The organism is Paenibacillus radicis (ex Gao et al. 2016), from assembly GCF_014641555.1.
GTDB lineage: Bacteria > Bacillota > Bacilli > Paenibacillales > Paenibacillaceae > Pristimantibacillus > Pristimantibacillus radicis.
Map to the genome: position 1 here is coordinate 230,686 of NZ_BMHY01000002.1, position 53,123 is coordinate 283,808.

Here is a 53,123-nt window from a genome sequence, read left to right on the forward strand (position 1 = left end):
GCTGTATCTGGTCGTCTACTGGAATGATTTCTTCAACGCCATGCTGTATGTGACGGATTGGCATAAAGCGCCGGTGCAGCTCGTTCTCCGAACGATTATCGCCAGCTCCAGCTTGCCGCCGGAATTGCTGGAGCAAGCAGGCTCCGCTCCGCCTCCGACCATCGGCATTCAGATGGCGGCGATCGTTATCGTGGCGCTGCCAATGCTGATCATCTACCCGTTCGTTCAGCGCTTTTTTGAACAGGGCATGCTGATCGGTTCCGTTAAGGGTTAGAACTTTGGTTTATCCCCAACAGGGTAAATATAATCAAGCGAATCTAAGAGGAGGTCAGTGGTACATGTTAAAGACAAAAAAAGCAGGCGTGTTCGCCGCATTATTGGCAGGGATCATGATGGTGACAGGCTGCAGCGGATCAAATAACGGAGGCCCGTCCGCATCACCGGCGTCTTCGCCCGCAGCAACGGAGACGGCTTCGGCATCACCGGAGGCGGAAGCGCCATACACGTTCAAATGGTTGAAGGCACAGGACATCTCCAAGCCGTATGACCCGGCGAAGGACGTAGTCAAGCAAGCGATCGAGGAAAAGCTCAACATTAAGATTATCCCGGAGATGGTCGATGTTCAGCAGTACAAAACGAAGCTTAATCTGAAAATGTCCAGCGGCGACATTCCGGACGTTGTCCGCATCGATTTTGTCGATGACTTCCAGAAGTATGCGCAGCAAGGCGCGTTTGTTGATCTGACGGATCTCATCAACGAGCAGGACACGCCGAACATTATGCGTGAAGTGCCGAAGGAAGTATTCGAGCAAGCCAAAGTGAACGGCAAAATTTACGGTATCCCTTATCAAGGCGGACCGGGAGCGGGCTATCGCTGGGATCTGGTGATGCGTAAGGATTATCTGGAGTCAATCGGCACACAAACGCCGCAAACGCTCGATGAGTATTACAATGCGCTCAAAAAAATAAAAGCAGAGAAGAAGGACGTAATTCCTCTCGGCGGCTATACAGCGCAAATCGGGGAGCAAAAATACGCCAACAACTCCTTTGACCATATTTTCGGTGCGTTTGGCGTAACGCCGGGCTTCTTTACAGAGACGGATGGCAAATTCAGCAATTATGATATCGATCCCCGAATGAAAGATGCTTTGCTGTTCCTGCAAAAAATGTACGCCGAAGGCTTGATCGACAAGGAGTTTGCGACGATCAAGGAAGAGCAGCTGCGTACGAAGCTGTACAACGGCAAATTGTTCTCTTGGATGGGTTGGTGGTCGACGGCCAATGGCTACGACACGATGGTAGAGACGAGCGAGCTGGTTAAGAAAGGCGAGCTGGCGGCTGACGGCACGCTGCCGGATCAAAGCACCGAGCCTTACAAATATTTGACGCTGACAGGTTCGCTTGTTGGAGCCGATGGTACGGCAGTAGCGCCAATGGGTGCGCCATTCTCGCAAATAAACGCGATCAGCGCGAAAACGAAAGATCCGAAAAAAGTGCTTGCGATCATTGAAGAATCGCTGTCGGAAGAGAATCAAATGCTGACGGTATGGGGCATTGAAGGCGCCGACTACAAGCTGGAGAACGGCCTGCTGAAATCGGTAACCGATCTGGTTGATCCGCAGACGATGCAGGATAAGGACGGCAACTTCCGCGGCATTCAAAGCTACTTGTTCGCTCCTGGCTTGAAAGGCTGGCCGCGTTATTTGGAATCGCTGCCGCTGAGAGCCTCCGAGGCGCTTGATGTAGCGATCAACAACAAGTACCAAATTACGGACGCCTCCAACTATTTGGAATCGCCGACGAAGATCGCCAAGCTCGTGGAGCTGAACACGATGCGCGACTCCGTATTTACACAGATCATCATGGGTGCGGACATCAAAAAATTCGACGAGTTTACCGTCAAATGGAAGTCCCAAGGCGGGGATCAAATTTTGAAGGAGCTGGAAGAATCGTTTAAGAAAAAGGCGGGCAACTAAAACGTCTTGCAATCCGAATCGCTTTAGCCTCCTTCCGTACTGCAATTGCAGGCGGAAGGAGGCTCTTTGACCAATCTCGGGGGTGAATGATACGTGAGAAGAAGCCAAAAATGGTTAACCATGCTGCTTATTGTTGCGTTAGGCATACAAGGCTGGCCGGGGCCAAGTCCCGCAAGCGCAGCTAGCGAGGCAAGCACGGCAAGTGCGGCTGTGCAAACTCCGCTTGTGGATGAGGGCTTTGGACAGGGTCTGGGCAAATGGGATTTGTTCGGCAGCACCGCTTGGACGACGCAAGGCAGCGGAGAGGCCGCACAATTGGTCGGAACGACAACCTCCACGGCTCCCCAGCGCGCCGTGCTGAAGCCGTCGGTATTCCCTTATACAACTCAGGATTATGTGATCGATTTCTCGGCTAAGGGAGACCGGTTCCGCTCGATGTTCCGCTATTCTTCAGGAACTAGCTATTACTTTCTGGAATTTAAAAACACGAGTTTTGTAGAGCTGTGGAAATACCCGAATTCATCCGCTTCCGTTATCGTAGGCGCACCGGTCAATATCGCGGCCGTCCTGCCTGGCTTCAACTTGACGAGTCAGCATGCCTATAAGCTGGAGGTTGTTGGCGGGGAGTTCAAGCTCTCTATCGACGGCAGCTTGATCACAATCTTCCAGGACCCGGACCTGACAGCAGGGGGAGTTGGTTTTTCGGTCAAAAGCTTAACGGCGGGCAGCGCGGTTTATTTGAACGTTGACCGCTTAACGATAAGTCCGCCGGCCGATGCGCCTGCGGCATTCACGATCGGACATAGTGCGGCTGCTGCCGTTCCTTATTATGCCGATCTGCCTGTATTGTTCACTGCGGAGGAGCGTGATACGACGGTAACGGCTTCCGTCTATTACGCTTACGGAGATGATACGTCGGCTAGTAAGCTAGCGGCAAACCGGATTGGAAGCGGGTCGTACTCGGCAGTCATTCCTGGTACGAATGTGGCGGATCAGATACGCTATCACATTGAGGCTGAAGACGGGAATGGCAACACGGCCCGTTTTCCTGAAACCGGGGAGATCACCGTAGCCGTAAATGCGCTGGAGCCCTATTGGAATGATTTCGAGGATACGCAGGCGAATACAGCTCCTGCAGGCTGGACGATTGGCGGGAATACGAAGGTTATCGCACTTGAGGATGGCAACAAAGTGCTTAACCTTAACGGTTCGGGCAGCGCCAGACTTAATCTTCCGATGTACCAGAACGCAGATAACTTTGTCGTCAAATTCCGGGCGAAGTATGAGCGGACCAGTGATGCCGTACAGAACACATGGCGTTTCCGTTATCGGGCTCTGGATGACATGAACAACAACGCGGTGGAATGGGCGACCCATAATTCGAAATATTTTATTATGCGCAAAACGACGCTAGGCGGCAACTACTATATTGCCAACTATGTGAAGTCCATGCTGGATGAGTGGCATGATTACGAAATTTATGTAAGCGGTATCACGCATAAATTGTTTATCGACGGTCAAGAAGCGGCGGGCGGAGACGACTCCGATTCGCTCGCGCCAATCAAAGGCTACTTCCAATGGAATGTCGTTGGCGGAATCAATCTGATGATCGACCAATTTGCCATCGAGCCGATTTCGGCGCCTTATGTCATCGATCTTCAGCCATCTGGCAGCTACGCAGGTATTTACTCGCTGTCGGAATCGCCGGGGCTGATGCTGGCGCTCGATGCAGGCTCAGGAGCGCATCAATTCCGGATGGATTATACGGTTCGGCGCGCAGACGGCAGCAAGGAGACGGTCGCTTCAGGCACGAAAAGCTATGAATTGAACAGCCATGAGAAGCTTAGCGACACGGTGGATTTTGGCTCAGGGCTGAACGGGATTGGCACCTTCGATGTCACTGCGGAATTTGCAGTGGACGGAAGTTCTGTTCCGGGCAAGACGAAACGGATGCGGATCGTGGTCGTTAATGAAGCGGCTCCCGTTCAGGGGCTTGATCTCGACAATGAAAGCAAGTTTGGCCTCAATACCCATTATTCCTTGAACTGGAAAGACGATATCATCGATGGTGCCCGCAAGCTGGGCGCCCGCCATCATCGATCCGGCATTACATGGGAAGAAGTCGATAAGAACAAGAAAGATGCTTCGGGCAATCCGATCTACGATTACAGCGGCGTGGATGCCAAGCTGAATAAGCTGTTCTCCTATGGCTTTAACCAGATTACGGGACTTGCGATCGACCGCAATCCTTATTATCAGGAGGGAACGGTGAATACGACCTCTGGCTTGAAAGCGATGGGCGACTTCGTCTATCAGACCGTCAACCGGTATAAGGATCAAATCCGGCAATGGGAGATGCCGAACGAGCCTGAGCTGTTCGCGAAGCCGTACATTCCTGCCGAATTCGTACAGTTGCAGAAGATTACTTATTTGAATATGAAAAAAGCCGATCCGAACGCCATGCTGCTCGCAGGCGACCACACCTCCAGCGTACTCAGCGTACTGCCGAAAGAGCTGGAGCTTGGCTCCTTCGACTATGCCGACGCCTATTCTTACCATCCTTACGTGTACAATTCGATGCCGGATGGTAATCTGCAAAACTTAATGAACGGTGTTAAGGATCTGGTTAACGCTTACGGGGGCTGGAAGGATTATTACTTGACAGAGGGCGGATGGCCGACTGCGAATGCAGGCTACCCATCGGTATCCGAGGCGGTACAGCGGGATTATATCGTTCGGGCTTTTCTAAACTATATGATCACCGATCAAGTGAAAGCTTACGAGTACTACAACTACAAAAACGACGGTACGGATGACCGCTACTACGATATTTTCTGGGGGATTACCGACAATGACGGCAGGCCGAAGCTCGCTTATGCCGCAGTCAACCAGCTGATGACGAAGCTGGATAAAGCCCGGTATCTCGGTACATGGGATGCAGGGGATGCGAAGGTTGCCGTGCAGCTGTTTCTGAACGGAGATGAGCCGGTAATTGTCGCTTGGAAAATGGCGGATCACAAGGATAACCCTGCTGTGAATCCTCCTGTTAGTACGGTTGCGCTTCCTTTCGGCGCATCTGGACTGGAGCTGACCGATATTAACGGCGCATCAATCCCGGCCACAGAAGCAGGCGGAAAGCTGCAGCTTACCGTATCTGGTTCGCCGCTTTATATAACGGGTGCCCCAAAATCATTCGTATTGGGCGCGGCCGTCCAACTGTTGAACGGCAAGAAAGCGGAAGTAACCGCTAAGCTGAATAAGCTGCGTACAGAGGACAATGGAGCGGAAATCAATGGCTTTCTGACGGAATTGAACCGGATAGCAGCGCTGCTTGGAACGGCGGCAAGCAACGGTGGTCAAACGGCTTCAATGGAGCAAGGCATAACGGATAGTTACGGATTGATGGCGGATATCGCGGAGGGAGTCAAAGCCGGTTCGCTGGCTTCCGCTCCAGCTTATGTGGCGCTGGAGGCGCTTTACAATATGGCGGAAAGCGCCTCAATTATGCTGAGTTATGCTTTGGAAGGCATTAGCGGCAACTCGCTGGACAACGCGTCTGTGGTGCAGCAAGCCAACAACGCATTCTATTCGAAAAAAGGCGAGTACGGCATCATGCCCGTCTCATCATCGGCTGTGCTCCGCTTGAATCGCTATAGCAGATTGGCGCAAGCCGCCTATGATCGCGGCAGCTTCGCTGAAAGCTATGCGTACAATTTGTTAGCCCGCCAATTCTCGGGAGCTGCTGAGGCGATGATTGAATCAGAGCCGGCCAAGTTTATCGGCGTGATGGCCAACGTCGTGCCGACGCAGGCAAACGGAGAAGCCGGTTATGCCAATACGCTGAATCTTTCGCTCGTCAATGACACGGATGCAGCCCAGGAAGTGACAGTGCGGTTGAAACTGCCGGCAGGCTGGGAGGCGTCTCAAACCGGCATTTTATCCGAGCAGGTCACGATCCCGCAGCGTGGTTCACTCGAACGTGCCTATCCGGTTCAGGTGCCGGAGGACGCTCTGAAGGGACGATATGAGCTGACGGTGGAAATCGAATACAACGGCGTCGTATTCGATTCGAAAAAGGTGCAATTAACGGTCGAGGACGGGCTTGACGTCAAGGTTATTCCGGTGAAGAAACCGGTGGATGAGCTGGAGATGCTGTCCGTCCGGCTGACCGGTACGTCTTCCTTCGAGAAGACGGGCAAGGTGTCTATTATCGGTCCGGATGGCATCGCACTCGAGCCGATCGGAACGGACAGCTTCAGCGGGTTGCGCAAAGGCGATCAGGTTCAGCTCAATTTCCGCTGGACGTACGGTGAGACGCATGCTTTCCATCAGTATACAGTCGATTTGAACGTCGAGGACACGGTCCACAACAAGACGATCTTCCATGATACGGAGCTTCCGGTCGATTTCAATCTCGTTCAGCGCAATAGCGGAATCGTAATCGACGGGGACCTCTCCGATTGGGCCGATGCGTTCCCGATTCATCTGCGCACCAAGGCACAGAACGCGACCGGATTCGCTGACCCGGACAATCTGGAAGCGACGGCCTATGCCAAATGGGATGAACAAGGCCTGTATTTCGCGATTGCCGTAACGGACAACATCCATAAGCAATCGGAAAATGCGGCGAATCTATGGAAGAACGATTCCGTTCAGATTACGCTTGATCCTTTGAATAACCGGGAGTCGCCTTACGGCGCAGATGATGTGGAGTGGGGCTTTGCTCTGGCGGATGACGGCCGGCTCATGCTGAACATATTTAGCTCCACACAGCCTAATCCGAGCGGAGAGATGAACAATATCCCGATAAGCATTATCCGGGATGAAGCCGCGCATAAAACCTATTACGAGCTGCAAATTCCAGCTGCTTATGTCAAGGATCTCGCTCCGGCGCTGGGAGGGAAAATCGGCTTCAACATAGCGGTGAACGATGCGGATTTCCAGAATGGCAGAGACAATTACATTCAGTGGACCAAAGGGACGGCCGATTCGAAAAACACATCGCTGTATGACTCCTTTGATTACGTAAATATTGTGCGAGTGCTTCCGCCTGATCCGGGCACGAACCCCGGCACAGATCCGGGCACTGGCCCAGGTACGGGTCCCGGCACAGATCCGGGCACCGGTCCAGGAACGAATCCCGGCACAGATCCGGGCACCGGTCCAGGAACGAATCCCGGTACTGATCCCGGAACAGGCCCCGGCACGAATCCCGGAACGAGCCAAGGAGCTAATCCCGGTACCAATCCAGGCAATCCCCCAGCCGCCACGCAGCGATTCGCTGATCTGGCAGCGGGACATTGGGCTTTTGAAGCGGTTGAAGCGCTGTTCACCAAACAAATTATTCAAGGAACGGGGCCGAAGACGTTTGAGCCAAACCGTGCGGTTACGCGAGCTGAATTTACGGCGATGCTCGTTCGGGCGCTAGGGCTTACAGAGCGAAGCGACAACCATTTCGCTGACGTTGCGGAAGACAACTGGTACGCGGACTCAGTTGCCGCTGCAAACAAAGCCGGTATCGTCTCAGGCAAAAGCGAAACTGCGTTTGATCCCAGCGGTCCTCTTACGAGGGAGGAGCTCGTTACGATGCTGATGAAGGCTTATCGGCTCCATGCGGGCGAACCGGAGGCAGCTGCTGGAGCGGCTTTCGCAGATGAAGCGAATATTGCGCCATGGGCTTTGCCGTATGTGAAGGAAGCGGCGGCGCTGGGCTGGATTCAAGGCCGTGGAGCGGGATTATTTGTACCTCAGGGCATTACAACGAGAGCCGAGGCTGCCAAAGTCATCTATCAACTTATTAAATAATCGCAGGAAGGGAGAGAAGGAGATGGCTGTGCGCCTGCGCAAAGGGAGATCGGGATTGCTGTCGCGGCTGAATATGCCGATATTTTTGCTGATCGTCGTCATTATCGCTTTTTTTGCAACGGCGTCCAGTTATATTCTCATTCGGGTCCAGAACGGCCATACGCTTCAGCTTGCAGAGCAATCGATGAAGTTCGTCTACCGCAACCTGTGGTATCAATTCGATACGATGAACAACGTCTCGGCGTTTATCGTCAGCAATCAATCGATCGAAAACTTGCTGGAGAGCGCTCATGAGGAGCCGTACGAGGCGGTTGGCGATTATTTCACACTGCAAACCAATCTGCAAAATCTATCGCTGCTATCGCTGCTCAATGACTTTGGCTCGCGGGACGCTGCGCAGCAATCGTATACGGTATCGCTGGCGCTGGAGCCGGAGAGCGGTCTTTACGGATTGGCGACGGAACATTTCGACCCGGTGACGGGCATTTTCAAAGCCGGCGATCTGCATAACCAAAGCTGGTACCGCAGTCTGAGCAGCGGTGAGCAGCAGACCGTCTGGTGGGGGCAAGCGACAAGCAGGCCTAGCGCTTCGATGATTTATTCGGCAAGGAAGAAGGCTAGCATCAAGGACGGCAGAAGCGTCGGCACGGTCATTATCGGCGCTAATGCTGGCAGCATCAGGAGTGTCTTTAACAATGCACCTATTGATAAGGGGTACCATCTGTTGCTCGATGAGCGCAGGCAGGTCATTGCAAGCGAGCGTTATGCCTTTCTAGAGGATGTCAGCGGGCTTCCGTACGTCCAGGCTTCGAGCGCAGCCAAAGGCTCGATCGTCATTCGCATCGATGGAGAGAAGCATCGCGTCATGTTCGATACGCTGGCAAACGGATGGAAGCTGCTTACGGTCGTCCCGGAAAGCCATTTCAGCAAATATACGCTGGCGATATCAGGAATCGGAGCGGCGACAGCCGTCGTCGCTCTGCTGATCGCTGCATTCTGGGTTCGGCGGATCGTCGTGCGGGTGACGGTTCCCATTACAAGGCTGGTTGCAGCGATGCAGCGTCCGGAGGTTGCGGCGTTCAAGGAGCCGCTGCCGCATCCGAATACAGGAATTTATGAGGTTGACGAGCTGAATCAGAAATTTGCATCCATGCTCGTTACGCTTCATGGATTAATCGAGAAATCTTTCGAGGAGGAGATGGAGCGCCGCGCACTCCAACTGGAGCTGCTGCATGCGCAGATCAATCCTCATTTTCTATATAACACGCTGGATCTGATCAATTGCCGCGCCATTATGGCTGGCGATAAGGAAACGAGCCGCATCGTCCGCTCCTTGGCTAACGTTTTCCGATATGGCCTCAACCGGGGTCAGACGTGGATTTTGTTGAAGGAGGAGCTCGCGCAGGTGCAGTCTTATCTTCATATTCAGCAAATGATGAACGAACATCTTGTCGTGGAGCTGCTTGTCCCGGACCGCTTGTTGTCCGCCAGCATGATTCATCTGACGCTGCAGCCGCTCGCGGAAAATGCTATCATCCACGGCTTCGCCCAAGAGGATTCTGAGTGCCGCATCACGATCTCCGCCCGCCAGGACGGGACGAAGCTGATTCTCCAGGTGCAGGACAACGGCATCGGCTGTGATGTGCAGCGAATGAACCAGCTGCTGCAGGAGCAGGCGCCGGGAGGCGAACGGCTGGCCGATGCTGGCTCCAGTTCCGGCTCCGGCTACGGGACGCTGAACGTACACCGCAGAATTCAGCTTCATTGCGGCAAGGCTTTTGGTCTGCGCTACGTGGAATCAGTCAAAGGCACTTGCGTCGAGGTTGTACTGCCATTGTCATCAGAATCGACAGACAGCATAAGAAGAGGAGGCTAGTCCCATGTTAAAGCTGCTTATTGCCGAAGATGTCAAAACCGTCCGGGATACGCTCGTCTGCTCCATACCTTGGCAGCAGCTGGGCATATCGCTGCTTGGCGCTGCGGAGAATGGGGAAGAGGCGCTTGCTTGGCTGGAGAGAGAAGGGGCGGATTTGCTGCTGACCGACATCGGCATGCCGAGAATGAACGGTCTGGAGCTCATCGCCGAAGTGAAGGCGCGGCAGCCGGAAACCCGCTGCATTATTTTATCCGGGCTTAATGAATTCGAGCACGCGCGGCAAGCGGTAAAGCTGCAGGTGCTGGACTATGTGCTGAAGCCGATTGACCCCGATGAGATTGAGAGGGTCGTATCGAATGCCGCCGGCCAGCTGTTGAAAGAACGGGAAGGCAGGCGGGAAGCCGCTTTCGCTTTGCAGTCGGCTAAGGAAAAGCTGCCGAACCTGCTGGATGAGCTGCCGCCGGAGGAGTGGGCGGGAAGCTTAAAGAAGAAGAAGCTTGCCGAGCAGGCGCTTCGGTATATGAAGGATCATTTTACGCAGGGCGATTTATCATTGTCGGATGTAGCTGAAGCGGTGGGTTTAAGTGATAAATATTTGAATTTAATTGTGAAGGAAGTTACCGGGCAGACGATTACGCATTGGATTATTCGTCTTCGTATGGAGGAGGCAGCCCGGCTGCTGGAGGACCCGATGATTAAAATTTACGAAATATGCGAGCGGATCGGCTATGCGGATCAGGATTATTTTCGCGAAAGCTTCAAGAAGCAATACGGCTTAACGCCGACTGAATTCCGCAACCGTTTTTTGTAGCTAAAGAAGGAGAATGTGCAAAATGAACAATAGGAGCAGAACGGATATACAGGAAGCGGCGCGTCGTGTCTATCACTTTATGATGCACAGCAAGCCTGAGGATTGGGGCGGCCATGTCTGGACCGACTGGGCGATGAATATCGATAAGTGGGACTGGAACCCGGGGGTCGGGATTATTGCGGCTGCGGAATATGGCAGAGCGACAGGGGATTCATCCGTTTTGCAGGAGGTGGAGGGCTGGGTACGGCGCAACCGCGGGCAGTCCGAGGAGGTTCGAGTCATCAATTCCATGGCGCCGTATGCCATTTTTCCGCAGCTGTATAAGGCCACTGGAGACGTTTATTATTTGGAAAAGGCTGTGGAAATTGCGGAGTGGATGGTGGAGCAGGCTCCCCGTACAAGTGAAGGGGCGTTTGAGCATACCGTGACGGAGAATGCCCGGTTCAGCGAGCAGATTTGGGCTGATACCGTATTTATGGCGGTCTTGTTTCTAGCGCGTACAGCACGGCTAACAGGTAACCGCAAGCACGCAGAAGAAGCGCTGCTGCAAGCGCTGCTCCATCTTCGCGCCTTGCAGGACGAGGATACGGGGTTGCTCTTCCATGGCTGGGACGGTTCAGCCGGCAATTGGATGTCGGCAGCCAGATGGAACCGGGCGAATGGCTGGAATGCCGCCGGCATTCCGATGATTTTGGAGGAAGCGGAGAAGCTTTGCCGGGATTCGGATTTGCTTCATGAGCTGAAATACCGGTACGGCAGACTCATCGAGGCACTCGCTGCTTGCCAGCTGCCCGGAGGGATGTGGCCAACCGTGCTGGATCGGCCTGGCTTTTATGAAGAAACATCGGGCTCCGCAGCTATTGCTTTGGGGTTGTACAAGGCTGTCCGCATGGAACTGGCCTCTGAACAACTTCTGCCTTACGCCGACCGGGCACTAGCTGCAATTGTGCCGATGGTAGCGGCAACGGGAGCGGTCTCGGGCGTATCCGGCGGCACGCCGGTACTGGAGAGCGAAAGAGCGTACAATGAGGTGCCGCTATTCCCTACACTGTATGGGCAAGGGCTTGTATTGCTGTTGTTGTCAGAAGTAATCGAACAGCGATAGCAGAAAAAAATGTTTGTTTCAAACAAAGTACTAGTAGACAATTTGATCGATTCATCCGTATAATAATGTTATAAACGAACATTATTCTGTTTGTTAATAACACAAAAGGGTGGATACCGATGACAGCAGCTGCACGTATGGCAAGAATGTTCAGTGAAGAAGGCAAGTGCTTTGACGTTGCGATTGACCACGGCTTTTTTAATGAATATGGCTTTCTTTCCTCGATTGAAAATATGAAGCAGGCAGTAGAGACCGTCGTGAAGGCCAATCCGGATTGCATTCAGCTTAGTCTGGGTCAAGCGAAGCATTTGCAGCAAATTCCGGGTAAAAGCAAGCCCGGCCTTGTATTGCGTACCGATGCGGCGAACATCTACGGCTCGGAGCTGCCGCATTTTCTATTTAGCGAAATTATCGATAACGCCGTCGAGCATGCCGTAAGATTGGATGCTGTTGCGGTATGCGTCAACCTGCTGCTGCTGCCGAACCAGCCGGAGCTGCATTATCAATGCGTCAAAAATATCGCCAAGCTGAAAACCGAATGCGAGCGTTATGGCATGGTGCTGATGGTGGAGCCGCTCGTTATGCTTCCGAATGATCAGAAGGGCGGCTATATGGTAGACGGGGATATCCGTAAAATCATGCCGCTCGTCCGTCAAGCTGCAGAGCTTGGCGCTGATGTCATCAAAGCGGATCCTTGCGATAACGTAGAGGAATATCACCGCGTCATTGAGGTCGCATCCGGCGTACCTGTTCTCGTAAGGGGCGGGGGCCGCGCTTCCGATGAAGAGATTGTGGAACGTACGGTGAAGCTAATGGAGCAAGGCGCATCCGGCATCGTATATGGTCGCAACGTTATTCAGCATCCTCAGCCTGCGCGGATGACCGAAGCCTTGATGGGTATTGTTCATAAAGGCCACAGCGCAGCAACGGCATTGGCTGTTCTGAATGGGGGGAGCGTTTCCCATGTCTAAAAAAGAAATTCGCTTCGGTCTGATCGGCTGCGGCTTAATGGGCAAAGAGTTCGCGAGCGCTGCCGCCCGCTGGTGCCATTTGAGCCATGTTGACTTTCAACCGGTCATTACGGCTGTATGCGATGCTAACCCGGAAGCCGCTGCATGGTTCGAGCAGGCCGTTCCGAGCGTAAAACGGACGTACAGCGATTACAAAGAGCTGTTGGCTGACCCGGAGGTGGACGCTGTCTATTGCGCCGTACCGCATAATCTCCATGCCGAAATCTATGCCGATATTATTCGCGCCGGCAAGCATTTGCTGGGTGAAAAGCCGTTTGGCATTGATGAGCAAGCGAATGCCGTAATCCGCAAGGCCATTGCTGAGCACCCCGAAGTTATCGTCCGCTGCTCTTCAGAATTTCCGTTTTTCCCCGGCGCTCTTCAATTGTCCAAATGGGTGCAGGAGGGCCGCTTCGGTAAAATTATCGAGGTGGAAGCGGGCTTCTGGCATTCCAGCGATCTTGATCCGCAAAAACCGATCAACTGGAAGCGGAGAATCGCAACGAATGGCGAATATGGTTGTATGGGCGATTTGGGCATGCATGTGCTGCATCTCCCGATGCGCTTCGGCTGGCATCCGCAAAACGTAAGGGCACTGCTGACGAAAGTCGTAGAGGAGAGACCGGACGGCAAAGGCGGGATGTCGCCATGCGAGACTTGGGACAATGCCATTCTTGCTTGTGAGGTTAAGACGGAGGAACAGCAGTTTCCGATGGTGCTGTCCACCAAGCGGATTGCGCCAGGCCATTCCAACACTTGGTTCATCAAAGTGCAAGGAACACGCTTGTCTGCCGAATTTTCGACCAAAAATCCGAAGCAGCTTTCCTCGCTGCCTTATGAACCGGGCGGAAGCCAGGCCTGGCATGTAACGGATGTTCCTTATCAGTCGGCTTACGGCACGATTACCGGAGGCATCTTCGAGTTCGGATTCTCCGATTCCATTCTGCAGATGTGGGCGGCTTTCTGCGACGAGGTCGCAAACGGCAAGGATGGAATGGCGCAGCCTTTCCGCTGCGCAACGCCGGAGGAAGCGTCCGGCAGCCATCGCGTCTTCACGGCTGCATTAGAATCCAATCGGACAGGAACGACGATACCAATCAACTGGGGGAGCTAACTTGGACAACGGAGCAGCACCTTATCCCATCATCGTAGGCGGGCATATTTGCCTCGATATTATTCCGGCTATTCCCGGCGGTCCGTTTAGTATGGCACCGGGGAAGCTGCTGAACATCGGTCAAGCTTCGCTGTCAACCGGCGGAGCAGTGGCCAATACAGGACTGGCTTTACAGCGGCTTGGCCTGCCGGTGAAGCTGATGGGCAAAGTAGGGGATGATTTTTTCGGGCAAGCGATATTGTCTATCATCGGTGATCGGCAGCAAGAGCTGACTGAGGGGATGATTGTAGCGGCTGGCGAGGCTAGTTCTTATTCGATCGTCATCAATCCTCCTCAGGTCGACCGGATGTTTCTGCATTGTACAGGAGCCAACGATACGTTCAAAGCTGAAGATGTAACGGATGAATCGCTAGAGGAAGCGGGCTTATTCCATTTCGGTTATCCGCCGCTCATGCGCCATATGTATGAGAATGGCGGCGCCGAATTGGCGGAGCTGATGCGCCGGGCGAAGGCAGCCGGAGTGACGACTTCAATGGATATGGCGAAGCCGGATACGGATGCGCCATCAGGACAAGTCGATTGGCGGGAAATTCTTGCCCGCACGCTGCCTGACGTGGATCTGTTTCTGCCAAGCGTTGAGGAAATATTGTTTATGCTTAGAAGAGACGTGTACGATGGAATGATAGCGTCGGTAGGCAGCGATCAATTATTATCGCATATCGATGCCGCAATGTTGGAAGCGCTGTCTTCGGAGCTGTTGGACATGGGGGCGGCAATCGTGGCACTCAAGCTTGGCGAATATGGCTTATATGTCCGGACGACTGCCTCGGAGGAGAGGATGGCGAGATTAGGCCGTTATCAGCCGCGGCAGGTCGCTTGTTGGCTCAACCGGGAGCTGTATGTGCCATGCTTCCGCGTGGAGGTTGCAGGTACGACGGGGGCTGGCGATTGCACGATCGCCGGATTTCTGGCCGGCTTCGTTCAAGGACTGAGCCCGGAGGACACGGTGATTGGGGCGGTGGCGACAGGGGCGTGCAACGTCGAACAGCCCGATGCCACAAGCGGCATACCGGCTTGGCGCGATGTACAGTCGCGTCTGCAAGCGGGATGGGCAGCGTACCCGCCGAGAGCGGATTTTTCACATTTTCATGTCAGTAGTCAAGGGAATGCGGTTATTTATGATGGATCGGCAGTTGCCGATTTCAAATAAGCAAGGGAGGCGGAAAGCATGCTGACTCGCAATCAAGTGAAGGCGGCTCAGGAACGAACGGCAGAGCTGCTGCAAGGCGCCGGGATTATATTGTCTGAAGAAGAACGGGCAAATATCGAGGTTGCAGCCTTCGGTTTGGATGAGCTTGAGATTCAAGGGCTGGAGCTGGTTACCTACGTAAACAATGACCGTTATTGCGCCAAAGAGCTTGCGCTGTTCCCGGGGCAGACTTGTCCCGAGCATCTGCATCCTCCAATTGGTTCTGACCCTGGCAAAATGGAAACGTTCCGCTGCAGAGCGGGCAAAGTGTATTTATATGTGGACGGCGAGCCATCACAGCCAATAGGGGCAACAATTCCGCCGGGCAGTGAGAGCTGCTATACGGTCTTCCATGAAATTGTCCTGCTGCCCGGACAGCAATACACGATTCCGCCCGGAACGCTTCATTGGTTTCAAGCCGGCGATGAGGGCGCGGTCGTCTCGGAGTTCTCCAGTACGAGCCGGGATGAGCATGATTACTTCACCGACCCCCGGATTCAAAGGGTCGCTGTTTTGGCTGAGGAGTAGCAGGCATGAGGTTATACGGCCGGGAGTGGACGCGCAGACAATTGGAGGCGCATGTCGGGCGAGTGGAGCAAATCGGCGGCATCCGCCGGTTTACCGGAGTTGAAGGCCGGGAGCAGGGGCTGGAATTCATAGAGATTCGTACCGGTGCTGGCCTTGCATATACGATAACACCGACTAAAGGGCTTGATTTTTCGCTGGCGGAATTTGGAGGCACGCCGATCAGCTGGCAAGCGGCGGGCGGCGACGTTCATCCCATGTACTACGAGCCGGAGGGAACGGGCTGGCTGCGCTCCGCTTCCGGCGGTCTGATGATGACTTGCGGACTGACACATGTCGGTACACCCTCTGCTTACGAGGGGAAAAGCTATGGCATGCATGGCCGTGCGCATCACCTTCCGGCAAGGCAGGTGGCTGCGGAGGGACGATGGAACGGAGACGAATATGAGATGGTCATCCGCGGCATCGTGGAGGAAACAGCGATGTTCGGGGGCCATCTGCGGCTGCATCGCGAAATTCGCTCCTGGCTGGGCGAGAACCGGATTACGGTAACAGACATCGTCGAAAATGCGGGCTTCGAGCCCTTGCCGCATATGCTGCTCTATCATTTTAACTTTGGCTACCCGCTTATGACGCCCGATACGCGAATGCAATTTCCTCCGGCTGCGATAGTGCCGCGAGATGCGGGGGCTGCGCCTGTGGGGCTGAAAGGTATGGGGCGAGAGGGACAGATTGTGCCGGAACGAGTGGAAGGAATGAAAGGGCTGGGCGGGCCTGAAGGTTTGGAAGGCCCAGACGGGCTAGAAGGGGCGGAATGCCTCAACGAGCTGGAAAGTCTGGCAGGTCTGTATGGTCTGGATGAATCGGGACGAGTGGAAGAACTGAAACGGCAAAAAGCGGTGGATGGTCTGAGTGTGCTGAATCAGTGGCAGCTTCCCGAGCCGGGTTGTGCAGAAGCTGTATATTATCACGAGCTGTTGGACAGGGACACGGCTGAGGTGAAGCTGCACCAGCCTTTTTTTCCGCAAGCTGGGGGCAGGTCAGTTCCTCTTACGGTGTCGCTTCGCTGGTCCTCGCAGACGCTACCTTACTTGGTGCAATGGAAAATGCCCGGAGCGGGTATGCATGTTCTTGGCATAGAACCGGCCAATTGCCGGGTCGAGGGCATTGCGAAGGAGGCCGAAGAGGGCCGGCTGGTTATTTTGCAGCCCGGTCAAACCGTCGATTATAGCTGGGAGTTGAACATTGACTGATCCCTTGCAATAATAGGGTGAGGGATTTGCAATATCGTAATGGGAGTTGCTCGGGATGACCAGCGAATGGAATGATAGACAACGGCAAATTAAAGAACAATTGGATATAGACGGTGAAGTAAGAATCGCTGATCTGAAGGAGCGGTTCCAAGTCACCGAAATGACGCTCCGCAGAGACTTGGAGAAGCTGGAGCAGTCCGGCCTTATCCGCAGAACCTTTGGCGGAGCGATTCTGCTTGGCAAGGATATTGCCTTGAAGGACCGTACGGGCATATTGGCCGAAGAAAAGGCGAGGATCGGCCGGAAGGCTGCGTCCTATATTCAGCCGGGAGAATATATATTTCTGGACGGCGGAACGACGACGATTGAAATTGCCCGTGCATTAAAACCGGGATTGGCGATAACCGTCGTGACGAACGCGCTTAATGTCGCAAGCGAGCTTCAGGAGAAGCAAATACCGACGATTGTATCGGGCGGAATGATTTTGGAGACGACCTCGACGCTGTTTGGGCCCTATGCCGAGAATTTGATCGGCTCCATGGCTTATACGCGGGTGTTTCTGGGTACGACCGGCATTTCGGCGCAGCATGGTTTCAGTAATTCGAATATGTATGAGGCCGAGATCAAGAAGGCGGCGATCCGCCAAGCCACGGAAGTTACGATCGTTGCCGATCACTCCAAATTTGGAGCCAAGGATTTCATTTCATTCGCTCATCTGGGCCAGGCGCATCGCCTGATTACCGACAGGCTGCCGGAAGCTCCTCTGCTCGAAGCTTGCAAGGAAGCAGGCATGGAGACGATAGAAGCTTCCTGACAGATAGGGAGGAATACGCGAATGACTATTGAACTTGTGCAGCAGTTGGAACGCAGCGAAACGAAGCTCGTCGGGTACACTGTTGCGGTGTCTCTAAATCAGGATCTTGCAGAAGGCATTATTATACAATTGCGAGAGCAGTTGAAAGCGCAACGGCATTATATCGGGAAGCAGTGTGACGACGGCGTTTATTTGGTTCAGGTCTATTCGGAGGAGGAATTTACGCCGGATACGCCGTTCGAAAGTATCGTTGCTGTAGCAGTCAGTGAATTTGGTTCTCTTCCTGATGGTATGGTTAGCCATACGCTGCCTGCAGGAGTTTACGCGAAAGTGATACATACTGGGGATGAAATCGACATTGGCGATGCGTATGATTTCATTCGTGATCAGGAAATTGCGAGCTTGCGCCCCTTCGATTTCGAATATTGGGCTGACTTGAACGCGATTGAGCAAGGGGAAGGCGCGATCGAGATTTATTTGCCGCTCGAGGTGTGAAGCGGCCGGAGCGGGCTTTTGCAGATCCTAAGTGAATAGGAATTCTAACCGCAATATCGCGGGTACGGGTACGGGCTGTCGAGACTGATTCGGCAGTCTTTTTTATTTTAATCGGCTGGTTAGATGCTCTGCGGGGATGGAAGGGGTCATTGTCAAAATGCAAAAGTACATTTTGATCAGCCTCAAATGGCTCAAAACAGCGACCAAAATGCAAAAGTGCATTTGAATACCTTTGAAATGGCCCTAAAAAGGCATTATAGGCCAATCAAACTGCATATTTGCATTTTGAGGCCTTAATTCTTCGAAAAAGCGGCTAACAACCTGCAGATTTACATTTTGATCATTGTGGCGGAGGCGCGGTGGCGGTGAGAACGGTGAAGTTTAGACGAAAACTGCCTCAAAAGCCTCAACGTGCAGCCTGAATTACTTAACTTCGTACGAACAACTCGGCCAGAAGCTGAAAGTGCATTGTTTTCCAATTATGGAGGAGATGGTAAGATGATAGAGATGAAGAAAGGAGTGATGCGGTATGACAACAGACAGGATTAAAGGGATGACAGATAGCATGAAGCATGGTGCAGTTGAAATTGGTTTTATTCAAGCTTTTCAAGGTGACATTCAATAGGCGGCAGAAATGACTCGGACGGTCTTTTCTGTCATAGAGGAGGAGTCCGTTATTATTCGTTTAGAACAAATTAATCGCTCCAATTGGGAGCATTGCATCCGGTTGAAGCTCAAGGAAGAGCAGCAAACGTTTATGGCTTCGAACTTATATTCGATTGCCGAGCTGCAATTTCTGCCTGGATTTAAAGCAGCAGCAGTCTACCTGGACGATCGTGTAATCGGTTTTGCCATGTATGGTGTTGACCCGGATGATAGCAACTATTGGATCTACCGGTTTATGATCGATGAGAGTGAGCAGGGGAAGGGCTATGGCACGGAAGCGATGAAGCAATTAGTCGGGATGATCGGGAGCGCTTTTGATCGAACGGACGTCATCATGCTTGGCTACCATCCGGACAACGAAGGCGCCAGAAGGTTGTATAACCGGGCTGGATTTCAAATTGAAGGAATCGCGCCTTGGGGAGAGGAATTGGCGAGTTACCGATTCTGACGGTCACTCCACACGCGTGCTGGGAGCTGTATACGGTGAAATCGATAAGGAGGGTGACAGCTATGTCGCTGGAGCAAATTATTCCGATTTTTCGGATATTTGATCAAGGTAAGGCGAAGGAATTTTATATCGATTATTTAGGTTTTCAAATTGATTGGGAGCATCGGTTCGAGCCCGATTTTCCTTTGTATCTCCAAATTTCAAAAGGTGCAGTTAAGCTGCATCTGAGTGAGCATTACGGCGACTGCACGCCGGGTTCGGCTATACGCATAGCGGTTAATGGCATTAAGCAGCTGCATGAGGAGCTTATTTCGCAGAAACGTTCTTTCTCAAGACCCGGCTTGGAGCCGATGCCATGGGGCGGCGAGGAATGTATCGTTACCGATCCATTCGGCAACCGGATCGCGTTTTATGACACCGGTGATGCAGAGGCTTCAGACTAGCTTCTATGATGCGAAATGAGGGGAATATTTTATGCCACTAATTACTAGCGAAGTTCAAGCCATTATAGATGAATTACGTGATTTGAAAAAGATAGAGGCCATAACGAGTATGCAGCCGTTGAAGGGAACGACCGACGGACTTGTATTTCTATTAGAGGATATCAATCAAGCCCGGTATATTTTGAAGTTTGACGACCCCGAATCTATGGGGCTGGTCAGCAGTTTTTTAACGACGTATGAGGATGCATCGTTATTGCCTCGTCTTCTCTATGCGGACGATGGTAACCACTATATGCTGTACACTTTTCAGGAAGGCACGACCCATGTTAACCGCGGAACGAAAAAGGCTTGGCTGTCGCTGCTCGTTAAGGAGCAGTTGAACAAATACGAGCCTTACACCGGGGATGAGCAATGGGGAAGATTCCAATGGCCTCGCGAATCTTGGCTCGAATTCAATGAAATTAGCTATGAACAGTGCAAAGCCAATATTGCGGACGTTTTGCCCGAAGAGGATCATCGTTTCGTAAAAGAGCTAATTCCAAAACTCTACGGCAACGCTCAGTTGGATGAACGCTACCTGCTGCATGGGGACACTGGCATTCACAACTTTGTATTCCGCGACAATAGGCTGGTAGGCGTTATTGATCCATCGCCGATGGCGGGGCCAATTCTCTATGATTTTTGCTATGCGTTTTGTTCGTCGTCCGATGATATCAATGAGGATACGCTATTTACTGCACACGCTCTGCTGGAGCGGGGCGGAGTGGAGCATGCGCAGTTAGTGGAGGAAGTTGCTTTCCAGCTCTATTGCAGAATCGGGATTTGCCTGCGGCATCATCCGGATGACTTGCCAGGGTATTTAACGGCGTGGAGCGACTGGAAAAAGGTTTTAGCGAAGCAGATCCGTTAGGTTAGTTGCTTTGCAGAGTGGAGAAGAGGTGAGGGCACTGAGGAAAAAGGGCAAGTGGATCGCAATTGCCGGTCTTGCGGTTCTCGTAGTGTTCTTAAGCTTATTTGCAGCTGCTCAAAGGCCGCTTAAGGCAGATGGCATAACCACGATTGCAGAAAGTGAGACGCTTATCATCGGTTTAGTTAATCACGGATTTTGGGATATTAAGCTGACCGATGTGGCTGTAAACGGAAAATGGAGGCCTGCTCAAGAGGTGCAACTGATAGTTAGCTATACGCTGCATTTGGTCGCAGGCAGCGGACTTGAGGAGGACCCGAATATCAAGTTCGTCGCGATGGATGCGATGAAAATCCACCCGAAGCTGAGCACGGAAGAGGTTCAGAAATATAAGGGAAGTACCGATACCCCAATAGGCTATGGAATTCGGATCAGCTCGGAGGACAAGATTGAACAAATAACGATCAGGTACAACTATATGGGCCTTCCTTTTACCAAAACGATGACTGTGGACCAATGGCCTGCATCTAACTTTTAGCTTACACTGGATTGTAATTAGGGCAGGAGTTGATCGTTAAGATGAATATCGAAACAGCAATTTCCATTGCGTTGCAAGCACATAAAGGGCAAACGGACAAAGGTGGCATGCCATATATTTTGCATCCGCTGGCGGTCATGAACCGAGTGAGTGCGATGGAGGAGAAAATAGCAGCTGTTCTTCACGACGTCGTTGAAGACAGCGATGTGACGCTCGAGCAGTTGCGCCAGCTGGGTTTTTCCGCAGAAATTGTGGAGGCAGTGCAGGGACTTACCAAACAGGAGGGTGAGAGCTATGATGCCTTTGTTGCTCGCGCCGCTGCCAATCCTATTTCCAAAAGGGTGAAGATTGCCGATATCCAAGAAAATATGGATTTGTCCAGAATTAAGGAGCCGTCTGCGGAAGACCTCCAACGTCTGGAAAAGTATCGGGCGGCACTCGCGCAGCTGCAAGGATAGGCGAAGTGGCGGGGCTAAGTGAAGCTGGCTTCACTTGGCTATGCGCAGGAGCGTATAGCGAAGGTAGGTTCGTAATATAGCGAAGCAGGTTCGCTCGGCACCGGTCTGGGCAGAATAGCGAAGCTACTTCGCAAAATAGCGTAAATAAGCTCGTTGCGGGGCGACTATGGCCAGTGGAGCGAAGCAGGTTCGCAAAATAGCGAAGTCAAATTCGCTCGGCGGCGTCCAGTTGTGGAATTGAGAGCTACAGCGAACTGATTTTCGCAAATGGAGAACCTAGGTTCACGAAGAGCGAAAATGGGTTCGCTACAGGCCATCAGCCTACCCAAATAGGTGCGCATAGCGAAGGTAGGTTCGTAAAATAGCGAAGCAGGTTCGCACGGTACCGGTCTGGGCAGAATAGCGAAGCTACTTCGCAAAATAGCGTAAGTAAGCTCGTTGCGGGGCGACTACGGCCAGTGGAGCGAAGCAGGTTCGCAAAATAGCGAAGCCAAATTCGCTCGGCGGCGTTCAGTTGTGGAGTTGTGAGCTACAGCGAACTGATTTTCGCAAATGGAGAACCTAGGTTCACGAAGAGCGAAAATGGGTTCGCTCCAGGCCGAAGGCCTGCCGAAATAGATGCGTATAGCGAAGGTAGGTTCGTAATATAGCGAAGCAGGTTCGCACGGTACCGGTCTGGGCAGAATAGCGAAGCTACTTCGCAAAATAGCGTAAGTAAGTTCGTTGCGGGGCGACTATGGCCAGTGCAGCGAAGCAGGTTCGCTCCGCATCGATCTGCGGAAGGGGATGGGATGCGACAGCAACCAACCATCCTCCTCATTGACTTTAACCGAACGATTGTTTATTATAGGCGCATGAGACATAAAGACGAGAATAAAAGCGAAGCCATATTCCATGCAACGATACAATTGCTTAATGAGATTGGGTTTTCGGACATTTCGATGTCCAAAATCGCCAAGCGGGCGAGCGTTTCCGCAGCGACGATCTACGTTTATTTTGAGAATAAGGAGGATATGCTGGTCAAGCTTTACCTGAGGGTAAAGGAAGCGATGAGCAGAAGATTCATGCAAGGCATTCATGACGGACTGAGCGTAAAAGCTGCTTGCGAGCTGTTCATGCGCAATTCTATGGGCTTCATAATGGAGAACAAGGATTATTTCATGTTCCTTGAACAGTTTTCGACTTCGCCTCTGATGCAAAAACTATGCGTAGAGGATACGACGCCGATGTTTGCACCGTTGTTCGACTTTGTAGAAAAAGGGAAGCGCAACGGCGAGCTGAAGCCCGTAGAGACTACTTTCTTGCTTACTTATTGTTATTTTCCGATCACGCAGTTGGCTCATGCGCAATTTAAAGATCAACTGGAAGTGACAGAGGAAAGCCTGCAGCAAGTTATTGGAATGAGCTGGGATGCGATTAAAGCCTAATGAGTGGCTTTATCCTTCTTTTTATAAATGATTATTCGATTATTAATTAGCTGAAAAAGGGGAGATCAATAAAAATGAAAGTAATCCTCACAGGAGCAACAGGTATGATTGGGGAAGGCGTTTTACATGAATGCCTTCGCTCTTCCGAAGTGCGGGAGGTGCTGGTTATCGGCCGCAAACCCAGCGGGTTGAGCCATCCCAAGCTAAAAGAAATCATCCATTCCGATTTCCTGGATTTGTCCTCCATTGCTGAACAGCTTGCCCCCTATGACGCTTGCTTCTTTTGCCTAGGCGTTTCGTCAATCGGCATGAACGAGCAGACATACAGCAAAGTCACTTACGATCTGACACTCCATATGGCGGAGACACTTATTGCACGCAATCCGGGTATGGTGTTCAGCTATGTGTCCGCAAGCGGAGCAGATTCCTCTGAGCAGGGCAAGAGCATGTGGGCAAGGGTCAAAGGAAGAACCGAAAACGCCCTGATCCGTCTGCCTTTCAAGGGAGCCTATATGTTCCGTCCAGCCTATATCCATCCGACGAAGGGGTTGCATAACGCCCACCGCTTCTATGCTGCGATTACTTGGCTTTATCCTGTAGTTAGGCGGCTTATGCCTAGCTATGCAATTTCGCTAGAAGAGCTGGGTCTCGCGATGATTCATACCGTAACGAAAGGCTATCCATCGGCTATTGTAGAGAGCAAGGATATGGCCAAGCTGGCGAAAATATAACCAATGAAGCATCAGAGCTCCAAAAAAAGAGGGTGTCCTCAGCAGATCATTCTGCCGAAGGACACCCTCTTTGTACATTTATATTATCGCTTGAAGGCTCGCTCGTATTGAACGGGAGGTTCGCCAGCCCCGGCGATTTGCTGAATCGCATGAAGCGCCCAGTAAGGGTCGCGCAGCATGCCGCGCCCTACCGCAACGAGATCGGCATCCTCATTAGCCAAAGTGGCCTCGGCCAGTGATGCATCATCCAGGTTGCCTACGGCAATGACCGGAACGCCAAGCGCTTTCCGATACGCGCGAGCATAAGGAACTTGGTACCCAGGGTGGAATCCAGGTTTTTTGGCTCCGGGAGGCGCCTCGCCGCCGGTCGATACATGGAATAAATCAACGCCCGCGTCCCGATATTGTTTGGCGACCTCAATGGAATGCTCCAAATCATAGCCGCCGTCCATATATTCAATAGCCGATATACGCAGGAAAAGCGGCATTTCCGCAGGCATAACGCTGCGTACGGCTTGAATCACCTCTACGCCGAAACGGGCATAGTTTTGGCCATATTCATCGGTACGGTTATTAATGCCAGGGGATTGGAATTGATGGATCAGGTAGCCGTGTGCACCGTGAAGCTCAATCGTATCGAAGCCGGCTTCGACTGCGCGTCTTGCTGCCTCTTTATATTTAACCACAATCGCTTTTACTTCATCCGTGCTCAGCGCTCGAGGCGCTTTACGGTTTTCTCCTTGAATCGGAACGTCAGAAGCGCCGACAGGTTGTGCCGCGTCCTCAGCTTTACGTCCTGCATGGGCAATTTGAACACCGATTTTGGCTCCATATTTATGAACCTCATCCACGATTCGTTTAAAGGCTGGAATATGTTCATCGGACCACAACCCGAGGTCCTTGTCGGTAATTCGGCCGTCTGGCTCGACGTCGGTCATTTCCACGATAATGAGACCGGCACCGCCCACTGCTCTGGATACATAATGAACGAAATGCCAATCCGTTGGAATACCGTCTTTGGCAGTCACCGAATATTGGCACATTGGAGGCATGACAATCCGGTTTTTGAGCGTCAGCCCCTTCAAAGTAAAGGGCGAATTTATTGTTGCCATCGTTGAAAACTCTCCTTTTATGTGACGAATTTACAGCCTGGTGCATAGCTGCATTCTGAATGGTCGTTTTGAAAAAACGTAAGCTAATCATAAAAGCATTGACCTTGCAAAACAATAAAATATCTTGGCTTCATTTAAAGAAAATATTATAGATATTGCTTTTTGATGTCCGGTGCGATTTAATGGAGCAGTAACGAACGCGGTACATAAAAGGAGCACCGGCGAAAATGGCAGCAGTGTCCCCAACGTTAGTCTACATTGGTAAAATAAGCGGAAATCCGAAGTGGAGCTTTCCGAGCCATCAGCATAAGGATCTCAGCGAAATGGTGTTTATAGCTGAAGGCGAAGGTGTCATCAAAATCGACGGACAGCCGTATGCTGTCCAGCAGGGCGATCTGCTTATTTATAATCAGGGGGTCCTTCATGAGGAATGCTCCTCGCCGATTTGCCCGCTCACCCTTTATTATTGCGGTGTAGCCAATCCCAATATCGAAGGTATTTGCGAGCATGATCTCATCCCGCGCAATGCCTCGCCGCATATTAAGACGAGGGAGTATGCGGGGAAAATCAGCATGATATTCGCATCGATACATGAAGAGTCCTCGCTGCAGGAACGCGGTCACAGCATTGTTTTGCAAAGCTTGCTGGTTACGCTTATTACCTGGATTCAGCGGCTGGTTCAGATCGATCAGACTGCCGTCAAAGACCGTGACCCCGATTCTCTGGCGGTCCAGATTAAGGAATACCTTGACTTGAATTACTTAAGACATGTGCAATTGAAAGATATTGCGGAGCATTTTCACATGAACGCTTATTATCTTTCGCATGTGTTCAAACATAAATACAATGATTCGCCCATCAACTATATGTTGTATCGGCGCATGGGTGAGGCGAAGCGGCTGCTCGTCAACACCGAGATGAAGGTAGCGGAGATTGCCGGTTTTTTAGGCTATGAGAATGCGAATTACTTTACTATTCTGTTCACCCGTACGATGGGGGAATCTCCGACGCAATATAAGAAGAACGAGAGCAGGGAGCGGGTTAATCTGCTGGAATCCTAAGCAGCAATGCCTGATAAAGCGTTTGCCCCAATTGTAGTGCGAATCGCGGAACATCTAATTTAATGCCTTATAGAAGTACAGACGGCCGGCAATGATACGAATAAGCGGATTAAGAAATTAATCGAGCCGCTAATAAAAAGCAGATGAACAGCTTATAAACAAACCTGTAAATAAATAAGCTTATAAAAAAGAAATAAAACACCCCTTGAAATACCCCAGGGGGGTATGGTATATTTATTTTCGAAAGGAGGTTATGCAGATGGCGCATCAAGAGCTTGATGAACAGGTTGAAACGTTGGAACAAGCAAGCTGCCATACAGGCTCTGAGCGAAAGAGCCACCATTCGGACAAAACGAAGAGCAATATGGTTTCCAGGCTGAACCGGATTGAGGGGCAAATTCGCGGTGTTAAGGGAATGATCGAGAAGGACACCTATTGTGACGACGTCCTTAATCAGATCGCAGCGATACAGTCAGCACTTAACAGCGTAGGAAAGCTTCTTCTGGAGAACCATTTGAATAGCTGTGTAATCGAACGGATACAAGAAGGCGACAATGACGTGATTAGAGAGCTTATGGTCACGATGAATAAACTAATTAAATAATGGGAGGCTATTAAAAATGACGACAGCAAATTTGAAAGTACAGGGCATGTCCTGCAATCATTGCGTAAATTCGGTGGAGGGTGCCGTTCAAAAGCTTGGCGCGACCGGCAAAGTCAATCTGTCGGCAGGCTCTGTTGCAGTCGAATACGACGAGTCTAAAGTTACGCTGGATAACATTAAAGCGGCTATCGAGGATCAAGGCTACGACGTAGTCGGTTAACACCGAGCCGCGCAAGCGGCTCTTTTTTAAACCAATAGTGATGAAATTAATATGCAGCATATTTTTTTTGAATCAAATATACCCCCTTAGGGTATGTGGAGAGAGGTGATTGCTTTGGAACAATCCACTAGACAGGAACAGACTACGCTAGATATTGGCGGGATGACTTGCGCAGCCTGTGCTAACCGTATAGAGAAGGGCTTGAATAAGCTGCCTGGCGTAACGAAAGCTACCGTCAATTTCGCCATGGAGACGGCACATGTGGAGTACAATGCAGCGGAAGTAAGCAAGCAAGCGATGACCGATAAAGTTGTGCAGCTCGGCTATCAAGCGGTCGTGAAGGAAGAGGGCAAATCGGGCGAGGAGAAGAAGCAAAAGGAGCTGCGTGACAAAAAGCTGCAGCTGCTCGTATCGGCCGTCCTATCTTTGCCGCTGCTATGGGCAATGGTGAGCCATTTCTCATTCACATCATGGATTTACTTGCCTGATTTTCTGATGAATCCGTGGGTGCAGCTGGCGCTGGCAACGCCTGTGCAATTCGTCATCGGCGGACATTTTTACACCGGGGCTTATAAAGCGCTGCGTAATAAGAGCGCGAATATGGACGTATTGGTTGCGCTGGGAACGTCGGCGGCTTATTTTTACAGCCTGTATCTGACGTTTCAATGGAGCGCAGCGGCAACGACGCACGGGCATGGCGGCGGTGCTCCCAGTCTCTATTTCGAAACCAGTGCAGTTCTAATTACTTTAATTATATTAGGCAAGCTGTTCGAAGTATTGGCGAAAGGCCGGACGTCGGAAGCCATTAAGAAGCTGATGGGGCTTCAGGCGAAAACAGCTGTCGTCATTCGTGACGGGCAAGAGCTGGCTATACCAGTCGAGAACGTACTGGTCGGTGATATGGTACTAGTGAAGCCGGGCGAGAAAATTCCGGTTGACGGTGAGGTTGTTCAGGGGGCTTCGGCTGTGGATGAGTCGATGCTTACGGGTGAAAGCCTGCCGGTTGAGAAACAAGCCGGAGATACCGTAATTGGGGCAACGGTTAACAAAAACGGCCGGCTTACGATAAGAGCAACACGGATCGGAAAAGAAACAGCATTGGCGCAAATTATTAAAGTCGTTGAGGAAGCGCAGGGCTCTAAGGCGGAAATTCAGCGTGTTGCGGATAAAATATCAGGCATTTTCGTTCCGATTGTGGTAGGTATCGCCCTTCTGACTTTCCTGATCTGGTTCCTGCTTGTTGAACCAGGAGAATTTGCAGGTGCGCTTGAGAAAGCTATAGCCGTACTCGTAATTGCTTGTCCATGTGCGTTAGGGCTGGCAACACCAACGTCGATCATGGCCGGTTCAGGCCGTGCCGCGGAGTTTGGCATTTTGTTCAAAGGCGGAGAGCATCTCGAGGCGATGGAGAAAGTGCAGACGGTTATCGTCGATAAAACCGGCACCGTTACGAAGGGTAAACCAGAGCTGACGGATGTATTCATTGAAGGGATGGATGAAGCTGAGGCGCTTGGCTTAATCGGGGCAGCGGAGAAGCAATCGGAGCATCCGCTGGCGGAAGCGATCGTTGCAGGCATAGCGGCAAAAGGTATCGTGCTGCCGTCTATCGAACAATTTGGAGCGATTCCGGGCTACGGCATTCAAGCTGTTGCGGCTGGAGGAGCGAAAGTGCTCGTGGGGACGCGCAGATTGATGCAACGGGAACAGATCGACTTCGGAAACGCTGGCGAACGCATGGAACGATTGGAATCCGAGGGGAAGACCGCGATGCTTGCGGCTATTAACGGCCGGTATGCCGGGATCGTTGCTGTCGCGGATACGGTAAAGGAATCGTCCAAGGAAGCCATTGCGAAGCTGAAGCAGATGGGCATTGAAGTCATTATGATTACGGGCGACAACAAACGGACGGCAGAAGCGATTGCGCGTCAGGTAGGTATTGAGCGTACGTTGGCCGAAGTGCTGCCGGAGGGTAAAGCCGAGGAAGTGAAGCGGCTGCAGGCACAGGGCAAGAAAGTGGCCATGGTCGGCGACGGCATTAACGATGCCCCAGCGCTGGCAACGGCGGATGTCGGTATTGCCATCGGAACCGGTACGGACATTGCGATGGAAGCAGCAGACGTTACGTTGATGCGAGGCGAGCTTACAGGTATTGCTGATGCAATCTATATGAGCCGGAAAACGATGGCCAACATCAAACAGAACTTGTTCTGGGCGCTTGGCTATAACACGCTGGGCATTCCGATTGCGGCGATTGGTTTGCTGGCGCCTTGGGTGGCGGGAGCTGCAATGGCACTAAGCTCCGTTTCTGTTGTGTTGAACGCGCTGCGGCTGCAGCGGTTAAAACGGTAACGAATAGATACGAGCAGGAAAGGCGAAGCTGATGCAGAGAAATGACGAGGAGGACGCTATGAAACGAGTAATATTCATATCGACGCTGGCAGCTGTTCTGCTGCTTGCGGGATGCGGGCAATCCGGAGGCAAATCCGACGAGCCCGCGATGAATCATGGTACAAGCCATAGCAGCGGCAATAGCGAGAGCAGCGGTCAGCATGAAGGGCATGAGGAAAACGGCGGTTCGGAAGAGGAGGCCATTTCCAATGCTCAAGCACTGTTTTCCTACTCGAATGATTCTGTTCAGCCAAATGAGGACTTCGTCGTCAAGATCCGGATTCAAGCGCCCGATGGTGAGCCTTACGATGCTTTTGATACCGTGCACGAGAAAAAAATGCATCTGATTATCGTCAGCAAGGATTTATCCTACTTTAGCCATATTCACCCTGATTATGAGGGCGGAGGCCAGTTCAGTATAACGACGAGCCTGCCTGCTGCCGGTGAATACAAATGGATTGCGGACTTTAAGCTTCAGGGAGGCAGTGCGCTTAACCGGAGCGAGTGGATGACTGTTCAAGGCAAGGCGCCTGCGCTGAAAACAATTGTGCCGGACGAGCAACTGGTTAAGACAGTGGATGGCAAGCAGGTGACGCTCTCGATAGACCATTTGATGGCGAATATGGAGCTCAGCTTGAACTTCCACATTGCCGATGCTACCACCAAAAAGCCGATTGATAATCTGCAGCCTTACTTGGGTGCGGTAGGACATGTCGTTATTTTAAGCGAGGATGCAGAGCAATATTTACACGTTCATCCGACGGAAGAACAATCGTCAGGACCGGATGCCGTCTTTAAGACGACATTCCCGCACAGCGGCGTGTATAAAATATGGGGGCAATTTCAGCAGGACGGCAAAGTATTCACCGTGCCGTTTGTCGTGAAGGTGCCTTAAGGACCGAATCATCGCTAACAATTCGTTTCGGCTGCATGAATGGGCAGGGTCACAAATCAAAATGTAAAAGTACAGTTTGTTTGCCGCTTGATGAGCGATTTATCGCATCAAAATGCAAAAGTGCAGGTTGATCGGCCCCAATAGCCTCTTAGAGGCGAAAATAGCGGATTTCAAATGTATTTTTGCATTTTGACAGCGATTTGAGGCATTTAAAGGCCAACCAAAATGTACATTTGCATTTTGATTAGCATACCGCGCGGCTCGGAGAGCCACTTCAGAGGATTATTCAAAAAAAGAGAGGCGTCCCTCTATTAACTTGGGACAGTCTCTCTTTCTTGTTCCGGGCAGCAAAATTCGTCTATTTCAATTTCCCGATGGAAATGCTGATTTTATAGTTGCCGTATTGCAGCAGCTCGTCCAAAAAAGCGGTTAAGGCTTCTGTTGAAGCGGCCTGCGCACGCAGCCAATAGCAGCCTTCCCCGCTAACACGATGTGCCTCCGTAATCCAATCGGTCCGCTGGATATATTTTTGCAGCGATTGGTGGGCCTCAGTTGACTGCAAAAATACGATAATAAACGCAGAAATCATAAGTCCGAGCTTTTCGGGGTTCCACCTTAACGTATAGCCTTCAATGATGCCCATGTCCTGAAGCTTGCGGATACGGGCTCCTACTGCTTGACCGGTCAAATGAACAAGCTTGCCGATTGCTTTATGGGAGCGGGTCGCATCCTCCAGCAAGCTGTTCAAAATCCGAAGATCAATTTCGTCTATGGTTGGTTCGGTGCTTGGCATACTTGAATTCCTTTCAGCGTGAAAGTCATAACCGGCTAATTGTTTCATGAGGTTATGTAAGCCTTATTGCCTCTTATTTTATAATGAGATCAGAACGATAATCAATGAAATGACCAACTATAGATGAAGAGGTGTAGTACGATGAAGCTGCAATTAATCCGGAATGCCACGTTAAGGCTGCAATATGCAGGAGTAGAACTGCTGCTCGATCCGATGCTCTCGGAAGCGGAATCAAGTCCGCCTATTATCAATACGGCAAATGACCGGAGAAATCCGTTGGTGCCGCTCCCTGCGGCTTATGAAGCGGATGCCCTGCCGGACGCTGTACTAATTACGCACTTGCATAATGATCATTGGGATGAGGCAGCAAGGCAAGCGATTCCGCACGCGACTCCGATTTTATGCCAGCCGGGGGATGAAGCAGCAATCACTGAAGCAGGTTTCGGCCATGTTACGCCAATTCAAGAAACGGCAAGCTTTCGGGGTATTTCTATCCGACGGTTCGGAGGGCAGCATGGCACAGGCGACATTGGTAAAATGATGGGTCCGGTGTCAGGCTTCCTGCTTCAAGCAGAAGGCGAGCCTTCCATCTATATTGCGGGGGATACGATCTGGTGCAGCGAAGTGAAAGATGCGCTTCACGGTTATCATCCCGATGTAACGGTTGTGAATGCCGGAGGCGCCCGATTTATAGAAGGCGATCCGATTACAATGGATGGGGCTGATGTTGCCAGCGTTTGCCGTCACGCACCGTATACGAAAGTCGTTGCCGTCCATATGGATGCGATCAACCATTGTTATACGACGAGATCCGATTTGCGAACTCAGCTGGAAGGGGAAGGGCTGCTGCATCAAGTTCTTATACCGGAAGATGGCGAATGGCTGGAAGAGTTGTAAGCTGGACATCTGCATAGCGATGAGAAAAAGACCGGGGTTTCGGCAACTGCTGCCGAAACCCCGGTCTTTTCAATCATTAAGCTGGCGTAATTCGGATCGTCTTCACTTCGAATGGCGTGAAATGCAGCGTCGCTTCGTTGGCCGAAGCATCGAAGGCAAGCGGCTTGATGCCGGCCGCAACGTCACCCGCCGCTGTCTCCAGACCCTCCAGCATATCGGTTTCCCGGATATCGGTAAATCCAAAGCTGGAAGTAATGGAGCTGCTCGTCGACATGCCCTTGCATTCATAGAGCCGGGCGATGATCGCTCCGGAGCCATCCTCGGCCATTTTGACCGTATCAACGATAATATTCGCTTTCCCAGCCAATACTAGTCCGCGGAAAATGCCTGAGTTGCCAGGCATAGAAAGCACAGGAGCGTTGAGCTCCGCCGCTTCCCGGATTACAGGGTTGCTGGCAAAGCCTTTATTCCACACATGGAACGAGTAAGTGAAGGTATGCATCCCTTGATCGGCGAGTCCGTCCGGATAGTCCGGGGAACGGAGCAGCGTCAAATTCATTTCTTTTCCCAGTGTATTAATGCCGTATTTGCAATCATTAAGCAGTGCGAAGCAGCGGTCGCCTTCGACAAAAGCGGACCAACGATGCTGACTCACTTCATAACGGTCCGCGTCATGCGGCCTCGAATAGTGGTTCGGACGTTTAACATGCCCGAATTGGATCTCATGCAGCGCTTCTGTCGTATGCAGATTAACGTCAAAGCCAACCTTCAGCAGCTTGTGGCTTTCTTTCCAATCGATCGAAGTATGGAATTCGACGCGGCGGCTGTCTGCATGCAGACGAACGGTCTGGATGAGCGTGGACTCATTCAGCTTGCGCTCGATCCGGATTTCGGCGAATAGCGGCCCGTTGCCGGTTACTGTAATATGAGCCGGTTCGGGGAGTGCCATCTCGGCGTCCCTATACCGCCGGTCCAGCTCCCACGCATCATAGCTCGATGTTTGATCTCGGAACATGCGGAACCGGTTGCTGATCCCGTGTGTCCACTCGGATTGGCTCTCTTTGTCCCAAATACGGATGATTTCTCCGCGATCATTGAATGTAACGAGCAATTGATCGTTTTCTAACCGGTCAGCAGCAGCTTGAACAGAGCTTGTTTGAGCGGCGGAGCCAGCGTTCACAGAAAGACCAGCAGCGGACTCCAGCGAAATATAGCCGCTTGCCGGCAGCTCTGCCCGCACGTATAGCTTGCCGCCATCGCTTTGAACGGGGAGCATACGGCCTAGACTGTCCGTCGCGCCGGAGAATTCGTCAGGCAGCTCGGTTATCTTCGTCCGGTCCCATGGGAGCACATTGAATAACGTGACACTTTCGTTCGTACGAATGCTGCTGTCAGCCCGTTCAGCATCCATAATGGCTTTTGCTGCGGAATGGCTGATTTCAGCAATCGATTCTAGCAAAGCCTCATAAGCTTTCTCAGCTTCCTCATGCACCCGGCGAATGGACGTACCCGGTAAAATATCATGGAATTGAAGCAGCAGCAGCTCCTTCCATGCTGCATCAAGCTGAGCCTTCGGATACGGCGTGCGGCCAGAGAGAGCAGCAAGCGTGCTCATGTGCTCGGCTTCCTTCAGAGCAGCTTCCGCGGATCGGTTGCCCTGTTTCATTTTCGCCTGGGAAGTAAACGTACCGCGATGCGCGGAATAATAAAGCTCTCCCACATAGCGATTAGCCGGCATGCCGCGCTGCTCCAAATCCTCGAAGTAATCGATCGGCGAGCTGATTGCCGTACGCGGCACGCCTTCGAGATCCTTCATCCGTCTTAGAAATTCAAGGTCATTGCGGTTCGCGCCGCCGCCGCCATCCCCGTAGCCGAATTGCACAAGACGGGTCGATATGCCGTATTTCTGTACGCGCTCATTCCATTGGAAGAGGGCGTAGCTGACGTCCGCCGGATTCGGATACGGACCGTAGTCGAGCAAGTGAACCGGTACGGTCGAGCCGTCAATGCCTTCCCAAGTGAACGTGTTATGGGGAAAGGTGTCTCCGACGTTGTCGTAGGTTTGAAACATTTTGACCGAAGCGAAGTAATCGACGCCGCATTTTTGCATAATTTGCGGCAGGTTGCCGGAGTAGCCAAACACATCGGGCAGCCACAGCATCCGGCTGTCTACGCCAAACTCCTCTCGTAAAAAGGCTTTGCCATAAAGGAACTGGCGAACGAAGCTTTCGCCGCTAGGGATGTTGGCATCGGGCTCCACCCACATGCCGCCTTCCATGATGATGCGGCCTTCCGCGACGTAACGCTTGATCCGTTCGTACAATTCGGGATACAGCTCTTTGGTCAAATGGGTCAAATACGGCTGGCTTTGCACATATTTGTATTCCGGATATTCCTCCAGCAACGCAAGCTGGTTGGACAACGTACGGGCAATCTTCCGCTTCGTCTCCTCGATCGGCCACAGCCAAGCGATGTCCAGATGGGATTGCCCCATCATGAACAGCTTGGGCGCCGTTGAACCGTTGACGCATGCCAGCAGCGGCTCCAGCACTTCCCGGCCCTGACGGGCAGTTGCTTCAAGCTCATCGCCGCTTCTGCTCCAGTCTAGTTCAGTAATGAGCCGGTCGAACGCTTTATCGATTTCGCTCGCCCGCAGCGGGGCGGAGCCGATGCCGGTTCGAAGCTGATACAGCGCCTCCAAATCGATGAAAAACTGATACAGCTCCTCGTTAAGCACGGCGATACGGGATTGCTGATATACAGGCAGATCCCGGTCATGCCCCGCATAAGCTTCCGCAACGATCTCGTAGATATCGCCCGGGACCGCTTCTCTTGCCAAGGTAATGGTCTTATGCTGGAGATCGATAGCTCCGGCAAGTTTGCCGTTTACATAGACGGTGGTCTCGGAGCCCAGGTTTAGCCGGAGCTCGACACGCTTGCCCGCAGCTTCTCGCGGAAGCTGAACTACCGCTTTAAACCAGCCGTACTGCCATGTTTTTCCCCATTCTGTCCGGGGTTGAATCGCTTCATAAGGAAGCAAGCCGGCATCCTCAAGAGAAAGCCAGTTGTCCGATGGCGAGTAGGTGAAGTCGACAGGGCCAAGAGGGCGGTACAGCAAATTCTCTTTTTCCCTCATCCATTTTTCAATATGAAATAATCTCTCTTTCTCGTACAAGATGAACGCCTCCGGAAACCTGATGGGCAGGTATGATAGTGGAATGAATCGAGTGCTAGCCTTTGGTTGCGCCGGCGGTAAGACCTTTAACGAGCGCTTTCTGGAAGATGACGAATACGAGCAGGACAGGCAAGGTCGTGACAATTCCCGCTGCATTTAAAGGGCCCCATTGGATGCCGGATTTCGTAATGAATGTGTTGATGCCTGCAGGCAATGTACGCATCTGATCCGAATTGATAAAGGTCATGGCGATCATCATTTCTTGCCAAGCGGTGATGCAGACGGTCAAGCCTACTGCTACCAGACCAGAACGGGCCAGTGGCAGTACCATGCGGAACAGGATGCCCAGCGAGGAGGAGCCGTCGATTTTCGCCGCTTCGTCGATGTCTTTAGGCACGCTTTTGAAATAGCCGGTCAATAGCCAGATGGCCATCGGCAGCAAAATGGCACAGTTGGTAAGTATAATGCTGGCATGCGTGTTGAGCATGTTCAGCTTGCCCCACATCACATACAGCGGCACGATCAGCGTCGTGAGCGGCATGATTTGAGCGAATAGGATAACGGTAAAATAAACCAGCTTCCCCTTAAACGCATAGCGGGTCATGCTATAGGCTGCAAAGCTCGCGATGACGAGCACGATGAGTACGGTGCCAGCCGTATTAATGACGGAATTAAGAAAGTAGGTCGGAATAGCCGAACCTTGAAACACGGCTTTGTAATGCTCAAAGGTGAAAATATTCGGAATCAAAGTTGCGGGATCGCGAAAGATTTCATCGGATTTTTTCACCGAAGTAACGAACAGCCAATATAGCGGAAATAAAATGATGACCATAATGCCGGCGATAATTACTGTATTCCAAATGTTCTTTATGGCTTTCATGATGCTCACTCCTTAACCGATCTCAGCATGGCGCGCATATAGGGCGAGCAAATAATGCCGATAATGACCAAGCTGATCAGCGCCATGGCTGAGGATTTACCGAAGTCAAAAAACTCAAAAGCGAGCCGGTAGGTGTAGATGGGAAGGGTAGAGGTCGCATCCATTGGGCCGCCTTTCGTTGTCACCCAGATCAGATCGAAATAATTCAGCGTCCAGATCGTCGTAATGACGCCGGTTGCTCCGATTATAGGTGTCAGATGCGGCACCTTAATGTAGCGAACGATGCTGAACCAGCGGGCACCGTCGATGCGGGCTGCTTCGAGCTGGTCGTCCGGAATGTCCTGAAGCGCGGCAAGCAGCATGAGGAACCAGAACGGAAACGCCTTCCAGGTGTTGACGAAAATAAGGGTGCCAAGCGCCATATCCGGCCCCAGCCAAGATATATCTTTATCAATCAGATGCAGGTAGCGGAGAATATCGTTCACGATCCCCATATCCGACTGGAGCATCCAGCTCCACATTAAAGCGGTCACGACGCCTGGCAATACCCAGGGCAGAAGGAGCACGGAACGAAGAACACCTTTGCTTCTCCTTCTCTCGTCCACGAATAAAGCCGACAGCAGTCCAGCCGCCATCTGCAATATAACGCCGCATACCGTCCATATAATCGTCGTTAGCAATACATGCTTGAATATATCGTCGGTGAGAATATCCTTGAAGTTCGCTAAGCCGATGAACGGCTTGTCGGGCTTGCTTAGCTGCCAGCGATGAAGGCTGACGTATAAATTGTAAAACAAGGGATAGGCCAACAAGCTGACGATGACCGCCAGCGAAGGCAATAAATAGAGGTAAGGAACAAATTTGCGAAGCAGCCGCTTATCTGTCATATACATGTCTCCTGGCTTCTGGCTTTAGGGAGAGGGGGAGAGGCGGGTTAACGCGCTCTGCCCCGTTCCGTTTATTTTTGTGCTGCAATTTCTTTGATTTTGTTCTCAAGATCAGCGATAGCTTTATCAATTGCTAGGTTGCCGACGATTACTTTCGTCACGGTGTCGTAGACAGCCGAGTCGATTTCTTTGTAATAGAGCGTTTTTGGCTGTGATTGTCTTGCGAACTTGATTTGTTCTTGAAAAATCGCATAGGCCGGATCGGTAGCAAATTTAGATACGGCAAGCGATGCGTTGTTGGCCGGCACGTCCGTCATGGTCCGGGCGTTGAAGTCAACCGAGGTTAACATTTGAGCCAGCTTGGCAGCCGCTTCCGGATGCTTCGTATTTGCTGCTACGGCGATGCCGAAGCCGCCGCCAAACGAGCCGTCCGGTGCATTAGCATCCATCTTCGGAACGAGCGCTTGCCCGTAGAAGTCTGCGCCTTTCAAATCCGGGTTCTGATCGGTGATCCAAGTGCCTGCGATGACCATCGCTACCTTTTTCTGAGCGAACAGCGTGCCCAGCTTCAGATGATCCAGCGTCGCATAATCCGCTTCGTAAGAAGGCTTCATATCAGCCAGCAGCTGCAAGTAGCCTTTGAACTCCGGCGTATTGACGTTTGGCGTAATAGCGCCGTCCTTCACTTCAATAATGGAGCCAGGGGATGCAGTGAACAGGCTTTGGGACGGGAACTCCTTCAGACCAAGATCCATGCCGAAGCCCGCCACTTTCCCGCCAGTTGCTTCTGTAATTTGCGCAGCGTATTGTTTAAGCTCGCTCCAAGTGGCTGGCGGTTTTTCCGGATCGAGTCCGGCTTGCTTAAATATTTCTTTGTTATACCAGAGAACGCGTGCATCGGTCGTATACGGAAGCGCCATATGCTTGCCGCTCCAGTCGTACATGGACAGGATGCCAGGGAAGAAGTCCTTGAAGGCGTCTTCGCCGAGCGATGCGCCCAGATCAAGCAGGTAGCCGGAATTGGCGAAAGCCGGGAAATCCGGATTGTTGACGATGAAGACGTCCGGTCCGTTGCCGCTGGCGAACATGACTTTGTATTTCGTTTCCCAGCTTCCCCATGGGTCGCTTTGGAACTCTACCTCGTAGCCTGGATTCTCAGCTGCAAACTTCGTTTTCAGTTCCTCCAGAACGGGAGCGATAGCCGGATCAGCTGTCCATTCGGAAAATCCATAATAAACGAGCTTTTCTTTTTTACCTGAGCTTGCGGGTTCCTTTCCTTTCGAATCATTCGTTTGCGCAGGCTCGGAAGAACTGCCGCCGTTTCCTTTGTTTGACCCGTTCCCGCAACCTGCAGCAAGCGCTGTCATCATAATGGACACCAATAAGATCATAAACACCTTGCTATACCGCTTTTGCACTGCGTTACCCCCTTAATGATCATAAAATATATTGCAGGCTTCGTTCGAAAGACGAACGATAGCGCTTACAATTGGAGCAATAATCGCGGACTAGAGGCAAGCTAATTCATGATGAGCGCGATTTTCAATGTGTTATTGTATCAACAATCTGATACAGATGAAGAAAAGTTGTGTTATTTGACAGCCTTATCATAAATCTGAATGATTTCTGTGTCAATAATTAAATATAAATATTAATTATAGTAATACAGATGATACAAAAAGAGACCGGATGATAATCCAGTCTCTTTCATGGTTCTATTGATATGAGCTGCTTATTCGCGGGCTGATTGCAGCGCCTTGCCGATAGAGCTTCCTTGGTTAAGCTCGCCTTTGCATATTTGACCAAGTACAGACAGATGCTCCTTGCCTTCGAGCAAATTCATCAGTTGAAGCGCAGCTGTACGCCCCATATCGTAGAAGGGCTGATTAACGCCGGTAATGTCCAGCTTCAGCTTTAAGTTGAGATTGAGCGCATCATAGGTCACTAGCGAGATATGCTCAGGTATGCGCAACTTCAGCTTGTCCAGAGCGGAAATCGCTGCTTCGGCCAGCTGGTCATTGGCGGAGAAAATCGCCGTACAGCCGCTTTCGGTAATAAGAGAAGCCAGTTTGGAGCTGTAGGTCTCGAATTCATCGGCGAAGTTCTCAGATTGGGTTGGCAGCAGGACATCCAGTGCAGGGTCGAATGCAATGCCGGAATCCAGAAAAGCTTGCTTCACGCCAAGGAGACGTTCGTTAAATGTGCTCAGATCGGAGTTGCGGATAAAGAGAATGCGGCGATGTCCTTTATCGATAAGCAATTTGGTTAATTGGTAGGCGCCAGCCGCGTTGTCACTTGTGACAAACGGGATGTCGCTATTGTACATATAGCGGTCGAGGAAAATAACTTTAATGCCGTTGTTCTTCAGCAAGTCATACAGACGCTGGTTGCGCTCCTCGTGGTTATGATCGTAGATGGGACTGAGAATAACGCCGTCTACCCGCTTGGCTACCGCACCTTTGATCAGCGATTCCAGCTTGTCGAGGTCGCGGTCATCGCTATAGCTGAGCAAGTGAAAGCCTCGCAGCTGCAGCACATCTTGAATGCCTCTTAATGCAGAAGCCCATAGCGGGTTGTCGATGCCAACGACGGATGCGGCTATAAGTCCGGATCGGCTTTGCCCCATTGGGGAGGAGACGCCGTTCTCGATATAGGTGCCGCGGCGCTTGTCTCTTCGCAGCATGCCTTCCTCGCATAGCTCTTTAATCGCCTTTTCCACCGTATTGACGCTAGATTTATAGGCTTCAGCGAAATCGCGGCTGGATGGCAGGCGCGTATCGCCAAGCCATTCTCCTTCTAAAATTCTTTTTTTAATATCTTCTTTAATGCGGAAATAAGGATAAGTCGACATGGAATTCCTTTCTATCGAACAGAATTTTATTACGGTATTATTTGTTTACATTGTATCAACTGTATCAAGAGAAATGCAATATAGAAGTTGAAGAGAGAGTGAACGTTGCGAAAGGAGGAATTGGCGGGGTGAGGTGGAATGGATAATAATGGACTGGAAAACGCTGATAGCTAGATATAGTGCAAATATAGCGGCCAATCGCTGGGACGCCGAGGATCTGTCGCAGGAGGCATCGCTAAAGCTGGTTGAGGCGGTTCGGAAAGAGCCGGAGCGTGTCGTTACGAAAGCGTACTTGTATCGAATCGTAAAGCATACCTGGATCGATCGGCAGCGAAAGCAAAAGCAAAAGCAAAAGCTGCAGACCATACCGCTTGTGCAGCGGGAAGGGCAGGGAGAGGCAGATTCGCAGCTTTCGACTCTCGAACTGTTGGAGCTTCTCGTTGGGCGGCTTGCGCCTCGGATGGGTGTCATTTTGCTGTTGATGGATGTCTTTGAATTTACGGCTAAGGAGACGGCAGCGTATGTGCATATGAAGGAGTCTACCGTACAGGTCACACTGGGGCGGGCGCGGGCAAGGCTGAGAATGCTGGCTGGACAGCAACGAGAATCGCCGGAGCCGGTCGCATCGTCGGTTGTTGTTAACGGAGGGACTTCCGTACGAATTGATGCGCTGGTAGACGCTTTCCGCAAGCGTGATCCGGAGGCGATTTGCCGCGCTTATATCGGGGTGAACGAAACAGGGCTGCGACTTTCCCGGCTCAAGCGCGTTGGGGCGGAATTGCAGTTTGTATTTCGTGATCCCGACGGCAATGGGTTTAGCGTGATATCACGCGAATAAATAATTCTGGAGGTTCTGTTTGGTTTTTGCAAATTGCTGCGTTTATTAAGAGGTAAAGATATGAATAACGGGTTAAGAGGAGCGGATTGCGATGACGGAGCTTTCGAAAGATGGATGGAAAAATGCAATGAGGGCGGTCTGTTCGGTTTATGTGCCCGTAAAAAATCCGTTAGATTCAGCGGCATGGTGGCAGCGGCATTTTGGGCTGGAGTGGGCGATGCCCTACCCTCCGGGAGGCGAGCACGCTATTTTGAAGCTGGCGGAAGGGCAATGGCTGCATCTGGTTGAAACGGAAGGCGACTTCCACAGCCAATTCCGCGATAAGCTAGGATACGAAATGTTCCGGTTTACGTTTGAAGTGAGGGAGATTGAGCATATCTATGACCGTCTCCGCACAGGAGGCGTTAACGTTCAAGAGCTTCAGGACCGAGGAAGCTGCGGCATTAATTTTGTGTTCTATGATCCTGACGGCAACAAGTTTGATGTCAACGAAGTCGTGCAAGCTCACCGTTCACCGGAGGAAGCAGCAGCGGTACTGAACTATTTATTCGCTCCGGCGAATGGTTAAGGTTTAACGAAGAGTGGGCGAGCGGAAAACGGGGCTTTCCCGGAAGTCTAAGCTTAACTATAGCGTCAGCTTGAACTCGATATATTTCGCTAACGCTAATCGTGGTATCCTGCAATATAGTGAGATCAAAATGCTGGTTCGGATAACTGGAGATAACGCACTGGAGTCAATTGCTGTGTCAATGCTGCACACAATTAATGGATTGGCGTATCAAAATGTAAAAGTGCATGTTGTCAGCCGTTAAATCGGCGATTTAGAGCATCAAAATGTAAATGTGCAGGTTGATCGCTCTAAAATGCCTCAATAAGGCAAAATTCAGCGATTTCAAATGTACTTTTGCATTTTGATAGCGATTTTATGGCCTTTTAGGGTAGATCAAAATGCACATTTACATTTTGAACCTTATCTGGCTAGAGGAAGGGTATAGGAGCAACGGCGAGCAGCTGCGCTTGAATCGCAAGTCAAAAAAGGCGTTGCAGGGAGGTTATCCGCCCTGCAACGCCTTATTATGATCATTACATCGTATTAGTCTGACGGCTACGGCCTTTGCCGGCTCTAAGGGACAAGAAGAAGCAAAGGATAAGAATGATTGCGGCAGAAATGTATGGGAAATTCAAATTCACGTCGAACAGGAGCCCGGCGACGATCGGTCCGGCAATATTGCCAAGGCTGGTGAAGGCCGAGTTCAGACCGGCCACATAACCTTGCTGCTCTTGTGCCATCTTCGACATCTGGGTGCCGATAGCCGGACGCAAAATATCGATGGACAAGAAGACGATGAACGTGACGGCTACGATTAACAGATAAGTGTGAACGAACAACGTAAGAAGAATGAACAGCCCTGCCATCAGCAGACAGAAGGAGATAACAGCTTTTTCGCCAAAGCGGTTTAATATCCGTCCGAACACGGTCGCTTGGACGACTGCTCCGGCAATGGAGCCAAACGTAATAATAAAGGCGATATCTTTCGGTGTAAAAGCGAATTTATGATCGACGAACAAGCCGAAGATGGTTTCATAATTCGCCAGGCCAAAGGACATGACGAAGACGATAATGAGACTTAAAAAATAAGGCTCACGATAGGAGTGGGTCATTTGAGATACCACACCTGGCTGTTTCGCCGCTGCCGGAGCCAGTGCTTGATTCGCGGCGTCCGAACTAGCGGTTTTCTTCGCTTTCGAGGCTAGTGATTCCGGCAAGACGAGAATCGTAATGATTGCGGAGAACACTCCGGCGCCGGCTGCAGCGTAGAAAGGCACGCGCATGCCGAATTCAGCCAGGTAGCCGCCGATACCGGGGCCAATGATGAAGCCGGTCGTAATCGCGGCGTTGATGAAGCCCATACCGGTTGCCCGTTCTTCTACTGTTGTCATATCTGCGGCATAAGCCATAACAGATGGCATGATTAGAGCGGCGCCAACTCCGCCGAGCATTCTGGAGACGAATAGCAGCCAAGGCGAGCTGACAGCTCCGAATAGCCATTCTGATGCGGCAAATACAAGCATGCCTGCGACGATTAATTTTTTTCTCCCGAGCGTATCGGACAATCTGCCCGCAAGAGGGGAGAATAGCAGTTGTGTGACGGAAAAAGCGGCCACAAGCATGCCGACTAGGCTGCCGCTAATGTGAAGCTCGGTCATATAGGTCGGCATAATTGGAATAACGAGACCTACTCCGGTAAAGACGAGAAAAATATTGAGCATGAGGAGCAGAATAGCTCCCCGGTTTTTCAGCAATAAAGACATGGATGTAAGCCTCCAAATTTCTACATAAGATGTACGGGCCTGCAAGCTTTTGGAGGGTATAAACCCTCATGCGGTGCAGAAAATAAATCGCAATACTACTATCGAATAATACTGAACGTTCGTTTTGTAAAAGTTGTGTAAAAGCTATTCGTTTAATTGAGTAAAAAAATTAAACGGTGGGTTTAACGATACCGATTAGCAGCGTCTCAATCGCTGTTTTGTAAACACCGATCGCATCATCGGACGTTTTTTTGCGCAGCATTTGTCCAAGACCGAGAATAAGGCTCTCCAGCACGATAGCGTGCTTCTCGACGTCGATCGCTCTAAATTCACCGCTGTCGATCCCTTGCTGCAAGAGCTTCTGATTGAATTTAAGATGTCCGGAGACGAGCTCGTCGATTCGTTCCTCAACATCATTCGCTTTCTCCTCATTGTTGAAAAACTCATCCGCCGCTTTAGTTAGCGGGTGATTCAAGTCCTCCAGAACGAGCTGCTCCCCTAAGCCATAAAGCTTTTCAACAGTCGTCTGGTACTGGGACTCACGCTTCAGCCAGCTCTGTTCCCAATCCCGTTCCCACTCATCCAGCAAATAGAGGAAGAGGCCTTCCTTGCTCTTGAAATGGTAATAAATATTGCCTTTACTGCTGCCGGTCGCCTCCACGATTTCTTCAATAGAGGTCGCCTTATAGCCTTTTTTGACAAACAATGCCCGCGCGGCGTCCGCCACCCGTTTTTTCGTCTGCTCGCTTTGCAATTGTTTTTTATTCATATGACAGCACTCCGATTCAAAGATCGTGCGAGGTGAAAATTTACCCTCAATAATACTGAACGTTCGTTCTGTATTCTATCAAATGAAGAGTAAGTATGCAACCCCGAAAGCCTCTTACATAATTGTCTTGTATTAGCCGGGAGGGCTCTGTTTAAGCTAATTATGCCGGAGCATAACGCTAATCTTCATTTAATTGCCGGCTAACCTTTTGCAGCAGAAATATAAGCTGTTCCTCTTCATCCGAAGACAGATTGGAAATTAAGTTCATATTCGTTTGTTTCAAAATGGACTTCAAGATAGGGTGAAATTGCTCCGCTTGGGGTGTTGGATACAGCAGATGGGAGCGTCTGTCGTTAGGGTCAGGACGCCGCTCAATGTAGCCGGATTGCTCCAATTGCTTAACGGATCTTGCCGTTGTCGCTTTATCGAACTTCAATAACTGGGTGAGCTGGTCCTGCGTCACGCCGGGCGATTGAAGAATGGTCTTCAGGAAACTATGTTGTCCGCCGCTGCCGATGCCATAAGGGGCCAGTGCTTTGGATAGAATTTTTAAGTTCTGCCGGTGAACGTAAGAAATGAGCTTGCCGATCGGCTCTTTTTTCATAATGGAGCCTCCTTTTTCTCATCGTATCGTAAAGTTGTTGCGCGCGCAACTAAAATGACATACACTGAGGTTGTCGTTTTAGTTGCGTGCGCAACTAGAATAAGGATTGGAACAATTGAAAGGGGGATTCCCTTGCACGCTAACGTGAGTACGTATCAGGAGGATAAGGAAATCCAGGGCAGACGCTGGATCATTCTTATCGTTATGAACCTGTTTACTTTTATGGCAACGCTGGACGGGAGTATCGTCAACATTGCGCTGCCGGTTTTATCCAAGGAGCTGGGGCTGCCGATTGCTCAGATCGAGTGGGTGACGACGGCGTATTTGATGTCAATATGCGCAGCCATTCTGTTTTTCGGAAAATTGGGCGACATTGTCGGGAAGATTCGGATTTTCAAAATCGGCACTATTATTTTCATTTTTGGATCGCTGTTATGCGGTTTTAGCGAGTCATTGCCTTTGCTTATCGCATCCAGAGTCGTGCAAGCACTGGGCGCTTCGATGACGATGGCGAACAGCCAAGGGATCGTCACCGATATCTTTCCCGCTAACGAGCGGGGCAAGGCGCTTGGCTTAATTGGCACCTTTGTTTCCCTAGGCAGCATTGCCGGACCAAGCTTGGGCGGTATTATCGTATCCACATTGGGCTGGGAATATATTTTCTGGGTCAATGTGCCGATCGGCGTGGTCGCCATTATTATGGGCTGGAAGCTGCTGCCTCGTGATCTCATTAAAGTGAAGGCGAGAATTGACGTGCCGGGCAGCGCATTATTTGCAGTGTTTATTGTAGCGTTATTCGCTGGACTGCTGCTCGGGCAGCAGACAGGCTACAGCAATACCGGAATCATTCTTTCATTAATTGTTGCGGCAGTGGCGTTCGTCTGGTTTCTTGTCGTTGAGAAAAGACGCGAGCATCCGCTCATCCAGCTGTCGCTGTTCAGCAATCCGTTGTTTTCAGTGAGCATCTTATGCGGATTTCTCGTTTTTACCGCGAATTTTACCTTTAATATTATTGCTCCATTCTACGCGCAAAACATGCTCGGCTTATCTCCGTTTGATGCTGGATTTCTGCTTATGCTTTTGCCGATCTGCATGGTTATCGTCGCACCGTTAAGCGGGGCTTTGTCGGATAAAATAGGGTCCGAGCTGCTGACCTTTGCTGGACTGATCGTGATGGTTATCGCGCAATTTGGTTTTGCGATGCTGCATGAAGGCAGCTCCGTTCCAATCGTTGGACTATGGATTGCCATGCTTGGCATCGGCGGCGGCCTGTTCCAATCGCCCAACAATTCGCTTATTATGTCGCAGGTTCCGCGTACGCAATTGGGCTCAGCCGGCAGCGTGAATTCATTGGTGCGGAATGTGGGGATGGTTGTTGGCATCACGCTGGCTACGACAATATTATTCCATGTAATGAGCAACAAGGCGGGTCATCGGGTAACCGGTTTGATTCCGGGACGTGATGATATTTTTCTTGCTGGCATGCATGTCGCGTTTACGACATCCGCATGTATCTGCTTGGCAGCGGCTTTGCTGACAGGGTGGCGAATGTACCAAGCGAAGGTCGTGAAGCGCCGCTCGGAAGCGAAGGCTTGATGGGTGAGAGCTTAAGGCGGCAGTTCGGACGAAATGAAGAAAGTAACAACATTTAACTGGGGAGAGACGAGTGCGTCTCTCTTTTTTTGCGTGTGCAGGTTTAGTATCCGATTAGTTTTCCGCACTGCGCTGCTACCGAAACTGTAGTGTTCAGTCACACATCGGCGGTTACCAGTGGTGCGAGGGAAGTATGGTGAAATGAAATGCTATGGGATGTGATGTGATGGACAAAGTTTGTTGGAATAAACAGTAATGCTGAGTGAATCTTTCAAGCTACAGCGATGGGAACCCACACAGCGAAGCTGGTTCGCTATATAAAGAAGCGAAATTCGTTATAGGAAGAGGCGTGCGGTTCGATATATAAGATAGCGAAACAATTTTCGCATTTCGTGAACCTAGGTTCTCCAGTAGCGAAATTTAGTTCGCTGCTGCTCAGTGATGCCATCGCAAACATCGGAATAGTGAAGTTAGATTCGCAAAATAGCGAATCAGGTTCGTTATCCTGGATAAGGACAGAGTGGGGAATGAATATCAAGCAACCACATAAAAAGTTAGTTGAAATATGGAGTTAGGCATCGCTGAAAACGGAAGGATCGGTGAATGAGCTGCACCAAACGACAGCATTCGACAAAACGATTATTTTCGTGGCGATATTTCGGTTATAATGTAGTTTAAGTTTCGGTTTAGGTCGACTTATAGATTTAAGTTTGGTTGAGCAGGAGGTGCCGGTATGGCATTCACATATTGCAAGGTATTAATTGTAGATGATGAGGCGTTGATTAGACAGGGAATCAAGCACTTTATGAACTGGGAGCAAGAGGGCTTTCAGATCGTCGGAGAAGCCTCGAACGGGAAAGAGGCGCTAGAGCTGATTGCTGAGCTGCAGCCGCATATCGTGTTGACGGATATTGTCATGCCGGTGATGGACGGGGAAGAGCTCACCCGGCAAATCAAGCTGCATTATCCCGAAATTGAAATTATCGTACTCAGCAGCTTTGGGGAGTTCGACTACGTGCGGTCGACATTCCAAAGCGGCGTGAGAGACTATATATTGAAGCCAAAGCTGGATATCGCTCATTTGCTGAACGTATTAAAAGACACGGCGAGCAAAATCCCTTCGCTTCGCACGCAGCAATCAGCAGGCGATGCGAAGGTTTCGGTGGAGCTGTTGCTGGAAAAACTGTTGTCCGGATTCGAAGCCGAATACGACGAGCAAGAGCTCGCCGCTGAGTTTCCTTACCGCTGCTATTGTCTCATTGGTGTCGATCTTAGGGGACGCAACCGGACGAAGCATCAAATCATCGGCCTGACGAAAAGCTTGCAGGACGAGCTCGATGCCCGGACAGCTGCGGCTGAGGTCGTCTATCGCATACTCCCGACCGATTTGCCGATGATTGTCTTTCTTCTCAATATGGACCACAACGGTCTCGCTTCCCTTCCCAGCTGGGCGAGGGCGATGACAAGCGTGCTTGTGGAGCATCATGCGGATACGGCCATCGTAGTAGGCGAACCGTTTATGGATATTGCCGAGCTAGGTCACATTTATAAGCAAAGCCTGCTGAAGCTGATGGACTATCATTTTTATTTTCCGGGCAAACGTCTGCTTGTCTATAACAACCTTCCGGAAACGCCGCAAGGCCTAGAGCCGTTTAATCTGAACCAGTTCACGGAGGAATTCAAACGGGAGCACTTTGATGCGGCTTTCAACTATTTAAAGGAGCATGTGCAGGCGATTACAACCAATTATATGACCGATGTGTTTGAATTCAAATCATTCCTCGGTAATTTAATCTTCAATATAACAGTGCTTCTAGGCAATATGGATTACAACATCCAACAGCTGGAGGGTAAAAAGTACTTTTATTTCAAAGCAGTTGAAGACGCCCGTCATGCGGACGAGGCGGCGGAGGTGCTAAGCGCGTTTATTGAAGAGGCGAAGCAGTGCATTCAGGACCGAGTCGAACAAAGCGGCAACGTCAACATGAGAAGGCTGCTGGATTATATCGATGAACATTACGCCGAGCCGCTTAATTTGACGGAAATGGCTAAGCATTTTCATTTTAACCCATCGTACTTGTCGAGCTATTTCTCTACGCATCATAGCGAAGGCTTTATCGATTATCTGCATCGTGTTCGTACGAACAAAGCCTCCGAGCTGCTGCGGGCGGGCTCGGCTCCGATTTCCGAGATTAGCGGCTTAGTCGGCTATTCGGATCATAGCTATTTCTGCAAAGTGTTCAAGAAGCATACCGGCTTGTCGCCAAGCCGTTACCGCCAACAATATACGAGATAGGTGAGTTATGAGACGACTATTGGACCGGTTTAAATATAACGGGCTGTTTGTAAAAATGTTCATTATTATGGTTGCCAGCATCGTCGCCGTGTCCATCCTTGTGACATGGACGACGATTAATGTGTCGGAACGGGTGTTTATGGAAACGTTCAGTATTACGAACTCCAAAGTTATTGAACAAATCAACAGCCGTATTGATTCCTTCAATTATTCCATCGTGCTTACTACGAATAAAATTGCGCAAAGCGGCACTATTCGTCAGTTTCTAACCGAGAATGGCGGTACGTCGAGTGAAATGAACCAAGCTTTTTACAGAATGGGGCAGCAAATGAACCGGATCAAATCCGGCATGGATGTCTATGAGGTAGGTATTACGGTAACGGGAATTAACGGCAGAAGCTACGCGACGGTAGACCGTACTTACTGGCCGGTGCCTGACAAGGAGCTTAAGGACCATCCGATTACGAAAAAAGCGCTAGAGCAGCCCACCAAGCTTATGTATTTTTACGATGATGCCAAGCGTTCGGGCAAGCCGTATATGGAGCCGACGATTATCGCGGCCAAGACGCTGCTCGACCGTTCCGGAAAAGCATACGGCATCGTTTATTTTGCGATTAGAGAGCGGGACTTCTCTCAGTTTTATGACGTGAACACGAGCCAAGCGAGCGATGCGATTGTTTTGGATAAGGATGGTCTGATCATTTCCGCGAACCGTAAGGAATGGATCGGTGAAACCTCAAAGGAGCTCCTGACGGATGTGGAGCAAATCGAAGAGCGTTCGCTCGACTACAAGAACGCCCATCTCATGGGCAAAGATCAAATTGTACTATCTGAATATTTAGCCCCATTAGATCTTTATATGGTTAATTTGATCGATAAAAATGCGGCAATCGGCCAGTTGACCGACACGAAGAGGATCCTTCTCATCGTGATGGCGATTGTGGCGGTTGCCGTTATTATTGTGTTTATTATCTCCAGACGGCTTACGAAATCGTTGACCCGCCTTGTGAAGCAAATTTCGAATATATCCAAATATGAATTCGACCGTCACGTAACGATCGGTGGCAGTTATGAAACGAAACAGCTTGGCATTGCTTTCAATGCGATGATCGATGAACTGAATGATTACGTGGGTGAACTGGTGGAGACGCAGAAGCAGCGGCGAAATGCCGAGCTTGAAGCGCTGCAGCAGCAGATTAACCCTCATTTTCTGTACAACACACTGGCTTCGGTTAAGTTTATGGTTCAGCAGGGCAGCAAGGATAAAGCGGCTGAAACGATTAATGCCCTTATTTCATTGCTCCACAACGCAATCGGCAATATCAGCGAGACGATTACAGTCAGCCAGGAACTGGACAATATGAAAAACTACGTGTTTATCAACCAGATCCGTTATGGCGAACGGATTCGGGTCAGTTATTTCATCGCACCGGATTGTTTGGACTATCACGTTCCGAAGCTTATGATTCAGCCTTTTATTGAGAATGCCTTTTTCCATGCGTTTAATATTAAGCCGGAGGGGCATATCTACATTATGATCGGGCAGGATGGCGATGCGCTCATGTGCGAAGTTGTAGATAACGGGGACGGTATGGAATTATCTAGGGGAAGCAAACTGCCAAATTCATCAAGCAAACGGCAGCTATTCAGCGGAATTGGCGTACGAAACGTAAATGACCGGATTAAATTGCTTTACGGAGAAAGCTACGGCGTAACGATTTCAAGTGAATTGGGAGAAGGAACCAGAATCAAAATCCGGATTCCGCTCTTGAAAATCTAATAATTATTCAAATTTATATAAATCGTCCAAATCGAATGCAAATGACCAAATCAAGTCATAATAATTGAACAACTCGTTGTAAAGATCGTTCTAACGAGAGAGAAACGCGGGATGATACACTGAAAAAGTAAGTGAGGAAACGCTTACAGGAATGCAAACAAATAAATACGGAGGTCTTGTAATGAAAAAATTACTCGTATTACTTTTTGCTACCGTACTGGTACTGTCGGCTTGTTCGTCCAAATCGGACAACGGCGGCAACAAAGGCGGTAACGCGGCTGATACAAGCAAGATTACGGTCTGGGCTTGGGATCCAAACTTCAACATCAAAGCTTTGAATCTGGCTAAAGAAGATTATGCAGCAAAAGATTCGAAACTGACCGTTGATATTATTGAGAACGCACAGAACGATATCGTTCAAAAGCTGAACACGGGCATGAGCTCGGGCACAACGAAAGGTCTTCCAAACATCGTATTGATCGAGGATTATCGCGCGCAAAGTTTCCTGCAAGCATATCCGGACATGTTCTTCGATCTGAGCAGCTACTTCAAAGCTGAAGACTTCGCTGACTACAAACTTGGACCTACAAGCGTAGACGGCAAACACTACGGTCTTCCATTTGACTCCGGCGCAGCAGGCGTGTTCGTACGTACGGACTACCTGAAAGAAGCGGGCTACACGCTTGCAGACATGCAGGACATCACTTGGGAACAATACATCGAAATCGGTAAAAAGGTTAAAGAAAAAACAGGCAAAAACTGGATTTCCCTTGACCCTACCGACCTCAGCCTTATCCGTATGATGACGCAATCGACGGGTGCATGGTACCTGAAAGAAGACGGCAAAACAGCTAACATCGCTGGCAATGAAGCGATGAAAGAAGCGTTTGAAGTTTATGAGAAAATTATGAAAGCCAACATCGTGAAACCGCATGCGGACTGGAGCCAATTGGTAGCTAACTTCAACTCCGGTGATGTTGCTTCTTATCCGACAGGCAACTGGTTCATGCCTTCGATCGCGGCTGAAGCTTCGCAATCCGGCAAATGGGGCGTTGCACCATTGCCAAAACTGTCGAAAACACCTAATTCCGTACACGCAGCAAGCATCGGCGGCAGCTCGTTCTATGTACTGAACGTTCCTGGCAAAGAAAAAGCAGCTGAGTTCCTTGGCGCTACTTTCGGTTCCGATTCTGACCTGTACCAAAAACTGATTACAGAAGTAGGCGCTATCGGCACATACAAACCGGCTGCAGCAGGCGATGCTTACAAACAGCCAAATGAATTCTTCGGCGGACAAAAAGTAGTTGAAGACTTCGCGAAATGGACAGCTGAAGTACCAAAAGTAAACTTCGGTATGCACACTTACGCAATTGAGGACATCCTCGTTGTTGAAATGCAAAACTTCTTGAATGGCAAGAAGCTGGATCAAGTGTTGAAAGATGCACAAAGCCAAGCAGACGCACAAATTAAATAATTAAAAAAAGCAACAGACAATGACCTTGGACACCCGTCCGCCAGCGACGATATTGTCGATGGCGGACAGAGTGTCCTTAGGTTGTTGCCATAGTTGCAATAAAAAGAAACCAAGAAACCATACATGTTAGGCTGAATTAAGGAAGGAGCTGGCGAAGCTGTGAAAGAGGCAAGAGCAGGCATGGGCATCAAAGCAAGAACGAATGCCGTAAGTTGGGCATTTATTGCGCTAGCTGTCGTTATGATTTGCATATTTTATTTTTATCCGATGATTCAGGCGCTCCTGATGTCGTTTCAATCGGGAACAGGTACGAACCTCTCGTATGTGGGGACGGAGAACTACACGCGACTTTTCAAGGACGCGACCTTTATTGCTGCATTGAAAAATACGTTTATTTACTTAATCGTGCAAGTACCGATCATGATCGTTCTTGCTATGTTTATTTCTGTATTGCTTAACGATAGAAATTTGAAATTCAAGGGCTTCTTCCGGACGGCAATTTTCTTGCCAGCCGTTACATCCCTCGTTGCTTACTCGGTTATTTTCAAATATTTGTTCGGAAATGAAGGGCTTATTAATACGATGCTGCTGAAGCTGCATCTGATTGCCGATCCGATTCTTTGGATCAGCGACCCGTTCTGGGCTAAAATTACGATCATAGTCGCCATTACTTGGCGTTGGACCGGATATAACATGATTTTCTATTTATCGGCTTTGCAAAATATCGACAACTCCATATATGAAGCAGCACGCATTGACGGCGCATCCGCATTCCGGCAGTTCACCCAGATTACGATGCCGCTACTCCGGCCGATCATTTTGTTCACGTCTATTACGTCAACAATCGGTACGCTGCAGCTGTTCGACGAGGTTATGAACATTACGAAGGGTGGTCCAGGTAACGCGACCACGACGCTATCGCAATATATTTACAACCTTTCGTTCAAATATACACCTGACTTTGGTTATGCGGCGACTGTCTCCTATGCCGTCGTTATTCTGATCGTTATCTTCTCGTTCCTTCAGTTCAAACTGGCAGGTGATAAAAATGGATAAATTGAAAAAGTTTTTAACTTACTTATTCTTAAGCGTTGCTGCGGTCGTCTCCATCTTCCCATTCTTGTGGATGATCTCCAGCGCCACGAATAAATCGGTTGACGTGACGAAGGGCAAGCTTATGCCCGGCGCTTTCCTGGGTGAAAACCTGAAGAAGGTCCTCGATACCATTGATATCGGACCTGCACTTTGGAATTCGGCTAAAATATCGGTTACCACAACGATTATTGCGCTGCTAATTGCTTCGCTTGCAGGCTACGGCTTTGAGATTTTCCGCAGCAAGGCGAAGGATCGGATTTTTAGCATTCTGCTTCTGTCGATGATGATTCCGTTCGCGGCAATCATGGTTCCTTTGTACCGGATGTTCGGCGGTATTTCCAAAGTTATTCCGGCAATCGGTATCGATACAATGACAGCCGTCATTTTACCGTCAGTTACGACAGCGTTTCTCATATTCTTCTTCCGGCAGAATACAAAGATGTTTCCGAAGGATATGCTCGAAGCAGGCCGCATTGATGGTCTGAATGAACTGGGTATTTTCTTCCGCATTTATGTGCCGACGATGAAAACGACTTATGCAGCAGCTGCGATCATTACGTTCATGTCCAGCTGGAACAACTATCTGTGGCCGCTGGTCGTGCTGCAATCGCCGGAGAAAAGAACGATTCCGCTGTTGATCTCGAACTTGGGCTCCAGCTACGCTCCGGATTACGGCGTAATCATGCTCGTTATTCTGATTGCAACATTGCCTACGGCGATCGTGTTCTTCCTGATGCAGAAGCATTTTGTGGCAGGTATGACAGGTTCAGTAAAATAATCATCTAGATCATGAATGTAGATATGAGGGGGCATTTGGGCATGAAAGCAGCAAGCGCCAGCTTGGACTGGCTGAGCGACGCAACGGTATACCGGGTCAACCGGCTCGACGCGCATTCCGACCATCGATATTACAAGACCATGGATGAAGCGGAACGCAATACGCCGAT

Annotated in this window: 44 protein-coding genes (1 of these 44 running past the window's edge); 34 read left to right on the forward strand and 10 right to left on the reverse strand. The window is 50.5% G+C overall.

Annotated elements, in window-relative coordinates; all coding sequences use genetic code 11:
* From IEX98_RS06640 to IEX98_RS06735, 20 genes are all read left to right on the forward strand, one after another.
* A protein-coding gene (locus IEX98_RS06640; RefSeq protein ID WP_188888159.1) for a carbohydrate ABC transporter permease crosses the window boundary here: on the forward strand, nt 1–274 show its final stretch. 602 nt of this gene lie to the left of the window's left edge; the window shows 274 of its 876 coding nt (coding positions 603–876); the start codon falls outside the window, past its left edge; the stop codon is at nt 272–274.
* Nucleotides 275–338: 64 nt separating this feature from the next.
* Nucleotides 339–1,976, forward strand: a complete 1,638-nt coding sequence (locus IEX98_RS06645; protein WP_188888160.1) for an extracellular solute-binding protein — start codon at nt 339–341, stop codon at nt 1,974–1,976.
* A 93-nt stretch (nt 1,977–2,069) separates the two neighbouring features.
* Nucleotides 2,070–7,781 (forward strand): S-layer homology domain-containing protein, encoded by a 5,712-nt coding sequence (locus tag IEX98_RS06650; RefSeq protein WP_188888161.1) that lies wholly within the window; start codon nt 2,070–2,072, stop codon nt 7,779–7,781.
* A 22-nt stretch (nt 7,782–7,803) separates the two neighbouring features.
* A complete protein-coding gene (locus IEX98_RS06655; RefSeq protein WP_188888162.1) occupies nt 7,804–9,657 on the forward strand; it encodes a cache domain-containing sensor histidine kinase in 1,854 nt (617 codons plus the stop codon).
* Between the two features lie 4 nt (nt 9,658–9,661).
* The gene (locus IEX98_RS06660) at nt 9,662–10,468 is read left to right on the forward strand and encodes a response regulator transcription factor (RefSeq protein WP_188888163.1); all 807 of its coding nucleotides are present in this window, start codon (nt 9,662–9,664) and stop codon (nt 10,466–10,468) included.
* A gap of 22 nt (nt 10,469–10,490) precedes the next feature.
* Complete coding sequence (locus IEX98_RS06665) at nt 10,491–11,573, forward strand: glycoside hydrolase family 88/105 protein (protein WP_229692014.1); 1,083 nt, start codon at nt 10,491–10,493, stop codon at nt 11,571–11,573.
* A gap of 119 nt (nt 11,574–11,692) precedes the next feature.
* Entirely contained in the window at nt 11,693–12,544 is an 852-nt protein-coding gene (locus IEX98_RS06670) for a class I fructose-bisphosphate aldolase (protein WP_188888164.1), read from the forward strand.
* Nucleotides 12,537–13,697: a Gfo/Idh/MocA family protein gene (locus IEX98_RS06675; RefSeq protein WP_188888165.1), complete on the forward strand. Its 1,161-nt coding sequence runs from the start codon at nt 12,537–12,539 to the stop codon at nt 13,695–13,697. The genes IEX98_RS06670 and IEX98_RS06675 overlap by 8 nt, the downstream gene beginning before the upstream one ends.
* Nucleotide 13,698: 1 nt before the next feature.
* A complete protein-coding gene (locus tag IEX98_RS06680) occupies nt 13,699–14,907 on the forward strand; it encodes a carbohydrate kinase family protein (RefSeq protein WP_229692015.1) in 1,209 nt (402 codons plus the stop codon).
* Between the two features lie 18 nt (nt 14,908–14,925).
* Nucleotides 14,926–15,474 carry a D-lyxose/D-mannose family sugar isomerase gene (locus IEX98_RS06685; protein WP_188888166.1) on the forward strand — a complete coding sequence of 183 codons (549 nt, stop codon included), beginning with the start codon at nt 14,926–14,928 and terminating at the stop codon, nt 15,472–15,474.
* 5 nt (nt 15,475–15,479) lie between these two features.
* Entirely contained in the window at nt 15,480–16,724 is a 1,245-nt protein-coding gene (locus tag IEX98_RS29090; RefSeq protein ID WP_229692016.1) for an aldose 1-epimerase family protein, read from the forward strand.
* A 55-nt stretch (nt 16,725–16,779) separates the two neighbouring features.
* The gene (locus IEX98_RS06695; RefSeq protein WP_188888167.1) at nt 16,780–17,538 is read left to right on the forward strand and encodes a DeoR/GlpR family DNA-binding transcription regulator; all 759 of its coding nucleotides are present in this window, start codon (nt 16,780–16,782) and stop codon (nt 17,536–17,538) included.
* Between the two features lie 21 nt (nt 17,539–17,559).
* The gene (locus IEX98_RS06700) at nt 17,560–18,033 is read left to right on the forward strand and encodes a GyrI-like domain-containing protein (RefSeq protein ID WP_188888168.1); all 474 of its coding nucleotides are present in this window, start codon (nt 17,560–17,562) and stop codon (nt 18,031–18,033) included.
* A gap of 634 nt (nt 18,034–18,667) precedes the next feature.
* Entirely contained in the window at nt 18,668–19,147 is a 480-nt protein-coding gene (locus IEX98_RS06705) for a GNAT family N-acetyltransferase (protein ID WP_188888169.1), read from the forward strand.
* A 62-nt stretch (nt 19,148–19,209) separates the two neighbouring features.
* Nucleotides 19,210–19,590: a glyoxalase superfamily protein gene (locus IEX98_RS06710; protein ID WP_188888170.1), complete on the forward strand. Its 381-nt coding sequence runs from the start codon at nt 19,210–19,212 to the stop codon at nt 19,588–19,590.
* A 31-nt stretch (nt 19,591–19,621) separates the two neighbouring features.
* Complete coding sequence (locus tag IEX98_RS06715) at nt 19,622–20,500, forward strand: phosphotransferase (RefSeq protein ID WP_188888171.1); 879 nt, start codon at nt 19,622–19,624, stop codon at nt 20,498–20,500.
* A 28-nt stretch (nt 20,501–20,528) separates the two neighbouring features.
* Nucleotides 20,529–21,035: a hypothetical protein gene (locus IEX98_RS06720; RefSeq protein WP_188888172.1), complete on the forward strand. Its 507-nt coding sequence runs from the start codon at nt 20,529–20,531 to the stop codon at nt 21,033–21,035.
* Between the two features lie 41 nt (nt 21,036–21,076).
* Nucleotides 21,077–21,493: an HD domain-containing protein gene (locus tag IEX98_RS06725; RefSeq protein ID WP_188888173.1), complete on the forward strand. Its 417-nt coding sequence runs from the start codon at nt 21,077–21,079 to the stop codon at nt 21,491–21,493.
* 791 nt (nt 21,494–22,284) lie between these two features.
* The gene (locus IEX98_RS06730; protein WP_229692017.1) at nt 22,285–22,920 is read left to right on the forward strand and encodes a TetR/AcrR family transcriptional regulator; all 636 of its coding nucleotides are present in this window, start codon (nt 22,285–22,287) and stop codon (nt 22,918–22,920) included.
* Nucleotides 22,921–22,994: 74 nt separating this feature from the next.
* The gene (locus IEX98_RS06735) at nt 22,995–23,651 is read left to right on the forward strand and encodes an NAD-dependent epimerase/dehydratase family protein (protein ID WP_229692018.1); all 657 of its coding nucleotides are present in this window, start codon (nt 22,995–22,997) and stop codon (nt 23,649–23,651) included.
* 83 nt (nt 23,652–23,734) lie between these two features.
* Here IEX98_RS06735 and IEX98_RS06740 read toward each other — a convergent pair whose 3' ends face one another.
* A complete protein-coding gene (locus IEX98_RS06740; protein ID WP_188888174.1) occupies nt 23,735–24,763 on the reverse strand; it encodes an NADH:flavin oxidoreductase/NADH oxidase in 1,029 nt (342 codons plus the stop codon).
* A gap of 227 nt (nt 24,764–24,990) precedes the next feature.
* On the opposite strand from IEX98_RS06740, the gene IEX98_RS06745 reads away from it, so the two are divergent.
* The 5 genes from IEX98_RS06745 to IEX98_RS06765 all read left to right on the forward strand — a co-directional run bounded on the left by IEX98_RS06745 (nt 24,991) and on the right by IEX98_RS06765 (nt 29,931).
* Nucleotides 24,991–25,824, forward strand: a complete 834-nt coding sequence (locus IEX98_RS06745; RefSeq protein WP_188888175.1) for an AraC family transcriptional regulator — start codon at nt 24,991–24,993, stop codon at nt 25,822–25,824.
* A 259-nt stretch (nt 25,825–26,083) separates the two neighbouring features.
* Complete coding sequence (locus IEX98_RS06750; protein WP_188888176.1) at nt 26,084–26,428, forward strand: metal-sensitive transcriptional regulator; 345 nt, start codon at nt 26,084–26,086, stop codon at nt 26,426–26,428.
* 16 nt (nt 26,429–26,444) lie between these two features.
* A complete protein-coding gene (copZ, locus tag IEX98_RS06755) occupies nt 26,445–26,648 on the forward strand; it encodes a copper chaperone CopZ (protein ID WP_188888177.1) in 204 nt (67 codons plus the stop codon).
* Nucleotides 26,649–26,741: 93 nt separating this feature from the next.
* The gene (locus IEX98_RS06760) at nt 26,742–28,997 is read left to right on the forward strand and encodes a heavy metal translocating P-type ATPase (protein ID WP_188888178.1); all 2,256 of its coding nucleotides are present in this window, start codon (nt 26,742–26,744) and stop codon (nt 28,995–28,997) included.
* Between the two features lie 58 nt (nt 28,998–29,055).
* Entirely contained in the window at nt 29,056–29,931 is an 876-nt protein-coding gene (locus tag IEX98_RS06765; protein WP_188888179.1) for a hypothetical protein, read from the forward strand.
* 358 nt (nt 29,932–30,289) lie between these two features.
* Here the strand turns inward: IEX98_RS06765 and IEX98_RS06770 are convergent, their stop codons facing one another.
* Complete coding sequence (locus IEX98_RS06770) at nt 30,290–30,724, reverse strand: Lrp/AsnC family transcriptional regulator (RefSeq protein WP_188888180.1); 435 nt, start codon at nt 30,722–30,724, stop codon at nt 30,290–30,292.
* A 141-nt stretch (nt 30,725–30,865) separates the two neighbouring features.
* Between IEX98_RS06770 and IEX98_RS06775 the strand changes: the two genes are divergently transcribed.
* Nucleotides 30,866–31,621, forward strand: coding sequence for an MBL fold metallo-hydrolase (locus IEX98_RS06775; RefSeq protein ID WP_188888181.1), 756 nt, complete (start codon nt 30,866–30,868; stop codon nt 31,619–31,621).
* A 76-nt stretch (nt 31,622–31,697) separates the two neighbouring features.
* On the opposite strand, the gene IEX98_RS06780 is transcribed toward IEX98_RS06775, so the two are convergent.
* From IEX98_RS06780 to IEX98_RS06800, 5 genes are all read right to left on the reverse strand, one after another.
* Nucleotides 31,698–34,796 carry an alpha-mannosidase gene (locus IEX98_RS06780; RefSeq protein ID WP_229692019.1) on the reverse strand — a complete coding sequence of 1,033 codons (3,099 nt, stop codon included), beginning with the start codon at nt 34,794–34,796 and terminating at the stop codon, nt 31,698–31,700.
* Nucleotides 34,797–34,851: 55 nt separating this feature from the next.
* Entirely contained in the window at nt 34,852–35,676 is an 825-nt protein-coding gene (locus IEX98_RS06785; RefSeq protein ID WP_188888182.1) for a carbohydrate ABC transporter permease, read from the reverse strand.
* 5 nt (nt 35,677–35,681) lie between these two features.
* Nucleotides 35,682–36,563, reverse strand: coding sequence for a carbohydrate ABC transporter permease (locus IEX98_RS06790; protein WP_188888183.1), 882 nt, complete (start codon nt 36,561–36,563; stop codon nt 35,682–35,684).
* A 71-nt stretch (nt 36,564–36,634) separates the two neighbouring features.
* On the reverse strand, nt 36,635–37,981 hold the full coding sequence (locus IEX98_RS06795; protein WP_188888184.1) for an extracellular solute-binding protein: 1,347 nt from the start codon (nt 37,979–37,981) through the stop codon (nt 36,635–36,637).
* A 314-nt stretch (nt 37,982–38,295) separates the two neighbouring features.
* Nucleotides 38,296–39,414: a GntR family transcriptional regulator gene (locus IEX98_RS06800; protein ID WP_188888185.1), complete on the reverse strand. Its 1,119-nt coding sequence runs from the start codon at nt 39,412–39,414 to the stop codon at nt 38,296–38,298.
* Between the two features lie 148 nt (nt 39,415–39,562).
* On the opposite strand from IEX98_RS06800, the gene IEX98_RS06805 reads away from it, so the two are divergent.
* Both IEX98_RS06805 and IEX98_RS06810 read left to right on the forward strand, forming a co-directional pair.
* Nucleotides 39,563–40,252, forward strand: coding sequence for a sigma-70 family RNA polymerase sigma factor (locus tag IEX98_RS06805; RefSeq protein WP_188888186.1), 690 nt, complete (start codon nt 39,563–39,565; stop codon nt 40,250–40,252).
* 91 nt (nt 40,253–40,343) lie between these two features.
* Nucleotides 40,344–40,820 carry a VOC family protein gene (locus IEX98_RS06810; RefSeq protein ID WP_188888187.1) on the forward strand — a complete coding sequence of 159 codons (477 nt, stop codon included), beginning with the start codon at nt 40,344–40,346 and terminating at the stop codon, nt 40,818–40,820.
* A gap of 515 nt (nt 40,821–41,335) precedes the next feature.
* Here IEX98_RS06810 and IEX98_RS06815 read toward each other — a convergent pair.
* The 3 genes from IEX98_RS06815 to IEX98_RS06825 form a co-directional block, all read right to left on the reverse strand.
* The gene (locus tag IEX98_RS06815) at nt 41,336–42,565 is read right to left on the reverse strand and encodes an MFS transporter (protein ID WP_188888188.1); all 1,230 of its coding nucleotides are present in this window, start codon (nt 42,563–42,565) and stop codon (nt 41,336–41,338) included.
* 169 nt (nt 42,566–42,734) lie between these two features.
* Nucleotides 42,735–43,334: a TetR/AcrR family transcriptional regulator gene (locus IEX98_RS06820; protein WP_188888189.1), complete on the reverse strand. Its 600-nt coding sequence runs from the start codon at nt 43,332–43,334 to the stop codon at nt 42,735–42,737.
* Nucleotides 43,335–43,512: 178 nt separating this feature from the next.
* A complete protein-coding gene (locus IEX98_RS06825) occupies nt 43,513–43,938 on the reverse strand; it encodes a MarR family winged helix-turn-helix transcriptional regulator (RefSeq protein WP_188888190.1) in 426 nt (141 codons plus the stop codon).
* A 132-nt stretch (nt 43,939–44,070) separates the two neighbouring features.
* Between IEX98_RS06825 and IEX98_RS06830 the strand changes: the two genes are divergently transcribed.
* The 6 genes from IEX98_RS06830 to IEX98_RS06855 all read left to right on the forward strand — a co-directional run bounded on the left by IEX98_RS06830 (nt 44,071) and on the right by IEX98_RS06855 (nt 52,954).
* Complete coding sequence (locus tag IEX98_RS06830; protein ID WP_229692020.1) at nt 44,071–45,534, forward strand: MFS transporter; 1,464 nt, start codon at nt 44,071–44,073, stop codon at nt 45,532–45,534.
* Between the two features lie 730 nt (nt 45,535–46,264).
* Complete coding sequence (locus IEX98_RS06835; RefSeq protein WP_188888192.1) at nt 46,265–47,827, forward strand: response regulator transcription factor; 1,563 nt, start codon at nt 46,265–46,267, stop codon at nt 47,825–47,827.
* Between the two features lie 7 nt (nt 47,828–47,834).
* Nucleotides 47,835–49,607, forward strand: coding sequence for a sensor histidine kinase (locus IEX98_RS06840; protein ID WP_188888193.1), 1,773 nt, complete (start codon nt 47,835–47,837; stop codon nt 49,605–49,607).
* A 181-nt stretch (nt 49,608–49,788) separates the two neighbouring features.
* A complete protein-coding gene (locus IEX98_RS06845) occupies nt 49,789–51,081 on the forward strand; it encodes an ABC transporter substrate-binding protein (protein ID WP_188888194.1) in 1,293 nt (430 codons plus the stop codon).
* Nucleotides 51,082–51,261: 180 nt separating this feature from the next.
* On the forward strand, nt 51,262–52,137 hold the full coding sequence (locus tag IEX98_RS06850; protein ID WP_042166457.1) for a carbohydrate ABC transporter permease: 876 nt from the start codon (nt 51,262–51,264) through the stop codon (nt 52,135–52,137).
* Complete coding sequence (locus tag IEX98_RS06855; protein WP_188888195.1) at nt 52,130–52,954, forward strand: carbohydrate ABC transporter permease; 825 nt, start codon at nt 52,130–52,132, stop codon at nt 52,952–52,954. The genes IEX98_RS06850 and IEX98_RS06855 overlap by 8 nt, the downstream gene beginning before the upstream one ends.
* Nucleotides 52,955–53,123: the final 169 nt, after the last annotated feature.

Excerpts from the sequence above, each read along its gene's own strand:
- IEX98_RS06645 (WP_188888160.1), top strand. The coding sequence starts at position 339 with ATGTTAAAGACAAAAAAAGCAGGCGTGTTCGCCGCATTATTGGCAGGG.
- IEX98_RS06655 (WP_188888162.1), top strand. The coding sequence starts at position 7,804 with ATGGCTGTGCGCCTGCGCAAAGGGAGATCGGGATTGCTGTCGCGGCTG.
- IEX98_RS06660 (WP_188888163.1), top strand. The coding sequence starts at position 9,662 with ATGTTAAAGCTGCTTATTGCCGAAGATGTCAAAACCGTCCGGGATACG.
- IEX98_RS06665 (WP_229692014.1), top strand. The coding sequence starts at position 10,491 with ATGAACAATAGGAGCAGAACGGATATACAGGAAGCGGCGCGTCGTGTC.
- IEX98_RS06670 (WP_188888164.1), top strand. The coding sequence starts at position 11,693 with ATGACAGCAGCTGCACGTATGGCAAGAATGTTCAGTGAAGAAGGCAAG.
- IEX98_RS06675 (WP_188888165.1), top strand. The coding sequence starts at position 12,537 with ATGTCTAAAAAAGAAATTCGCTTCGGTCTGATCGGCTGCGGCTTAATG.
- IEX98_RS06685 (WP_188888166.1), top strand. The coding sequence starts at position 14,926 with ATGCTGACTCGCAATCAAGTGAAGGCGGCTCAGGAACGAACGGCAGAG.
- IEX98_RS29090 (WP_229692016.1), top strand. The coding sequence starts at position 15,480 with ATGAGGTTATACGGCCGGGAGTGGACGCGCAGACAATTGGAGGCGCAT.
- IEX98_RS06695 (WP_188888167.1), top strand. The coding sequence starts at position 16,780 with ATGACCAGCGAATGGAATGATAGACAACGGCAAATTAAAGAACAATTG.
- IEX98_RS06700 (WP_188888168.1), top strand. The coding sequence starts at position 17,560 with ATGACTATTGAACTTGTGCAGCAGTTGGAACGCAGCGAAACGAAGCTC.
- IEX98_RS06705 (WP_188888169.1), top strand. The coding sequence starts at position 18,668 with ATGACTCGGACGGTCTTTTCTGTCATAGAGGAGGAGTCCGTTATTATT.
- IEX98_RS06710 (WP_188888170.1), top strand. The coding sequence starts at position 19,210 with ATGTCGCTGGAGCAAATTATTCCGATTTTTCGGATATTTGATCAAGGT.
- IEX98_RS06715 (WP_188888171.1), top strand. The coding sequence starts at position 19,622 with ATGCCACTAATTACTAGCGAAGTTCAAGCCATTATAGATGAATTACGT.
- IEX98_RS06725 (WP_188888173.1), top strand. The coding sequence starts at position 21,077 with ATGAATATCGAAACAGCAATTTCCATTGCGTTGCAAGCACATAAAGGG.
- IEX98_RS06730 (WP_229692017.1), top strand. The coding sequence starts at position 22,285 with ATGCGACAGCAACCAACCATCCTCCTCATTGACTTTAACCGAACGATT.
- IEX98_RS06735 (WP_229692018.1), top strand. The coding sequence starts at position 22,995 with ATGAAAGTAATCCTCACAGGAGCAACAGGTATGATTGGGGAAGGCGTT.
- IEX98_RS06740 (WP_188888174.1), bottom strand. The coding sequence starts at position 24,763 with ATGGCAACAATAAATTCGCCCTTTACTTTGAAGGGGCTGACGCTCAAA.
- IEX98_RS06745 (WP_188888175.1), top strand. The coding sequence starts at position 24,991 with ATGGCAGCAGTGTCCCCAACGTTAGTCTACATTGGTAAAATAAGCGGA.
- IEX98_RS06750 (WP_188888176.1), top strand. The coding sequence starts at position 26,084 with ATGGCGCATCAAGAGCTTGATGAACAGGTTGAAACGTTGGAACAAGCA.
- copZ (WP_188888177.1), top strand. The coding sequence starts at position 26,445 with ATGACGACAGCAAATTTGAAAGTACAGGGCATGTCCTGCAATCATTGC.
- IEX98_RS06760 (WP_188888178.1), top strand. The coding sequence starts at position 26,742 with ATGTGGAGAGAGGTGATTGCTTTGGAACAATCCACTAGACAGGAACAG.
- IEX98_RS06765 (WP_188888179.1), top strand. The coding sequence starts at position 29,056 with ATGAAACGAGTAATATTCATATCGACGCTGGCAGCTGTTCTGCTGCTT.
- IEX98_RS06770 (WP_188888180.1), bottom strand. The coding sequence starts at position 30,724 with ATGCCAAGCACCGAACCAACCATAGACGAAATTGATCTTCGGATTTTG.
- IEX98_RS06775 (WP_188888181.1), top strand. The coding sequence starts at position 30,866 with ATGAAGCTGCAATTAATCCGGAATGCCACGTTAAGGCTGCAATATGCA.
- IEX98_RS06785 (WP_188888182.1), bottom strand. The coding sequence starts at position 35,676 with ATGAAAGCCATAAAGAACATTTGGAATACAGTAATTATCGCCGGCATT.
- IEX98_RS06790 (WP_188888183.1), bottom strand. The coding sequence starts at position 36,563 with ATGACAGATAAGCGGCTGCTTCGCAAATTTGTTCCTTACCTCTATTTA.
- IEX98_RS06800 (WP_188888185.1), bottom strand. The coding sequence starts at position 39,414 with ATGTCGACTTATCCTTATTTCCGCATTAAAGAAGATATTAAAAAAAGA.
- IEX98_RS06805 (WP_188888186.1), top strand. The coding sequence starts at position 39,563 with ATGGACTGGAAAACGCTGATAGCTAGATATAGTGCAAATATAGCGGCC.
- IEX98_RS06810 (WP_188888187.1), top strand. The coding sequence starts at position 40,344 with ATGACGGAGCTTTCGAAAGATGGATGGAAAAATGCAATGAGGGCGGTC.
- IEX98_RS06815 (WP_188888188.1), bottom strand. The coding sequence starts at position 42,565 with ATGTCTTTATTGCTGAAAAACCGGGGAGCTATTCTGCTCCTCATGCTC.
- IEX98_RS06820 (WP_188888189.1), bottom strand. The coding sequence starts at position 43,334 with ATGAATAAAAAACAATTGCAAAGCGAGCAGACGAAAAAACGGGTGGCG.
- IEX98_RS06825 (WP_188888190.1), bottom strand. The coding sequence starts at position 43,938 with ATGAAAAAAGAGCCGATCGGCAAGCTCATTTCTTACGTTCACCGGCAG.
- IEX98_RS06835 (WP_188888192.1), top strand. The coding sequence starts at position 46,265 with ATGGCATTCACATATTGCAAGGTATTAATTGTAGATGATGAGGCGTTG.
- IEX98_RS06840 (WP_188888193.1), top strand. The coding sequence starts at position 47,835 with ATGAGACGACTATTGGACCGGTTTAAATATAACGGGCTGTTTGTAAAA.
- IEX98_RS06845 (WP_188888194.1), top strand. The coding sequence starts at position 49,789 with ATGAAAAAATTACTCGTATTACTTTTTGCTACCGTACTGGTACTGTCG.
- IEX98_RS06850 (WP_042166457.1), top strand. The coding sequence starts at position 51,262 with ATGGGCATCAAAGCAAGAACGAATGCCGTAAGTTGGGCATTTATTGCG.
- IEX98_RS06855 (WP_188888195.1), top strand. The coding sequence starts at position 52,130 with ATGGATAAATTGAAAAAGTTTTTAACTTACTTATTCTTAAGCGTTGCT.